61 protein-coding genes and 1 pseudogene (2 of these 62 only partly in view) are annotated in these 55416 nt (G+C 61.9%); 12 read left to right on the top strand and 50 right to left on the bottom strand.

The genetic code is table 11. The features are described from left to right. On the bottom strand, positions 1–728 hold the beginning of the coding sequence (guaA, locus tag CAURIM_RS02475; protein WP_201828673.1) for a glutamine-hydrolyzing GMP synthase. 841 nt of this gene lie to the left of the window's left edge; only the first 728 of its 1569 coding nucleotides appear in the window; its start codon is at positions 726–728; the stop codon falls past the left edge of the window. 24 nt (positions 729–752) lie between these two features. Continuing rightward, positions 753–1679 carry a LysR family transcriptional regulator gene (locus CAURIM_RS02470; protein ID WP_070446485.1) on the bottom strand — a complete coding sequence of 309 codons (927 nt, stop codon included), beginning with the start codon at positions 1677–1679 and terminating at the stop codon, positions 753–755. A gap of 74 nt (positions 1680–1753) precedes the next feature. On the opposite strand from CAURIM_RS02470, the gene CAURIM_RS02465 reads away from it, so the two are divergent. Further along, positions 1754–2731 (top strand): EamA family transporter, encoded by a 978-nt coding sequence (locus CAURIM_RS02465; RefSeq protein ID WP_201828674.1) that lies wholly within the window; start codon positions 1754–1756, stop codon positions 2729–2731. Between the two features lie 170 nt (positions 2732–2901). Here CAURIM_RS02465 and CAURIM_RS02460 read toward each other — a convergent pair whose 3' ends face one another. Further along, a complete protein-coding gene (locus tag CAURIM_RS02460; RefSeq protein ID WP_201828675.1) occupies positions 2902–4098 on the bottom strand; it encodes a GuaB3 family IMP dehydrogenase-related protein in 1197 nt (398 codons plus the stop codon). Between the two features lie 9 nt (positions 4099–4107). Continuing rightward, a complete protein-coding gene (gene guaB / locus CAURIM_RS02455) occupies positions 4108–5622 on the bottom strand; it encodes an IMP dehydrogenase (RefSeq protein WP_070446490.1) in 1515 nt (504 codons plus the stop codon). A 148-nt stretch (positions 5623–5770) separates the two neighbouring features. Between guaB and CAURIM_RS02450 the strand changes: the two genes are divergently transcribed. Beyond that, on the top strand, positions 5771–6145 hold the full coding sequence (locus CAURIM_RS02450; RefSeq protein WP_010189463.1) for a DUF5319 domain-containing protein: 375 nt from the start codon (positions 5771–5773) through the stop codon (positions 6143–6145). A gap of 78 nt (positions 6146–6223) precedes the next feature. On the opposite strand, the gene CAURIM_RS02445 is transcribed toward CAURIM_RS02450, so the two are convergent. Together CAURIM_RS02445 and CAURIM_RS02440 are read right to left on the bottom strand one after the other, a co-directional pair. Next, a complete protein-coding gene (locus tag CAURIM_RS02445) occupies positions 6224–7054 on the bottom strand; it encodes a hypothetical protein (RefSeq protein ID WP_070446492.1) in 831 nt (276 codons plus the stop codon). A gap of 105 nt (positions 7055–7159) precedes the next feature. Then, positions 7160–7777: a sigma-70 family RNA polymerase sigma factor gene (locus CAURIM_RS02440; protein ID WP_070446495.1), complete on the bottom strand. Its 618-nt coding sequence runs from the start codon at positions 7775–7777 to the stop codon at positions 7160–7162. 394 nt (positions 7778–8171) lie between these two features. Here CAURIM_RS02440 and CAURIM_RS02435 point away from each other — a divergent pair, with 394 nt between their 5' ends. Beyond that, a complete protein-coding gene (locus CAURIM_RS02435; RefSeq protein ID WP_070446497.1) occupies positions 8172–8471 on the top strand; it encodes a WhiB family transcriptional regulator in 300 nt (99 codons plus the stop codon). A gap of 448 nt (positions 8472–8919) precedes the next feature. Here the strand turns inward: CAURIM_RS02435 and CAURIM_RS02430 are convergent. From CAURIM_RS02430 to glmS, 12 genes and pseudogenes are all read right to left on the bottom strand, one after another. Further along, a pseudogene (locus CAURIM_RS02430) lies at positions 8920–9296 on the bottom strand (P-loop NTPase family protein); the annotation flags it as partial. 182 nt (positions 9297–9478) lie between these two features. After that, on the bottom strand, positions 9479–11095 hold the full coding sequence (gene groL, locus CAURIM_RS02425) for a chaperonin GroEL (protein ID WP_070710845.1): 1617 nt from the start codon (positions 11093–11095) through the stop codon (positions 9479–9481). Between the two features lie 18 nt (positions 11096–11113). After that, positions 11114–11413: a co-chaperone GroES gene (gene groES, locus CAURIM_RS02420; protein WP_290206541.1), complete on the bottom strand. Its 300-nt coding sequence runs from the start codon at positions 11411–11413 to the stop codon at positions 11114–11116. Between the two features lie 492 nt (positions 11414–11905). Next, on the bottom strand, positions 11906–12334 hold the full coding sequence (locus CAURIM_RS02415; RefSeq protein WP_070644421.1) for a hypothetical protein: 429 nt from the start codon (positions 12332–12334) through the stop codon (positions 11906–11908). A 167-nt stretch (positions 12335–12501) separates the two neighbouring features. Then, complete coding sequence (tsaD, locus tag CAURIM_RS02410; protein ID WP_070446514.1) at positions 12502–13554, bottom strand: tRNA (adenosine(37)-N6)-threonylcarbamoyltransferase complex transferase subunit TsaD; 1053 nt, start codon at positions 13552–13554, stop codon at positions 12502–12504. After that, a complete protein-coding gene (locus CAURIM_RS02405; protein ID WP_201828677.1) occupies positions 13548–14084 on the bottom strand; it encodes a GNAT family N-acetyltransferase in 537 nt (178 codons plus the stop codon). Before CAURIM_RS02405 ends, tsaD begins: the two co-directional genes overlap by 7 nt. Further along, positions 14081–14773, bottom strand: coding sequence for a tRNA (adenosine(37)-N6)-threonylcarbamoyltransferase complex dimerization subunit type 1 TsaB (gene tsaB / locus CAURIM_RS02400; protein WP_201828678.1), 693 nt, complete (start codon positions 14771–14773; stop codon positions 14081–14083). Before tsaB ends, CAURIM_RS02405 begins: the two co-directional genes overlap by 4 nt. Beyond that, the gene (locus tag CAURIM_RS02395; RefSeq protein WP_070717533.1) at positions 14773–15342 is read right to left on the bottom strand and encodes a hypothetical protein; all 570 of its coding nucleotides are present in this window, start codon (positions 15340–15342) and stop codon (positions 14773–14775) included. The genes tsaB and CAURIM_RS02395 overlap by 1 nt, the downstream gene beginning before the upstream one ends. Positions 15343–15413: 71 nt before the next feature. Beyond that, entirely contained in the window at positions 15414–17006 is a 1593-nt protein-coding gene (locus tag CAURIM_RS02390; RefSeq protein WP_070717530.1) for an aspartate:alanine exchanger family transporter, read from the bottom strand. Position 17007: 1 nt separating this feature from the next. Then, positions 17008–17472 carry a tRNA (adenosine(37)-N6)-threonylcarbamoyltransferase complex ATPase subunit type 1 TsaE gene (tsaE, locus tag CAURIM_RS02385; protein WP_070730473.1) on the bottom strand — a complete coding sequence of 155 codons (465 nt, stop codon included), beginning with the start codon at positions 17470–17472 and terminating at the stop codon, positions 17008–17010. Continuing rightward, positions 17462–18559, bottom strand: a complete 1098-nt coding sequence (gene alr / locus CAURIM_RS02380) for an alanine racemase (RefSeq protein WP_201828679.1) — start codon at positions 18557–18559, stop codon at positions 17462–17464. The genes tsaE and alr overlap by 11 nt, the downstream gene beginning before the upstream one ends. A 31-nt stretch (positions 18560–18590) precedes the next feature. Further along, positions 18591–20462, bottom strand: a complete 1872-nt coding sequence (gene glmS / locus CAURIM_RS02375) for a glutamine--fructose-6-phosphate transaminase (isomerizing) (RefSeq protein ID WP_201828680.1) — start codon at positions 20460–20462, stop codon at positions 18591–18593. Positions 20463–20580: 118 nt separating this feature from the next. On the opposite strand from glmS, the gene CAURIM_RS02370 reads away from it, so the two are divergent. After that, entirely contained in the window at positions 20581–21402 is an 822-nt protein-coding gene (locus CAURIM_RS02370; protein WP_070710839.1) for a dienelactone hydrolase family protein, read from the top strand. Positions 21403–21472: 70 nt separating this feature from the next. On the opposite strand, the gene CAURIM_RS02365 is transcribed toward CAURIM_RS02370, so the two are convergent. From CAURIM_RS02365 to eccCa, 10 genes are all read right to left on the bottom strand, one after another. Further along, entirely contained in the window at positions 21473–21691 is a 219-nt protein-coding gene (locus CAURIM_RS02365) for a hypothetical protein (RefSeq protein WP_070717524.1), read from the bottom strand. A 357-nt stretch (positions 21692–22048) separates the two neighbouring features. After that, on the bottom strand, positions 22049–23716 hold the full coding sequence (locus tag CAURIM_RS02360) for a zinc metalloprotease (protein ID WP_201828681.1): 1668 nt from the start codon (positions 23714–23716) through the stop codon (positions 22049–22051). Then, entirely contained in the window at positions 23716–24027 is a 312-nt protein-coding gene (locus tag CAURIM_RS02355; RefSeq protein WP_201828682.1) for a hypothetical protein, read from the bottom strand. The genes CAURIM_RS02360 and CAURIM_RS02355 overlap by 1 nt, the downstream gene beginning before the upstream one ends. A gap of 139 nt (positions 24028–24166) precedes the next feature. Beyond that, positions 24167–25510 (bottom strand): phosphoglucosamine mutase, encoded by a 1344-nt coding sequence (glmM, locus tag CAURIM_RS02350; RefSeq protein ID WP_201828683.1) that lies wholly within the window; start codon positions 25508–25510, stop codon positions 24167–24169. A gap of 172 nt (positions 25511–25682) precedes the next feature. Continuing rightward, entirely contained in the window at positions 25683–26219 is a 537-nt protein-coding gene (gene rpsI / locus CAURIM_RS02345) for a 30S ribosomal protein S9 (RefSeq protein WP_070644433.1), read from the bottom strand. Further along, positions 26219–26662 (bottom strand): 50S ribosomal protein L13, encoded by a 444-nt coding sequence (gene rplM / locus CAURIM_RS02340; protein WP_010189505.1) that lies wholly within the window; start codon positions 26660–26662, stop codon positions 26219–26221. Before rplM ends, rpsI begins: the two co-directional genes overlap by 1 nt. Before the next feature lie 435 nt (positions 26663–27097). Further along, a complete protein-coding gene (locus CAURIM_RS02335) occupies positions 27098–27385 on the bottom strand; it encodes a WXG100 family type VII secretion target (RefSeq protein ID WP_010189507.1) in 288 nt (95 codons plus the stop codon). 70 nt (positions 27386–27455) lie between these two features. Further along, the gene (locus tag CAURIM_RS02330) at positions 27456–27773 is read right to left on the bottom strand and encodes a WXG100 family type VII secretion target (RefSeq protein ID WP_010189512.1); all 318 of its coding nucleotides are present in this window, start codon (positions 27771–27773) and stop codon (positions 27456–27458) included. Positions 27774–27952: 179 nt separating this feature from the next. Continuing rightward, complete coding sequence (locus tag CAURIM_RS02325; protein ID WP_070446541.1) at positions 27953–29083, bottom strand: type VII secretion-associated protein; 1131 nt, start codon at positions 29081–29083, stop codon at positions 27953–27955. After that, positions 29080–32808 (bottom strand): type VII secretion protein EccCa, encoded by a 3729-nt coding sequence (gene eccCa, locus CAURIM_RS02320; protein ID WP_201828684.1) that lies wholly within the window; start codon positions 32806–32808, stop codon positions 29080–29082. Before eccCa ends, CAURIM_RS02325 begins: the two co-directional genes overlap by 4 nt. A gap of 130 nt (positions 32809–32938) precedes the next feature. On the opposite strand from eccCa, the gene eccD reads away from it, so the two are divergent. Then, positions 32939–34270: a type VII secretion integral membrane protein EccD gene (gene eccD, locus CAURIM_RS02315; protein ID WP_201828685.1), complete on the top strand. Its 1332-nt coding sequence runs from the start codon at positions 32939–32941 to the stop codon at positions 34268–34270. Beyond that, positions 34267–35442, top strand: coding sequence for a S8 family serine peptidase (locus tag CAURIM_RS02310; RefSeq protein WP_236659327.1), 1176 nt, complete (start codon positions 34267–34269; stop codon positions 35440–35442). The genes eccD and CAURIM_RS02310 overlap by 4 nt, the downstream gene beginning before the upstream one ends. On the opposite strand, the gene eccB is transcribed toward CAURIM_RS02310, so the two are convergent. The 12 genes from eccB to secY form a co-directional block, all read right to left on the bottom strand. Beyond that, complete coding sequence (gene eccB / locus CAURIM_RS02305) at positions 35402–36661, bottom strand: type VII secretion protein EccB (RefSeq protein ID WP_070717495.1); 1260 nt, start codon at positions 36659–36661, stop codon at positions 35402–35404. The genes CAURIM_RS02310 and eccB overlap by 41 nt on opposite strands. A gap of 54 nt (positions 36662–36715) precedes the next feature. Then, positions 36716–37576, bottom strand: coding sequence for a tRNA pseudouridine(38-40) synthase TruA (gene truA, locus CAURIM_RS02300; protein ID WP_144656598.1), 861 nt, complete (start codon positions 37574–37576; stop codon positions 36716–36718). A gap of 212 nt (positions 37577–37788) precedes the next feature. Beyond that, positions 37789–38283, bottom strand: a complete 495-nt coding sequence (rplQ, locus tag CAURIM_RS02295) for a 50S ribosomal protein L17 (RefSeq protein WP_070446554.1) — start codon at positions 38281–38283, stop codon at positions 37789–37791. 78 nt (positions 38284–38361) lie between these two features. After that, complete coding sequence (locus tag CAURIM_RS02290; protein WP_010189530.1) at positions 38362–39372, bottom strand: DNA-directed RNA polymerase subunit alpha; 1011 nt, start codon at positions 39370–39372, stop codon at positions 38362–38364. A 69-nt stretch (positions 39373–39441) separates the two neighbouring features. Then, entirely contained in the window at positions 39442–40047 is a 606-nt protein-coding gene (rpsD, locus tag CAURIM_RS02285) for a 30S ribosomal protein S4 (protein WP_201828686.1), read from the bottom strand. 21 nt (positions 40048–40068) lie between these two features. After that, a complete protein-coding gene (rpsK, locus tag CAURIM_RS02280) occupies positions 40069–40473 on the bottom strand; it encodes a 30S ribosomal protein S11 (protein WP_010189540.1) in 405 nt (134 codons plus the stop codon). Between the two features lie 3 nt (positions 40474–40476). After that, positions 40477–40845, bottom strand: coding sequence for a 30S ribosomal protein S13 (rpsM, locus tag CAURIM_RS02275; RefSeq protein ID WP_039673764.1), 369 nt, complete (start codon positions 40843–40845; stop codon positions 40477–40479). A 185-nt stretch (positions 40846–41030) separates the two neighbouring features. Continuing rightward, the gene (gene infA / locus CAURIM_RS02270) at positions 41031–41249 is read right to left on the bottom strand and encodes a translation initiation factor IF-1 (RefSeq protein ID WP_003854422.1); all 219 of its coding nucleotides are present in this window, start codon (positions 41247–41249) and stop codon (positions 41031–41033) included. A 223-nt stretch (positions 41250–41472) separates the two neighbouring features. Further along, complete coding sequence (locus CAURIM_RS02265) at positions 41473–42264, bottom strand: L,D-transpeptidase (RefSeq protein WP_070446556.1); 792 nt, start codon at positions 42262–42264, stop codon at positions 41473–41475. A 51-nt stretch (positions 42265–42315) separates the two neighbouring features. Continuing rightward, positions 42316–43110: a type I methionyl aminopeptidase gene (map, locus tag CAURIM_RS02260; protein ID WP_201828687.1), complete on the bottom strand. Its 795-nt coding sequence runs from the start codon at positions 43108–43110 to the stop codon at positions 42316–42318. Between the two features lie 15 nt (positions 43111–43125). Then, the gene (locus tag CAURIM_RS02255; protein ID WP_070446560.1) at positions 43126–43671 is read right to left on the bottom strand and encodes an adenylate kinase; all 546 of its coding nucleotides are present in this window, start codon (positions 43669–43671) and stop codon (positions 43126–43128) included. Beyond that, entirely contained in the window at positions 43671–44996 is a 1326-nt protein-coding gene (secY, locus tag CAURIM_RS02250; RefSeq protein ID WP_070446562.1) for a preprotein translocase subunit SecY, read from the bottom strand. The genes CAURIM_RS02255 and secY overlap by 1 nt, the downstream gene beginning before the upstream one ends. A 380-nt stretch (positions 44997–45376) precedes the next feature. Between secY and CAURIM_RS02245 the strand changes: the two genes are divergently transcribed. Beyond that, the gene (locus CAURIM_RS02245; protein ID WP_201828688.1) at positions 45377–46684 is read left to right on the top strand and encodes a class I SAM-dependent methyltransferase; all 1308 of its coding nucleotides are present in this window, start codon (positions 45377–45379) and stop codon (positions 46682–46684) included. Between the two features lie 17 nt (positions 46685–46701). Continuing rightward, positions 46702–48183: an FAD-binding oxidoreductase gene (locus tag CAURIM_RS02240; RefSeq protein ID WP_201828689.1), complete on the top strand. Its 1482-nt coding sequence runs from the start codon at positions 46702–46704 to the stop codon at positions 48181–48183. 105 nt (positions 48184–48288) lie between these two features. Here CAURIM_RS02240 and rplO read toward each other — a convergent pair whose 3' ends face one another. The 6 genes from rplO to rpsH are packed head-to-tail and all read right to left on the bottom strand — an operon-like array spanning position 48289 to position 50937. Next, entirely contained in the window at positions 48289–48738 is a 450-nt protein-coding gene (rplO, locus tag CAURIM_RS02235) for a 50S ribosomal protein L15 (protein WP_070745620.1), read from the bottom strand. Between the two features lie 3 nt (positions 48739–48741). Then, positions 48742–48927, bottom strand: a complete 186-nt coding sequence (gene rpmD / locus CAURIM_RS02230; RefSeq protein ID WP_010189565.1) for a 50S ribosomal protein L30 — start codon at positions 48925–48927, stop codon at positions 48742–48744. A gap of 3 nt (positions 48928–48930) precedes the next feature. Then, on the bottom strand, positions 48931–49557 hold the full coding sequence (gene rpsE, locus CAURIM_RS02225) for a 30S ribosomal protein S5 (RefSeq protein ID WP_010189568.1): 627 nt from the start codon (positions 49555–49557) through the stop codon (positions 48931–48933). 40 nt (positions 49558–49597) lie between these two features. Further along, on the bottom strand, positions 49598–49999 hold the full coding sequence (gene rplR / locus CAURIM_RS02220) for a 50S ribosomal protein L18 (RefSeq protein WP_010189570.1): 402 nt from the start codon (positions 49997–49999) through the stop codon (positions 49598–49600). A gap of 3 nt (positions 50000–50002) precedes the next feature. After that, the gene (gene rplF / locus CAURIM_RS02215; RefSeq protein WP_010189572.1) at positions 50003–50539 is read right to left on the bottom strand and encodes a 50S ribosomal protein L6; all 537 of its coding nucleotides are present in this window, start codon (positions 50537–50539) and stop codon (positions 50003–50005) included. Positions 50540–50553: 14 nt separating this feature from the next. Then, on the bottom strand, positions 50554–50937 hold the full coding sequence (gene rpsH / locus CAURIM_RS02210) for a 30S ribosomal protein S8 (RefSeq protein WP_010189573.1): 384 nt from the start codon (positions 50935–50937) through the stop codon (positions 50554–50556). Positions 50938–51248: 311 nt separating this feature from the next. Here rpsH and CAURIM_RS02205 point away from each other — a divergent pair, with 311 nt between their 5' ends. Next, on the top strand, positions 51249–51497 hold the full coding sequence (locus CAURIM_RS02205) for a DUF6457 domain-containing protein (protein ID WP_010189574.1): 249 nt from the start codon (positions 51249–51251) through the stop codon (positions 51495–51497). Further along, on the top strand, positions 51494–52345 hold the full coding sequence (gene fdhD, locus CAURIM_RS02200) for a formate dehydrogenase accessory sulfurtransferase FdhD (protein ID WP_201828690.1): 852 nt from the start codon (positions 51494–51496) through the stop codon (positions 52343–52345). Before CAURIM_RS02205 ends, fdhD begins: the two co-directional genes overlap by 4 nt. Here the strand turns inward: fdhD and CAURIM_RS02195 are convergent. The 4 genes from CAURIM_RS02195 to rplN all read right to left on the bottom strand — a co-directional run bounded on the left by CAURIM_RS02195 (position 52314) and on the right by rplN (position 54472). After that, entirely contained in the window at positions 52314–53099 is a 786-nt protein-coding gene (locus tag CAURIM_RS02195; protein ID WP_070644444.1) for a formate/nitrite transporter family protein, read from the bottom strand. The genes fdhD and CAURIM_RS02195 overlap by 32 nt on opposite strands. A gap of 132 nt (positions 53100–53231) precedes the next feature. Then, on the bottom strand, positions 53232–53783 hold the full coding sequence (rplE, locus tag CAURIM_RS02190) for a 50S ribosomal protein L5 (RefSeq protein WP_010189579.1): 552 nt from the start codon (positions 53781–53783) through the stop codon (positions 53232–53234). A gap of 1 nt (position 53784) precedes the next feature. Continuing rightward, positions 53785–54099, bottom strand: a complete 315-nt coding sequence (gene rplX / locus CAURIM_RS02185) for a 50S ribosomal protein L24 (RefSeq protein WP_005527724.1) — start codon at positions 54097–54099, stop codon at positions 53785–53787. Between the two features lie 4 nt (positions 54100–54103). Further along, positions 54104–54472: a 50S ribosomal protein L14 gene (gene rplN, locus CAURIM_RS02180; RefSeq protein ID WP_010189586.1), complete on the bottom strand. Its 369-nt coding sequence runs from the start codon at positions 54470–54472 to the stop codon at positions 54104–54106. A gap of 534 nt (positions 54473–55006) precedes the next feature. On the opposite strand from rplN, the gene CAURIM_RS12975 reads away from it, so the two are divergent. Together CAURIM_RS12975 and CAURIM_RS02170 are read left to right on the top strand one after the other, a co-directional pair. Further along, entirely contained in the window at positions 55007–55318 is a 312-nt protein-coding gene (locus CAURIM_RS12975) for a hypothetical protein (RefSeq protein WP_010189588.1), read from the top strand. 19 nt (positions 55319–55337) lie between these two features. Further along, positions 55338–55416 carry the 5' end (the start) of an IS3 family transposase gene (locus tag CAURIM_RS02170; RefSeq protein WP_029158952.1) on the top strand. 833 nt of this gene lie beyond the right edge of the window, so the window shows 79 of its 912 coding nt (coding positions 1–79); its start codon is at positions 55338–55340; the stop codon falls past the right edge of the window.

Genomic DNA, 55416 nt, shown 5'->3' with positions numbered 1-55416 from the left:
TGCACGAGGGCTGCGGCTACGGCGGAATCCACGCCACCGGACAGGCCGCAGATTGCACGGCCTTCCTCACCGATCTGCTCGCGCACATCGTTGATGAGCTGCTCCGCAATGTTCTCTGCGGTCCAGTTCTGCTCCAAACCTGCTACCTCAGTCAAAAAGCGCGTGAGCACCTCCTGGCCGTACGGCGAGTGAAGGACTTCCGGGTGATACTGCACGCCGGCCATCTGCTTGGACAGGCACTCGAAGGCTGCCACGGGAGCGCCTTCCGACGACGCGGTCACCTCAAAGCCCTCCGGGGCTTCAGTGACCGAATCGCCGTGAGACATCCACACCTTGTGGGTGTCCTCCAGGCCCTTGTGCAGCACGCCGCCGGACACGGTCATGTCCGTGCGGCCGTACTCGCGGGCACCAGTGGAGGCCACGGTGCCGCCCAGGGCTTGGGTCATGGACTGGAAGCCGTAGCAGATACCAAAGACCGGGATGCCGAGCTCGAGCAGCTCCGGCTTCAGAGCAGGGGCGCCGTCCGCGTATACGGAGGACGGGCCACCGGAGAGGATCAGCGCGGCCGGGTTCTTGGCCTTGATGTCCTCCACCGAGGCAGAATTGGGGACAACCTCGGAGTAGATGTTGGCCTCACGCACGCGCCGGGCGATGAGCTGCGCGTACTGGGCGCCAAAGTCCACCACGAGGACAGGACGCGGGGTTGTATTTGGGTTAGTCACGGTCATCAGTTTAACGCAAGAACCCGCGCCCTAGACCGCAGGGAGTGGCCCATAATCTTTCGCAGTAATAGCGGCCTTGCCCAACGCGGCCCGAAACGCCCGCAGAGCGGGGTGTCCCTCGCGTCCAGCACGCACCGCTGTGTAGAGCGTGCGGGTGGGATTACCAGGCAAAGCAACCACACGCACGCCTTCGATCTCCTCAAGAAAAAGGTCCGAAATCACCGCCACCGCGTGGCCCGTACGCACCAAGTGCGCGTGCAAGAAGGGATCCGGGGTTTCATAGAGCACGCTGGGGTTAAAACCATGCCGGCGGCACAGACGGTGGACGAAGCGCCCCAGTAAAAACTCCTCCGGGTCCATGGCAAAAGGGATTTCGTCATCGAACGCTGCAAAATCCTCTAAGCACAACTCGCTCCAGGGGCCGGTGAGCGGGGTGATGAGACGTAGGGGGTCGTCGAGAAGCAGCTCCCGGTGGGTGTGCTCATCCGTGGCGGGCATGTCCGACTCATACTCTTCACCCAGGATGAGGTCCACCTCCCGGCGCGCCAGCAGCTCCATCGCGCCATCGGCTTCGCGCTGGATGATCTGCACGCGCAGGTCCGGGTACTCCCTGGCTAGCTCCGTCAGCGCCCGCGGGACCAGCGAGGACATGATGGTCTGAAACGTCGTGACCTTGATCGTGCCACGCACCGCGTTGGTGGATGCAATGACCTGTGACTCGGCCTCATCCGCCAAGGCGAGCATCCGCTCAGCATAAGACGCAAGGATTTTCCCCTGCTCCGTCAAACGCACTCGCCGGCCGACTTTCTCATAGAGCGCCACGCCGACGTCTTTTTCACACTGTGCCAGTTGTTGGGAGATGGCCGAGTGCGTATAGCGCAGCGATTCCGCCACGGCAGTGACGGTGCCGAGGCGTTGCAGCTCGTAGAGAATGCGCAGACGGTGCAGATCCAACATGACAGAATCCCTAACAGGTACGTGTTAAAAACTGTAGATAGACTAACAGTTCTTCCCACCCCACAATGGACTGCATGACCAATCCCCTTGCCGTTGTGTGCGTCATCGGCTCGTGCATTTCAATCCAGCTCGGAGCGAGCCTCGCCATCCAGCTCTTCCCCATCGGCGGCCCGTGGGGCACCGCCTCGCTGCGTTTGCTCTTCGCCGCCGTGATTCTGCTCGCCATTGCGCGACCGCGCGTGCGCACGTGGAGCCGTGAGAAGTGGATCTCCGCGAGCATTTTCGGACTCACGCTGGGCCTGATGAACGGATTCTTCTATGCCGGCATCGAGCTTGTTGCGCTAGGTCCTGCCGTGACCATCGAGTTCCTCGGCCCGCTACTGCTGGCGGCGTGCCTCTCACGCTCGCTTCGCGACGCCACCTGCGTCGCCCTCGCCCTTCTCGGCCTGGGCCTGATGGGCCTGGACTCCTTCAACGGAGATCCCCTCAACCTGCGAGGTGTGTTCTTCTTGCTGTGCGCCGGCGCGATGTGGGCTGCTTACATCCTGGCCAGCAAGAAGGCCGGCGCGCTCTTTAGCGGCCAAGATGGTTTGGCCGTGGCTTTCCTCATCGGTGGCTTGGTGCTCCTGCCAGTGGGTGGGCGCGGGGCGATGGCTCTAGCGAGCGATCCTTCGCTACTGCTGCTTGCTCTGGGCACGGGCGTGCTGGCCTCGCTCATCCCCTACTCGTTGGAATTCCTTGCGCTGCGCAAGCTTGCCCCCAACGTCTTTTCCATCCTGATCGCTTTGGAGCCCGTCTTCGCCGCGCTCTTCGGTTGGCTCCTGCTCTCCCAGAACGTGTCCCAGCTCAAGCTGGCGGCCATCGGGCTGGTCGTGGTGGCCTCGGTGCTACAAACCATGGCACCGGTGCGCGGGCGCGTGGTTTTCCGCAAAGTGGCACTGCGCCCACGCCACCTGAAGAAGCCCCGGCTGCTGTGGTTTCAGCGGCCACGTAATCGCAGCTGCAACTCCAACGTGGAAGCACCATCGGTGCTCAACCCCGCAGAGCGCTAAGTCAGGACACGAGCCGCCAAGACAGCGAAGTAGATCGAAGCTTTGTCGATCACCGCAGTGCTCCTCCGGCAGTCGGCTGCCCCGACGGGTAGCCGCACCTACAGGCAGCCGCTCCCGCCGGTGGCCGCGCGTACGGGCAGCCGCGCCTGCGCACAGCTGCGTCCGCAGCACTAACGGACGGCCAGACCAACCTTCTGGAAGGACTTCAAATCCGTGTAGCCGCACTTTGCCATGGCGCGCTTGAGTCCACCGACCAAGTTGAGCTCACCCAGCGGCTCGTTGGACGGGCCATGGAGCACGACCTCCAAGGAAGGCGCACCCGCTGAGGCATCCTCGGCGGCGCCAGAAGTTGCGTTGCCAGAAACGTCGGTGCCCGAAACATCGGCGCCAAAAGTGCCGGTGCCCAGGAGGGAATTGGCCACGCCAATCGGCTCAATGAGGCCGCGCGGGAAACGCGGGTGGCCGGCCGTGGACGGCCAGTACCAGCCCTTGCCACCAGCCTCCGCCGCGCGAGCCAGGACTGGCCCGAGCACGACCCCATCAGCGCCACAGGCAATGGCCTTGGCGATGTCTGCGGAGGTGAAGATGTCGCCGTCGGCAAGCACGTGCACGTAGCGGCCCTCAGTCTCATCCAGGTAGTCGCGACGTGCGGCCGCAACATCCGCGATGGTCGTCGCCATAGGGATATCAATGCCTACGGTCTCCGGGTTGGTGTTCACACCGGCGCCGACGATGATGCCCGCAGCGCCCGCGCGCATGAGGTGCAGCGCCGTGGTGTAATCCGCCACGCCACCAGCCACCACCGGGGTATCCAGCGAGCCGATGAACTCCTTCAAGTTGAGCGGCTCGCCGCCAGTCTGCACGTGCTCGGCGGAAATCAAAGTGCCGTGGATGAACAGCAACTCCGCGCCGGCCTTAATAACCACGGGCGCCAGCTCGCGGGCGTGCTGCGGGGAGACGCGCACGGCCACGGTCACGCCGGAATCGCGCACCTGCGCGATGCGCTCTGCCAGCAACTCCTCATTCAGGGGTGCTGCGTGCAGCTCCTGCAGCGTGGACAGGTCGCCGAAGTTCTCCGTCACGCGAGCAATCGCGCCTTCCAAATCCTCGTGACGGCCCCACAGGCCTTCGGCGTTAATAACCCCCAAGCCGCCCTGCTTGCCCATCTCGATGACAAATTCGAGTGTGGCCAGCGCGTCGGTCGGCGCCGAAACGAACGGAACGTCGAAGGTGTAGGCATCGATGTGCCATGAGGTGTCCACGTCCTTGGAGGAACGGGTGCGGCGAGTCGGCACCAGGGAAATCTGGTTCAAGTCATAGGTGCGGCGGGCCTCGCGGCCCACGCCGATTTCTACGTAATCGCGCATTCTTAGTCCTTAGCGGTAGTTCGGAGCTTCGACAATCTGCTGAAGGTGGTGCGGGTGAGACTCCTTAAGGCCCGCAGCGGTGATCTGGACAAACTGCTTGGTCTTGAGCTCAGCCAGGTTAGCGGAGCCGGTGTAGCCCATGGAAGCGCGCAGGCCGCCCACAATCTGGTGAACGATGGCATCAATATCACCGCGGAAAGGCACGCGTCCCTCGACGCCTTCTGGCACCAGCTTGTCCTCACTCTTGACGTCGGCCTGGAAGTAGCGGTCCTTGGAGTAGGAGCGCTTCTCGCCCGTCAGGCCGCGGCCCTGCATGGCACCCATGGAACCCATTCCGCGGTAACGCTTGTACTGCTTGCCCTGGACCACAACGATGTCACCCGGTGCCTCCGTGGTACCGGCCAGCATGGAGCCCAGCATGACGGCATCGGCGCCGGCCGCCAGGGCCTTGGCGACGTCACCGGAGTACTGCATGCCGCCGTCACCAATAACAGGCACACCCGCCGGACCTGCCACGGCGGCGGCCTCCATGATGGCGGTGATCTGCGGGGCACCTACACCCGCCACAACGCGCGTGGTGCAAATGGAACCCGGTCCGATGCCGACCTTGATGGCGTCGGCGCCGGCCTCAATCATGTCGCGTGCAGCAGCACGGGTGGCCAGGTTGCCACCGATGACGTCAATGCGGTCACCAAAATCCTTCTGCACGCGGGAGACCATCTCCAGCACGCGGTTGTTGTGGGCGTGGGCGGAGTCGACGACGAGGACGTCTACGCCGGCGTCGACAAGCTGGCCTGCGCGCTGGTAGGACTCCTCACCGGTACCGATGCCCGCCGCCACGAGAAGGCGCCCGGAAGCATCCTTGGAGGCGTTGGGGAATTGCTCGGTCTTGACAAAGTCCTTGACGGTAATGAGGCCGACGAGCTTGTTCTCATCATCAACGATGGGCAGCTTCTCCACCTTGTTGGCGGACAGCAGCTCCAGCGCCTCTTCCTTGCTGACGCCTTCCTTGGCCACGACTAGCGGCATCGGGGTCATGATCTCGGAAACCTTGCGGGAGAAATCCGGCTCGAAGCGCATATCACGGTTAGTGCAGATGCCCACGAGGGTGCCTTGCTTATCGACGACCGGCAGGCCCGAAATCCGGTACCGCGCGCACAGCGTGTCTACCTCGTCGATAGTCATGTCCGGGGTGGCCGTGACCGGGTCGGTGACCATGCCGGACTCGGAGCGCTTCACAATCTCTACTTGCTGAGCCTGCTCCTCTGCGGAAAGGTTGCGGTGCAGGACGCCGATGCCGCCCTGACGCGCCATGCCGATGGCCATGCGGGCCTCGGTCACCGTATCCATCGCGGCGGAAGCCAGAGGCACGCCGAGGCGAATGTTGCGGGTGAACTGCGCCGAGGTATCCACCTCGGAGGGAACGACGTTGGATTCTGCGGGAAGCAGCAGAACATCATCAAAAGTAAGGCCGTAGAGTGCAATCTTGTCGGGGTTGTCTCCGCCGGTGTGGACGTGGCTCATGAGGGTGGGGCTCTCCTAAACTGACCAGATAGTTGTATGCGGTAGCCCTCACTGTAGTGCGTGGACGCCCCGTAGTGGTAGCCGTGGGTATAGAAAAAGTCTCTATAGGGAATTGCCTTGCGCGCACGGAGTCAATAGGCTCGCAGACGTGAACTTTTTCGCCAACATGCCCCGCGATCCCTTCGCGGACGACCCGAACGACCCAGCTTCCTTCCTCGAGGAGGATGAGCACGTCGAGCCGCTGTCTGAGGAGGACCGTCTCGCCGTCATTCATGATCTGGCCATGGTCCAAGAGTTTGCGCGTGTTTTGAGCCCGCGCGGCATCGACGGCATCTTCTTTTTCTGCGAGGACTGCGAAGAAAACCACTTCTACGAGTGGGACATTATGGCCTCCAACATGCAGGCTACGCTGGCAGGCCAGCTCGCCCCCGTGCACGAGCCGGGTGCCGAGCCGGATCCGATGCGCTATGTTCCGTGGGATTATGCGGTGGGTTACCTCGACGGTATGGATTCGCGCTACTAGCGCGGCTGAAGTACCGCGCAGCTCAACGACAAGAACCTCTTTCCTCCTGGTGTGGGAGGAAAGAGGTTCTTTGTGGTTTTATTGCTGGAACTGCGGCGGCGGGAGCTGACCGTTATCCCCAGCGCCATCCGAGTTGTCATTCTGCGGTGGCGTCGCCTGCTCTCCACCACTCGGCTGACTTGGCTCCGGCTGGTTCTGCGTCGGCGGCTCCAGTGGGTTACCTGCCGATACCGTACGTGTCACCACGACGGTAGAGACCGCAGTCTCGGTCTGCGTGACGGTCTCCGGCTCCGGTGGCTTCTGCTCCTCTACAGGAGCGGGCTTCTCCACCGTCTGCGTCTGCGTCACCGTGGTGCGGGGCTGTTGTTTCGTCGTACTCGGGGACTCCGCCTCGCGTTCCCGCTTGGCCTGATCCACCATCTTCCGGGCTTCTTCAAGCAGCTGACGGGTGCCGTCCATATCGCCCTCAGCGGAACGCCTCTCCATTTCATCGAGTGTTCCGGCGAGCTCGACCACAGACACATCGTGCTCGTCTGCGCCGAAGAGCGACTGGTTCACGCCATACAGCGGGGAACCCGGTCCGGCGTTGACCACCACAGCTCCGGTACCTGCAATGAGCAGCGTAGCTGCGGCCGCTCCAATGAGGCCGTGTATGAATGGCTTGCTCCGACGGCGACGTGCCGCGCCGAGGGAAATAACCTCCGGCTCCTCCTCCGCGCCTTCGATGAGGGGGGCCGGGGGCATCTGCTTTTCGACGTCCCCGCGCAGCTCCAGCAGAAGACCCGCCAACTCATCACCGCCATCGGAGGGATCCGTTCCTTCGGAGAGAGTGGTGAGGAATGCATCATCATCGACCAAAGGCTGCAGCTGCTCAGCGACACCCTGCTGAGGCTGGTCCTTTTTTGCCATGATGTCCTCCCTTCCTTATTAGTAAAATTTTAATTTGTCGGTGCCAAGTACCGATGGCTCACTGCTAGCTCTGGGCTAGCCCAACTACTGGTTCACACTGCTGGTTCACGACGTCTCGTGCGAATCGAGGGATTTGCGCAATTGCGCAAGTGCACGATGTTGCGCCACGCGGACTGCGCCAGGGGTAGACTCCACAATTTCCGCAGTCTCCTCTGCCGACAGCCCCACGAACACACGCAAGATGATAATGTCCCGGGCCTTGTCACTTAACGTATCGAGCATTGCCCGCACTCTGTTACTACCGTCTACTTCAAGGGCGGATTCTTCGGGGGTAGCGTCCTGAGCGGCGTCTTCCGGAAGGTCTTCCGTCGGGTGGGTGTGGTCGCGGCTGAGGGCCCGGTGAGCGTCGGTCACCTTGTGGGCAGCGATGCCATACACATAGGCCATAAACGGGCGGCCCTTGTCCTTGTACGTGCCAATCGACGTCGCCACCGCCAAGCAGATCTCTTGTGCCACATCCTCCGCCGTGGGCTGGCGGTGACCGCCAATGCGTGCGCGGCAATAGCGCAGGACCTGCGGGTGAATGATGCGCATGATGCGCTGCAGGGCACGGCGGCTACCGTCGACGGCTAGCGGAACGAGGTCCGCTAGTTCCTTATCGCTGTCGCGCTTCGCCGCTGTGGAGGAGCCGCCTGCGCCTGTAGCATGTGTAGCCACTGCCATCCTTGCTCTTCTGCTTTGTGCTCTTCTGCCTAAAGTCTTTTCTGAATGAATTCGTTTAATTCATTACTACATATTCTGCATGAACATCATGTCATAACCATTTGGCGAAACCCGAAACGACGGGTCCATTCCCCGGCTTTTGAGCTGTGATAAAAAGTTCATTCATCGTTCATCTTAACCTTAAATGCAGGTCATACTGGGTAAACGTGAGGAATTTCGGCTCGTTACACCTGCATGTCAGCAATGCTTAACGCGCCGTTTACCAAGGGAAGACACACTTCTATCTCGTCTTACTTCGCCCTAGCGCTCACGGGACCATCTCCCGTGTTGAGTCGCGCTTACAGCACGCCTCGCGCTTGGAAACTCTATCTTTGACGAATAAGGAGAATCGAACGTGTCTCAGCCTTTCCTGCTCCCCGGGCCCAATACGGACTTCTGGGATTGGCAGCTACACGGCGCTTGCCGTGGGGAAAACTCTGACGTGTTCTACCACCCAGACGGCGAGCGCGGTCGCGCCCGCGCCCAGCGCGAAAACCGCGCCAAGGCTATTTGCCACACCTGCCCAGTCATCGAATTGTGCCGCGAACACGCCCTCGCATCCGGCGAGCCCTATGGCGTGTGGGGCGGCATGAGCGAATCCGAGCGCGTCGTTGCCTTGCGCTCGCGCCGCACCCACGCGACCGTCGGCGCCTAGTCCGCCCTCCCCCAGCCATGGCGTTAAGCAGGCTGCGCTGATATTCAGCAGCCGGCAATTGGAGGCCGGTAGAAGCCGCCAGTTCTACAGCACCTGCGCTAGGTAGCGGGCGGTCAACGTGTCCTTGTCGAGGAACTCGCGCGCGTTCTGCGCCAAGCACGTACCCTGACACTCTGGGGCAACCTACAAAGACCACTGCGCGCTCGACAAAGGCACGAATATGCTTCTGTAGGGACTCCACGGGTTTGCTCAACACGTTCGTCTTGAGCCGCGTGACCAGCCTCATGTAACTCATGCTGACGCCGCCGACCTTGACCTTGGTCTCGGTCTCATACAGGTTGCGTTTTTGCTCCTCGGTGAAGTCTTGGACCGGCACGTCGGCCGAATACAGCCCGGACTCGGCGTAGGCGCGCCACATCCACGAGTCCACCTTCATGCTGGGGTACATGATGGAGCCATCGTTGAGGGAATAAGCTGCGGGCTCGCCCGCGCGGGATTCTGCTAGGCGGGAAAAGCACGCGCAGGTGCCCGGTGATTGTCGGTGGCGGTGCCGAAGGTGGAGCGCGCAGAGGCCGCCCTGGGTTCCTGGCCTACGACGATGGCGGCGGTCAACCCTTCCAAGCGGTCCACGTCGGGGCGCGGTGGAGCTTGCATGAAGCCCGGGTAGGTTTCGTTGATGAGCCGCTGCGATTCGGCAGCGATGGTGTCGAAGACCAGCGAGGTCTTGCCGGATCCGGACACGCCGGTGACAACGGTGAGCTTGCGCTTGGGGATGCGCACATCCACGTTCTTGAGGTTGTTTTCGCGGGTGCCGGTGGCGGTGATGAATTCTTGTTCTACGGCTCCACAGTCTCATAACGGGGCAGAGATTCCCGCCCCACGGCAAAGGCCCGCCTCCCCGCGATGGATGCGGGCGGCGGGCCTTCCTTATGGCCACGCGGGGAGCTACCGCTCCCTGCGGGAACCCTTGTGGCGACGCGGGAAACGTAGGTTTCCCGCGTGCACGTTTAGTGCGCGTGCGCGTGTCCAGCCTGAGCCGGCTCTTCCTCAGCGGGCTTCTCCACGACGGAAGCCTCGGTGGTGAGCACCATGCGGGCCACGGAGGCGGCGTTAACCACGGCGGAGTGGGTGACCTTTACCGGGTCGATGATGCCCTGCTCCAGCAGGTTGCCGTACTCCAGGGTGGCGGCGTTGAAGCCTTCACCGTTGGCCTGCTCGGCAACGCGGGCGACGACGACGGAACCATCCAGGCCGGCGTTCTCAGCGATCCAGTAGGCCGGGCGGGTCAGCGCACGGGCCACAGCCTGCACGCCAATCTTGGCCTCGCCCTCGAAGCCCTCGGCAAAGGCCTTGAGCTCCTGGGAGATCTGAACCAGTGCGGAGCCGCCGCCGGCGATAACGCCTTCTTCAACGGCCGCGCGGGCGGCGTTGATGGCATCCTCGACGCGCAGCTTGCGCTCATTGACCTCGGTCTCGGTAGCGGCACCAACGCGGATGACGGCAACACCGCCAGACAGCTTGGCCAGGCGCTCCTCGAGCTTCTCCTTATCCCAGGTGGAATCGGTGCGCTCGATCTCGCGCCGGATCTGCTCGCGGCGCTCCTCGACGGCCTCAGCAGTACCTGCACCATCCACAATCACGGTGTCCTCCTTAGACACGGTGACGCGACGTGCAGAACCGAGAACCTCAGGGCCAACCTCCTTGAGGTTGATGCCGACCTCCGGGTCGACGACCGTAGCACCGGTGACAACAGCCAGGTCATCCATGAAGCCCTTACGACGCTCGCCGAAGTACGGCGACTTCACGGCGGCGACCTTGAGGACCTTACGGATGGAGTTCACGACGAGCGCCTGCAGCGGCTCGCCCTCGATGTCCTCAGCGATGATCAGCGTCGGGCGCGAGGACTCCGCGATCTTCTCCAGCAGCGGCAGGAAGTCCGGCAGGGAGGAGATCTTGTTGCGGACGAGGAGAATTGCGGCGTCGTCAAGCACGGCGTTGTAGGTCTCCTCCTCCGTCGCAAAGTACGGGGAGAGGTAGCCCTTGTCGAAGGAAATGCCCTCGGTCACGTCCACGGTGGACTCGATGGTTTGGGACTCCTCGACGGTCACGACGCCGTCCTTGCCCACCTTGTCCATCGCGCCGGCAACCATCTCGCCGACCTCCGCATCGCGGGAGGACACGGTAGCAACCTGGGAGATTTCCGCGGAGGAGTTCACCGGGGTGGCGCGCTTCTTGAGCTCTTCGATGACCTTCTCAGCGGCCGCCTCGATGCCCTTGTTGAGCTCCACCGGGTTAGCACCGGCGGCAACGTTGCGCAGGCCCTCGAAGACGAGTGCCTGGGCCAGCAAGGTCGCGGTGGTGGTACCGTCACCGGCGATGTCGTTGGTCTTGACGGCCACGGACTTCACCAGCTGGGCGCCGAGGTTCTCAAAAGGATCGTCGAGATCAATGTCGCGGGCGATGGTGACGCCGTCATTCGTGACGGTCGGGCCACCAAAAGCCTTAGACAGCACGACGTTGCGGCCGCGGGGGCCGAGGGTGACCTTGACGGCGTCGGCCAGCGTGTCTACACCGCGCTGGATGCCCTCGCGGGCCTCCTGGTCAAATGCAATCAGCTTTGGCATAGGGTTAATCGCCTACTTTTACTTCTCGATGACAGCGAGCAGGTCGCGAGCGGACAGCAGGAGGTACTCCTGGCCGTCGTACTTCAGCTCGGTGCCGCCGTACTTGGAGAAGATGACGGTGTCACCCTCGTTAACGCCGACCGGGACAACCTCGCCCTTGTCGTTGGTGCGGCCCGGGCCGACGGCTACGACGGTGGCCTCCTGCGGCTTCTCCTTCGCGGAGTCCGGGATAACCAGACCGGACGCGGTGGTGGTCTCAGCTTCAACGATCTGGACGATGACCTTGTCCTCCAGCGGCTTGATGTTTGCCATGATGATTTCCTCCAAAGTGTTCCTAGTGCACGTCCACGTGGACGTGCGTGTGCCGGTTGTGGGTAGCCCAGCACAGCCGTCGTCGCGGGTGAACAACTGTGGGTCAAAACAACCTGCCTAGCACTCTACCCGCGCGACTGCTAGCCCTCAACGTTGTGGGCCGCTAACCCGTTCGCCCTCCGCGAACGCCACTTCAAGCACGAGAAATGTCTCCTGCAAGCAGGCCGGTCTTCCCACCACGCCGCCTACCGCGGCGCCCCGCCAGGATGATGCTCTCACGCGCGCGAGAGTTATCACGATTCCCGCCGCTGCCTGGAATCTTGTGAGATCCAAAACTACAAAAGACGCTCGGGCCCATTCGGGCCGTCGCGTCCTTGAGTACTTGACGGGTGCGCGAGCGCGCGCACAGTCTTCTTGCCGAATCTAAGCCAGCCTGCGGGTTTAGGGGCGTCCTGCAGGATTGAGGCAGCCTGCGGGTTTAGGGGCTGCCTGTCAGATCTAGACCTGCCTATCAGAGTTGATGACGGCCGCACGCCAGAGGTTGTACTCCTCCGGGTTGTCCTCGCGGTAGTTCTTCACCGCGCGGATGCCGTGCTCCACGGCTTCGACGACTTCGTCGATGTTCTTATCGTCACCGTCGGCAGCGACAAAGATGACCGGTCCGCAGATGGAGCGGATTGGGTCCTGCAAGAAAGCGGAGTTGCCGGTAGCCGCAGCATTGCGGGCCAAGGAGGCCACCGGGTTCGGGTCGGCGTCGTCAGCCTTCGCGTTCGGGTTAAACAACGCCGCGTAGGTCTGGCCATCATCCTGGAAGGCCACGGAAACGCGATCCTCGGTGGTACCACCGAGGAATTGATTTGCCTGTTCGAGCTCAAACTCGATGATGCGGCGGGACAGATCAGGGTTAACGAGGAATCCAGTGGTCATAACGGTGTGAGCTCCTTGTGTGTGAGCCGGACGATTATCGGTCATCACACTACCGGCACCCTGGGGGTTGCGCATCCGCTAGAGCGCACCCCCAAGTACGCCTCCGCTAGAGCGCGGCCGTGACCGGCGTCCTCAATCTCGACGACACAGAGCGTGGTACGAATCTTCTAGCGCGCAGCGGCGACGAGGGGGACTTCCACCTCAAGCTGCGTATCCGTCCCGCATGCCAGGCCGGAAGGCTCGGCGCCTTCGTGAATGAGCTGGGCGGCCACCGCCGCAATCATCACGCCGTTGTCGGTGCATAGCTTGAAGCGCGGCACACGCAACTCAATGCCCGCAGACTCGCAGCGCTTTGCCGCCAGTGCGCGCAGCCGCGAATTCGCTGCTACTCCGCCGCCGAGCAGCAGCACCTTGGCGCCTGTGTCCTGGCAGGCGCGCACAGCTTTGGCAGTCAGCACATCTGCCACCGCTTCCTGGAAGGAGGCGCAGAGATCCTCAACCTGAACAGTCGAGCCTTCTCGCTCGGCCTTTTCCACGTGGCGCGCCACCGCAGTCTTGAGCCCTGAGAAAGAGAAATTGTGGCGGTTGGGCCCGCGCAGGTCCTCAGCCTTGGACAAACCCCGCGGCAGGTCGATGGTGGGCTTTCCTTGGGCAGCCAGCTTATCGATGATCGGCCCTCCCGGATACCCCAAGCCCAGCAGACGGGAGACTTTGTCGTAGGCTTCGCCGGCGGCGTCGTCAAGCGTGGTGCCCAACTCCTTCATGGGTTTGCCCACGGCCTCAACCTCGAGCAGCTGCGTGTGGCCGCCGGAGACGAGCAGTGCCACCGAATGCGGCAGCTCCTCGCCCTCCAGGTTCGCCACCGCGACGTGACCGCCGAGGTGGTTGACGCCGTAGAAGGGCACGCCCCACGCGGAAGCAAAAGCCTTGGCTGCCGACGCTCCGACGAGGAGCGCGCCGGCTAGGCCCGGGCCCACGGTGGCGGCCACCGCATCTGGCTTCTTGACGCCCGCTTCCTCCAACGCCGCCTTCATCACCTGTGGCATGGCCTCGAGGTGGGCGCGGGAGGCAATCTCCGGAACCACGCCGCCGAAGCGCGCGTGCTGCTCCATGGAGGAGGCGACGACGTCGGCGCGGATCTCCATGTGGCCGTTATCAAACAGCTCGATGATGCCCACGCCGGTTTCGTCGCAGGAGGACTCGATGCCGAGGATTAACATCTTTCACTCTTTCGTGGTCGATACATGGTGTGGGCGTCCGCACCGGAGGGTTGATAGTAATTGCGGCGCAGGCCGTTGATGACAAAATCATAGGCCTCGTAGAGGCGGATGGCCGGATCGTTGCCCACGCGCACTTCGAGGAAGATGGGCGCGTCGTGGGAATCTGCAAGTTCGACGATGGCGTCCATCATCAGCCGCGCGATGCCCTGCCGTTGGGCCGCGGGATCGACGCCGATGGTGCGGATTTCGTACTCCGGCCAGGCAGCGGGGCCCATGCGGCCCACGCCGGCGTAGCCGAGAACTTCCGCGCGGTTGTCGTTGTGGCCCTCGCGGTTGACGTTGTGGCCCACGCGGTTGTCGTTGTGGCCCACGCGGTTGACGCTTGCGTCAACCGCCCAGTACGTGGTGTGGCCCGCCGCGATTTCCTGCTCGAAGGCTCGCGCCGGCCATGGGCTTTCGCCGGGGAAAAGGACCTTCTCTAACTCGGCACAGCGCGGCGCGTCCGCGGACGCTAATGGCCGCAGCCTCATGATGCCGGTATCTCCTCGATGCCGCCGACCAAGGCAGCCGAGCGCGGCTTAGCCTGTGGTTCCACGGCATCGGGACGACGAAGGTAGAGAGGGACAAGCGGCTCAGGTTCAGCGGACAGATCAGCGCAGGCAACCAAACCCGCTGCGCGCGGGGTAGCCCACTCACGGGGAAGGCCAGCGATGCCCTCCGGCAAACGAGGGGCAATAGACTCTGGGAACACTAGGCGCACGCTGTCCGGGATCGCGAGTCCGGCAGCGCTCAGATCAAGGGTTTCCGGCTTCGATACGTTTGGGCCGCTGCGACGCTCCCCATCGGCAAAGGTGGCCCAGTAGACCTCTTTGCGGCGAGCATCGATGGCCACCAGCCACTCCCCCGTGCGCCCGTGCGCGATGGCATCCAGAGTGCACACACCATGGACCGACAGATCAAGGGCCACTCCCAGGGCGGAAGCGGTAGCCATGCCTACGCGCAGACCGGTAAACGGCCCGGGCCCCATGCCCACGACGATGGCGGAGAGATCTGGGTAGGTCAGGGAGGCGTCGGCAAGCAGCTCTTCGATAGTAGGGATGAGCTTCTCGTTGTGGGCGCGCGTACCGCTGATAACACGGTCGATGCTCTCCCCGGTGTCGGTGTCAACGATGCCCGTGACCAGATCCGTGGTGGCGGTATCGAGTGCGAGAACCTTCATTAGCCTGCGAGGTGCCAGTCGGTCTCAACGTAGTCAGGGTTGTTCTTCCCCAATTTCTCCACGTATTCCGGGGTATCGCGCATAAACTGCAGCGGCTGTCCCTGCTGGAACGGCAACAGCGGCGGGATATTCTGGCTAGCAGCTTCCGGTGTCTTCAGCTGCTGCAGGAAACCATCACAGAGGTCCACCTTCGCGCGCGGCAGCTTCTCCGCCTTGAATTCGTTGTACTGCGAGACCAGCAGCATGTAGTTCACGTCATCAGGCACAGCCCCATCGACGAAGTCGATATTCAGGTTTCCCGTCTCCACTCCGCGCTCCTTGAGCTGCTCTTCGGTGATACCCGGGCAGACGGCTGCGGCCGCACTCCACTCTGGGCCGTACACATCCTGCGGGATGAACATAGCGAAGTCCAGATTCTTCGGGTAGGCGCTCAGGGACTGAGCAACGGTTGAGGGCTCCTTCGACTCCGCGTCCGCCGTCCGGACCATCGGCAGCACGATGAGCGCGGCAAGGAATACGGCGAAGCCGCCGATAACGACAGTGGTGATGAATTGACCAAGCTTGTTCATAAAGGTGGTGTTAGCTCCTCACGCGGGGATAGCGGGAATAAACAGTACGGGGATATCCTACGCGACGACTATCAAACAATAATCAAGGCCAAGACCTGGCACATGAGAATCTTGCCGATCATCGTCGTGGGATACACGGTGGCATAGCCGCGCTCTGCCAGCTGAGTACCGGTCTGGGGGTTGAGGTAGGCCATGATCGCCGGGTTCGTGGTCATACCCGCGGCGATGCCCATCGACTCATCAAACTTCAGGCGCAGCACCAGCATGGATACCGCGACGATGCCGATGGCGGAGACCAGCGACAGCACCATGCCCACACCGATGTACTTCAGGGAGGTCGGATCCGACAGCGCATCACGGAACTGGCCGCCTGCCGACGTACCCACGCCCGCCAAGAACAAGGTCAAGCCCAGCGTGGAGATTGTCTGCTTGGCGTGGAAAGGAAGCTGCCAGTTAATCGGGCCCGAGCGGCCCAGCGCGCCCAGGATGAGGCCGACGACGATGGGGCCGCCACCGAAGCCGAAGGAGAGCGTCGTGCCACCCGGCAACGGAATCGGGATAGCGCCGAAGAGCAGACCAATGAAGAGACCGAGGGCAAAGGGGAAGAGATCAACGTTGCCGAGTTTGGCTTCGGAGTCGCCGAGGAAACGGCGGACGTCGTCAAGCCTGCCCGGCGCGGTGATAACGCGCACGCGGTCCGAGTAATGCAGGACGGTTTCCTCGTTCGGTACAACGTCCGAGTCACCGCGGCGCACGCGCGCGATGAGGAAGCCTTCCTTCACAGTGTCCAAGTCCTTGAGCTGATAGCCCGCAACACGTGGGCTGGACACGGTCAGGCGGCGGTAGACCAGGCCATCTTCCTCGTGGAGGTTGAGGTGGATCTCCTCACCCAATTGGGAAATCGCGCTATCCAGCGCTGGGGCCGTGCCGTTGAGCAAAAGCTCCATGCCGGCGCGCAGCGGCAGCTCCGGGTAGGCCAGGTTGTGGTTGTGGGGATTGTTGACGTGGCGGGTAGCGATGACGCGCTCGCCAGTCACCTCCTGCAGCTGACCTACCGTTGCGTCAAAGTCGCGGGTCAGGCGCACCGCCCGCCACTCCAGTGGCTCCGCAATCATGCCCTCGGCGCGGGCGTCCTCAACGTGGTTCACACGCAGGACTTTCGCACCGATGGCGGCCACCAGGATGGTTCCGATGATGCAGCCTGGGTAGGCCAAGGAATAGCCCACCACCGGGGTACTGTCACCGCCCAAAGCCTCGACGACCGCTGCCATACCCGGCGTCGAGCTCAGCGAACCTGCAAGGGTACCCACGCTGATCGCGGGGTCCAGATCAAAGAGGCGCATCGCCAGGGTTGTCAGCCCCGCCAGAATGAAGAAGAAGACGATGACCACCATGGACATCTTCCAGCCGCGCCGGCGGAAATCTTCGAAGAAGCTACGGCCGAAGTTCAGGCCGATGACGTAAACGAAGATGGCCAGGCCAAATTGGTACACGAACGCCGGGACCACGATGTCCGGGTTCGCCGCGGACAAGCCCAAGGCCACGAACATCGCAGCCGCGGCGCCGAGCGAGATGCCGAAGACATTGATCTTGCCCACGGCCAGTCCCACCGCCATGATGAGAAAGAGCGTCAGCAAGGGCTGTTCAGCAAGAAAAGCCAGCACGTTAATTCACCCATTTCCATGTAAATACGCGGACATCATCGTCCGAGTCGCGGTTAATTGTGATAGCGAGGTACGCATCAGACAGGCGCTCCATGAAGCCCCCACCCCACTCGGCAACGACCACGGCGTCCTCTATTTCGGTGTCCAAGTCTAGACTGTCCAGCTCCCCCAACGGATCCTCAGAATGGTCGAGGAGGCGGTAGGCATCCACGTGCACCAACGTCGGCCCGCCCACGCGGGAAGGGTGCTCGCGGGCGATGACGAAGGTCGGTGAGGTCACCCGCCCCTTCACCTGCATCCCGCGGGCAATGCCCTGCGTAAAGGTGGTTTTCCCGGCACCTAAGGGGCCGTCGAGGATAACCAGGTCTCCTGCTTCCAGCGCCGCGCCTAGCTCTTCACCAAATGCCTGGGCATCCTCTGGCGTGGCGGCCTCACGGCGTCCTTCGTGTGGAAAATCACTGCGCATCGCTAGCTCCTTCGCGGTATGTACGCTCGGTGCGCCCGGTGGGGCGGCACACCACTTCATAGTTGATGGTCCCGGCTGTCTCGGCTAATTCTGTAGCGCTCATACCGCCGCGCCCGAAGATAACGGCAGTGTCTCCGGCGCGCACGCCGTGAGGGTTCGCGCCGAGGTCGACGACGATCTGGTCCATGCAGACGCGCCCCACCTGCGGGTAGAGCTCACCACCAATGCCTACCTGCAGCGCCCCCTGAAAGGCGCGCGGTAGGCCATCGGCATAGCCCACGCTGACGGTGGCGAGCTCGCGGTCGCTATCCGCGGTCCAGGTCAGGCCATAACACGTGGACTCCCCCGCCGAAATCGGCTTCACTGCGACGACGGAAGCCTCCCACGTCATGGCGGGTTCCAGCCCATGGTCGCGCCCGGCGACCGGTTCGAGCCCATACAGGGCCACACCGACGCGCACCTGTTCAAAACGCGCCGAGGGGCGAGTTAAGGCCGCGGGCGAGTTAGCCAGGTGGTTCAGCGGGCACTCCAGCCCCACCTCACGGGCAAGCGTTAGGGCCTGGCGGAACTCAGATTCCTGATGATCATTGTGCGGGTGCGCCGGCTCATCAGCGCAGGCGAAGTGGGACATAAGGCCGAGGACGGTGATGTGGGGGGCGTCGGCAAGCAGGCGGAAGGTCTCCTCCCACGCATGCTTGTCGACGCCCGATCGGTGCATCCCCGTTTCCACCATCACGAAGACTTCGGTGGGAGTCTCAGCAGCAATGAGTGCTTGGGCGTGCGCCAGCGAAGGGATGCCGATCTGGATACCAGCGGCGAGGGCCGGGGCAATGTCCTCCGTTGGCTCCCACAGCCAAGCAGCGATGGGGAGGGTGTCAATGACCTTCCGCAGTGTGACAGCCTCGGCCAAGGTGGCCACCCCGAAGGCGTCTGCCCCAGCCTTCGCCATGACCGGTGCGCAGCGCTCGATGCCGTGGCCATAGGCATCCGCCTTGACCACGCACATGAGGCGGGCCGGGGCCACCGCCTCCTTCACGCGAGCAACATTGTGGGCAATAGCGTTGAGGTCAACGGTGGTTTTTAACATACCCACCATTGTGCCACTTGAGGGCTCAGCGCTATTCGACGGTCACGGACTTCGCCAGATTGCGCGGCTGGTCCACGTCATAGCCCTTGGCGGTGGCTACACCGCAGGCGAAAATCTGCAACGGAACGGTAGCCAGCAGCGGCTGCATCAGCGTCGGCGCCTGCGGGATGCGGATGATGTGGTTAGCGTAGGCCTCGACTGCCTCGTCGCCCTCTTCCGCGATGACGATGGTGATAGCACCACGGGCGCGGATCTCCTGGATATTGGAGACAACCTTGGCATGCAGGGAATCGCGGCCACGCGGGGAAGGCACGATGACGAAGACCGGCTGCCCTTCCTCGATGAGCGCGATGGGGCCGTGCTTGAGCTCACCGGCGGCGAAGCCCTCCGCATGCAGGTAGGCAATCTCCTTGAGCTTGAGCGCGCCCTCCAGCGCGACAGGGAAGCCGACGTGGCGGCCTAGGAAAAGCACCGACTTGGCGTTCTCCATAGCGTTGGCTAGGTCGTAGACCTGCTGCTCGTTGTCGATGATTGCCTGGACCTTATCCGGCATGCCACGCAGGTCTTCGAGGACCGAGTTGACCTCATCGGAGAACATGTTGCCGCGCAGGCGCGCCAGGTAGAGGCCTAGCAGGTAGGTCGCGGTGATCTGCGCCAGGAAGGCCTTGGTGGAGGCCACGGCGATCTCCGGGCCGGCGTGGGTGTAGAGGGCGGCGTCGGACTCGCGCGGAATGGAGGAACCCTGGGTGTTGCAGATGGCAATCACCTTGGCGCCCTGCTGGCGGGCGTGGCGCACGGCCATGAGGGTATCCATGGTCTCGCCCGACTGGGACAGGGCCACGACCAGGGTCTTCTCGTTGACGATCGGATCGCGGTAGCGGAACTCATGGGCCAGCTCCACCTCGCACGGGATGCGGCACCAGTGCTCGATGGCGTAGCGCGCGACGTGGCCGGCGTAGGCGGCGGTGCCGCAGGCGATGACGATGATCTTGTCGATGGACTTGAGCACCGATTCCTCGATGCGGATCTCATCGAGGATCAGGTTGCCGGTCTCATCGAGGCGGCCCAGCAGGGTATCGCGCACGGCTGCTGGCTGGTCGTGGATTTCCTTCTCCATGAAGGAGTTAAAGCCGCCCTTTTCAGCAGCAGCGGCATCCCACTTGATCTCGAAAGGCTTGCCCTGGGCGGGGTTGCCCTCATAGTCGGTGATTTCGATGTCATCCGCGGTGATGGTCACGACCTGGTCGTTGTCCATCTCCACGGCAGACTTGGTGTAGTCGATGAAGCCGGAGACGTCCGAACCCAGGAAGTTCTCCCCCTCACCCAGGCCGATGACCAGCGGCGAATCGCGGCGCGCAGCCACGATGCGATCCGCCTGCTCGGCGTGAATAGCCAAGAGGGTGAACGCACCTTCCAGACGCTTGCCGGTCAGCTGCATAGCCTTGGTGAGGTCACCGCTGGCTTCGTTGTGGAACACATCTGCCAGAAGGGTGGCGGCTACCTCGGTGTCGGTCTCGGAGACGAAGTTATGTCCCTTGCCCTCCAGCTCGCTTTTAAGCTCAGCAAAGTTCTCGATGATGCCGTTGTGCACGACGGCGAGCTTGCCGCCATCCACCACGTGCGGGTGGGCGTTCAGATCGGTCGGGCCACCGTGAGTAGCCCAGCGGGTGTGGCCGATGCCCAGGACGGAATCCTTCAGTGGACGCGCAGCGATTTCGGCTTCCAGCGCAGCGACTTTTCCGGCCTTCTTGCGCCAGCCGATCTCACCATCGGCGTACATTGCGACGCCTGCTGAGTCATAGCCGCGATACTCCAGTCGGCGCAGGCCCTCCAGCACAACGTCTAACGCAAAGTACTCACAGCCATCGGTATTTCGGCCAATGTATCCAACGATTCCACACATGGGAAAAAATTTTACAGCATGATTTATCATGCCGAATCTCAAGGATCGCGTTTAATTCTCCCCCCACTGCCTTATAGTGTCCACCGCTTTACCTACTCTTTGCTCTATTCTGTAAAGCGTGTCTGCGAATTTGAAGAAGCATCTCGGTACGTTGTCTAAGCGCGGCCCGCACCGCGTTCTCGTCGGGGACCTGTCCTATGCAGGGCTGGAGGGCAAGGTCTACACCCCAGCTGAGGGTAAAGGTCTGCCTGCCGTGGCATTTGCCCACGACTGGACGAAAAGCGTTAAGGACTACCACGCCACCCTGCGCCATTTGGCCAGCTGGGGCATCGTGGTGGTTGCTCCCGATACGGAGACAGGTGTCTTTGCCAAGCACCGCAACTTGGCTGCCGACCTCGAATCGGCGTTGCAGATTGCCGCTGGTGTCCGGTTGGGTGCCGGAAAGATTTCGGTGTCCCCCTCCAAACTGGGTGTCTTTGGGCACGGCATGGGCGGCGGCGTAGCCACCTTGGCCGCCGTTGATAACCCAAAGGTCCGCGCCGTTGCTGCCCTCTACCCCGCCGATACTTCCCCCTCTGCAGTTCAGGCCGCCCACGCTGTTAAGGCCCGCGGCCTTGTTATCGGCGCAGGCCAGGATGATATCTTCCGCGCCGGTAATCCCGCGAAGCTAGCCAACGCCTGGGGCGGCCCGGTGGCCTACCGTGAGATTGCTAAGGGCACGCAGTCCGGTTTCAGCGAGGATAAACTCTTCAAGTTGGCGCTTGGTTCCGGCTTCTTTCAAGGATCCGCCGTTGAGACAGCCCGCGGCCTAGTCACCGGCTTCTTGCTGTCCACCCTGGCTGGTGAGTCCAAGTATGACGCCTTTGCGGCTGCCGACGCCTCCGCCAAGGGCGTCGAGAGCTTCCTCGGCGAGGACCTCACCAAGCACGCGGGTTTCTAGCGACGGGAAAGGTTTCGACGAGCTAGCACCGCAAGGCGCACGTGTGCTCCGACTAAAGCAGGACGATCGTTTATTCGTCCTGCTTTAGTCTTTTTAAGCGGGGAACTTCAAGGAGAAGCCAGGCGATAAGGCCAATTCCTGGGAGAAGCAGCTGCGCGGCCGTCCACAGCTTTATGTGGGCCATATCTCTGTCGCATTTAATCTCAATGCCAAGCACGACAAAAGCCACCAAGAGGTACAGCATGGGAAGAACTCCCCACAAGACGTCATAACGCCAAGGAACTGTCATGTGGTCTTCCCCCAAACCTTGGTTGATACGTGCAGTGGCTACTCACGCCACAGTAACACCGGGAGCTGCTGGCGCACAGAGGAATTTCCCGGTTTCCGTGTCACCCGCGCCTGAGCACTGATTGCACTTGGCCGCGCGGGCGGCCTCGCCCCTGCCTTTGGCTTTGACTGTGCGCTCCGCTCCTAGAAGCAGGGTTCCGCCGCTGCGCCTCTGTAGGCGATTGGGCTTGGGCGGCACGCTGCGCAGACTTTTCCAATTCGTCCTGTGCTTTAGCCATGGCTTTCTCAAATTCCAGCAGCCGTGCGGCTGTGCGCTCGCGGAATCCGCGTGCGAACTCATCAAAATCATTGTGCGGCATTACCACTGCCCTGCCTTTCGTGCGTGTACGGAGGAGGTTTCTGAACTTTCTTGCGGGGGCATTTCTGGCGTGGCCTCAGCCCCAGCGGCCGGACCTGGTACTGGCTCAGGTGCAGGTGCTGGCGCCGGGGCTGGCTGCGGCGCCGGTGCCTCCGCTGCCTGCATGTGCGCAAGTTTCTCTGGCGGTGCCTCTGGCTCAGGAACGTTGTTCAGCTCCGGAGGCGGCGGCGTAACACCGTTGTCAGGAGCAGGCTCTGGTGCAGGCGGTGGGCAGGGTTCGGGCTCTGGCTGCGGTTCTGGCTCGGGTACAGGCTCCGGTACGGGCTCCGGCTCCGGCAGATTCTCCACGAAGTCCATAGCTGCCTCAGCCAACAGACCCAGCCCCAGAATGGCAACGCCCACGCCAAGCAGGCCTAAGCTTCCACAGCAGGCTTCTTCAGGCTTGCACTCACCTGCTTCCGCACCGGGTGGCTGCTCTGGCTCTTCGCAATCATCGCTTTCTAACGACTCTTCAGGACACTTGGCCTCCTCAGCCACCGGCTCCTCGTCCTCTGGGCAGTCCACCACCTCCTGCGGCACAGGCTCGATGGGAACGTCAACTCCTGCATCAGCGGGCTTCGTGGTTCCTAGTTCTCGCTGATGCTCACCGCAGTCACAGGTGTGTGCCGCTTTCTCTTCTGTGCAGCGGCACGGTGTGTGCTCCTCTTCTGGTGCCGTTGAAGCGGGCTCAGTCGGCACATGGCTCGGCTCAGTCGGCGGCGCAGGCTGTGGCTTCTCTTCAACCGGTGGGCAGTCTTTTTCAGGCACCGTGGCGGGCTGGGTGGGCTCCGGCTTTTCTGGTGGTGCCACCGGTGTTTCTGGTTTCGGCTCTACAGGTTGCTGCGGTGCAGCTGGCGCCGAAGGCTGAGCTGGCTGTGTGGGCTGAGACGGTGTGGACGGGGCCGGAGCTGGTGACGGCTGGGCCGATGCACAAGGTTCAGGCTCAGGTTGCGGGCACTCTTTCCGCTTCTCCTCACAGCCGCATTCGGGCTCTGGCGGGGTTTCCGGCAGCTCCCGCTCGCACACCTCGGTGCAGCGCCGTTCAAACTCGTCATAGCAATTCTCAATGGCGGTATCGCGGTCCCGGCACGTTTGCGTGATGGTGTCATTCGTCTGATCGATAAGCTCCCCACCAATGCGCGATATCACCGGGATGATGACCTTTCCCAGAGGGTGCCGCTGCAACAGCATGGTCAAGATGTTAATCAGTGGAATCACAGCAGAGATAAGCTCTGCCACCGCGGAATCAGAAACATCAACGACGTCTTCGATGGCATCCGAACACTGCTGCGCGGATTCCACCAAATCACCGGCTTCGTCCCTTTCCTTGTCGAAATCGTCTTGTACGCCGCGCAAATGATCCATGATCGCTCCCCCGGCCAGCGATAGAACCGTACCGAGAAGGAATTCCCGCAACCCGTTACCACCGCGCCCTGGGCGGCGAGCACCCATCGCCGACGCAGTGTTCGTAACCAAGTCGCCTGGGTTAATCCCATCGACCGACCCCACCATGTCCCCCAACAAGCCAATAGGCGTGCTGGGCCCGGAATAGCCTCCTTGGCTTGCCGCTTGGAACTGGGACACCGCTTGTGAATAATCACCCAAGAGTGACTTGACCATCGTGGACATCAATTCACCCCTACTTCTTGGTCACCGAGTTGCCCGGCGAGGCCGCGGTCCACGTCCCCGAAAGCACGCAGTTGTTCGCGCGCGGCATCCGCTGTGGCCGATATGTTCTCTAACCGCCACGCACCGCGTTCATAGAGCCGGTTCAACAGGGCCTGAATCTGTGCGCCGTGCCCGCCGAAATCACGCCCCGCGGAGGATTGGGGAAAATTCGGCCTATCCCCGCGGTGCGCGTCACTTTGGGCACGGGTTTGGTCCACGACGGCGTCGAGAAGCCGCGTGGCTTCATCCTCATCAAAAAATACGTCGGGCATATGCGCCCTCCTTCTCGTCCACAACAAACAGTGATTCCTGCTTTTATTGGACTGAGAAACATCCCCTTTGGTTCCCACACCACCCCAAAAACACGAAACCCCAGGCCAGCAGCCTGGGGTTGTGGTGGAATGAGTAGAGCTACACTGCAGCAACGACGGCCGCAAGCTTGCCTGCGACCTTGCGCGCCTGCTCCTTTTCAGCAGCCTCCACCATGACGCGGAAGAGCTCCTCCGTGCCGGACGGGCGCAGCAGAACACGGCCGGTATCACCGAGCTCCGCCTCGGCAGCAGCGATAGCTTCCTTAACCTCAGGGGCGTTAAGGATGGCGGTCTTGTCGGAAACCGGCACGTTGATAAGCACCTGCGGCAGCACCGTCATCACGGAGGCCAGCTCCTTGAGGGACTTTCCGGACTTGGCCATGCGCGCCATGATGGACAAACCGGTTAGCGTGCCATCACCAGTGGTGCAATCATCCGGCAGCACCACGTGGCCGGACTGCTCACCGCCCAGAGAGAAGTCACCGCGATTGAGCTCTTCCAGCACGTAGCGGTCACCCACGGCGGTTTCCTTGACCTCGATGCCCTGCTCCTGCATGGCCAATTTCAGGCCCAGGTTCGACATCACGGTGGCCACCAGGGTGTTGAAGCGGAGATCGTTTTCTTCCTTCATCCCCACGGCGAGGATCGCCATGATCTGGTCACCGTCAACGACGTTGCCCTCGGCATCCACGGCTAGGCAGCGGTCAGCGTCACCATCGTGTGCGAGGCCCAGATCGGCGCCGTGCTCGACGACGGCCTCCTGGGTCTTCTCAATGTGCGTCGAGCCGCAATCCTCATTGATGTTGAAGGCATTAGGCTTGTTGTGAATGGCAACGACCTCAGCACCCGCAGCCTCATAGGCCTGCGGTGCAACCTTGGAGGCAGCGCCATTTGCAGTGTCGACGACAACCTTGATGCCGCTGAGATCCGTGGTGACGACCTCCGCCAAGTGCTTCAGGTAGCGCTCGCGGCCGTCGGGAGCCTCCGAAATAATGCGGCCAATCTTGGTCGCAGTCGGGCCATCTTCAGTGAGATTGTCCATAGCAGCCTGGATGTGGTCTTCCACCTCATCCGGCAACTTCTTGCCGCCCGCGGAGAAGAACTTGATGCCATTGTCTGGCATCGGGTTATGGGAAGCGGAGATCATCACGCCGAGATCTGCCCCAAAGTCATCGGTAAGGAACGCGATTGCCGGGGTAGGCAGCACGCCGACGCGCACGACGTCAACGCCTCGCGATGCCAGACCCGAGGCAATCGCCGCATCCAGCATCTCACCCGACACACGCGGGTCGCGCCCGATAATCGCGAGCGGGCGACGCTCATAAGATTCACGGTCTGAAGTAAGAACTTCCGCTGCCGCCTGGCCCAAGCGCAGCGCGAGAATCGGTGTGAGCTTCTTGTTCGCGAGGCCGCGAACTCCATCGGTTCCAAAAAGTCGAGTCATAGTTGTTCATTATGCCCGCTCCCCGTTGTGTGGCGCAGATCGGTCCACCTTTGGGGCTTGGTTATACCCCGCAACATAGCAGGAAACTCGCCCCACCCCTGCCATACACGGCGAAAGCCGCCGCCTCCACGAAAGGGAAGCAGCGGCTTTCGGAAAATGCAGTAAGCGAAGATTAACGCTTGGAGTACTGCGGGGCACGACGTGCCTTGTGCAGACCAGCCTTCTTGCGCTCCACGGCACGAGCATCACGGGTGAGCAGGCCAGCCTTCTTCAGGGCCTGGCGGTCAGCCGGGTTGTAGATGTTCAGTGCGCGGGCGATAGCCAGGCGCAGGGCGCCTGCCTGACCGGTCGGGCCACCACCGTTGACGGTGACCTTGATGTCGAACTGACCCTCGCGCTCGAGGATGGTCAGCGGCAGCAGGATGTCCTGCTGGTGCAGCTTGTTCGGGAAGTACTCGTCAAAGGCGCGGCCGTTGACGGAGATGTTGCCGGAACCAGCAACGAGGCGAACACGAGCGATGGCGCGCTTACGGCGACCAACGGTCTGGATCGGGCCCTCGTGGATAGCCGGGGCAGCGGTCTCAACCTCAGCCTCGGTATCGGTTGCCAGGGAATCACCGATGGTGTTGGTGAACTCCTCGGTAGCGGCGGTTGCTGCAGCGATGTCGGCAGCGTCGGCTACATTGTTGTCGATGTTCTGCTCGGTCATTACTGTGCCACCTGCTTAAACTCAAAGGTTTCCGGCTTCTGGCCGGCGTACGGGTGCTCCTCGCCCACGAAAACGTGCAGCTTCTTGATGGAGGCGTTGGAAAGCTTGTTGTGCGGCATCATGCCCTTTACAGCTTCCTCGATAACGCGGACCGGGTTGGCGTCCAGGGACTGACCAAGGGTCATGGACTTCAGGCCGCCCGGGTAACCGGAGTGGCGGTAGCGCATCTCGCGCTCGCGCTTGTTGGAGGAAATGTGGATCTTGTCCGCATTCAGGATGATGATGTGGTCGCCGCAATCAACGTTCGGTGCGTACTGGGGCTTGTGCTTGCCGCGCAGCATGTCAGCCACGGTGGAAGCGAGCTTGCCCAGAACCACGTCGGTAGCGTCGATGACGTACCACTTGCGGGTGATGTCACCGCTCTTCGGGTGGAAAGTAGACAAAATGACTCCTTGAAAGTCTGTCTCGGAACTGCCGGCCATCGCTATGTAAGCCCCTACGCGGTACATACAGCGGCCGGTGGAGACCTGCAGCACGCGCGCACCAACGTTCAACGAGGTGCGGACACATAGGTGTTTCACTTTAGTACGCAGCGGATCAAAAACCCAAAACGCCGATATCGCCCCTCACCAACGCCTCCATCCCAGCTAATTCGGGGTGGGGGTTCGAGACAGAAACGTTGATGAGAAGCGATACCGGCGCCTTTTACTGAGTGGGCGGAGGGTGGTGTGGGTCAAGGTGGCGCGTCCAGCCCTTCCATTCTCTGCGCCACTCCCCTAGCCTCCGCGTCTTCCCCCCTCCCGCTCACTGCTCATGGTGGTGAATGGTCAGGCAGAAAGTGTCCGCACACCCAGCTCAAGACTCACAGTAGGAGTGGTTTAGCCCCAGCTAGCGGCAGCGCGACGGTTGACGTCGCTCATATTGTCATTGCCCTGGGAAACCGTGGTGGAGATGGTCGCTAGCACCGTGTTGAGCTCGGCGGCTGCCTTGTCCCATTTCGCCTGCGCCGCGTTATATGCGGCAGCGGAATCTCCCTCCCACGTCGATACCATCGGCTGCAGGGTGGATTTGAGGTCACCGAGGAGCCCGTTGATGCGGCCCGAGGTGGAGTTGATGTCGGCGGCGGCACCGGCGATGGCGCCAAACTGATACTTGATTCCAGACATTGCGTGTTCCTTATCTTCTGTGTTCGTGCGTGGTTCAGCGTGTGCAGTAGTCAGTGAAAGCAGCTCGTGTTTAGAGGGCCAGGCCCGCGCCGCCAACGTTCTCGAAAGACTGGGCGTTATCAGCCTCGACCGAATCAAAGTTGCGGGCATTGTCCCTGATGTTCTCGCTGATGGCGGTCAGCGCCTCACGCAGCTGCTGCGCGGAGGAGTTGTAGCGCTGCATTAGGTTGTCAAAGGAAACCTGCGCGCGGCCTGCCCAGCTGCCACGGACGGAGTCCACAACACCCTGCAGGCGGGTGAGCTCCCCCTGTACCTCGTCGTTGGTGGAGTCGACGCGGCCAGCGGTGGCCACCATTACGTCGGCTTCTGTGCGGAACGTTTGAGTCATGTCCTTCTCTTTCTGTCTTGTTCCCTACCTTGGGGCGTATCCCTTATTCCTAGGGATTGGTGTGTGTTTCTTCCCCCCGAGAAGCACCCTGTGTCCTTCTCACCCTTATTGGACTGAGCTAGTAGCTCATCGGTTCCCACTAATTTCCAGATTCTTTGAGATTCGCAGAACTTTCCCGCTTAGTCCTTCTTGACCAGCGATTCTGCCGCCATTCGGCAGGCAGCCTTCTGCACTACATTGGGCTCAAACTTGGTGTGGCAGCCCACGGACATCTGATGGCCCTTGTCTTCCCACATCATCCACGTCACCCGGGAGCCGTCGCCGGGATCCTCGGTATACGTCAGCCGTCCAGAGTCCTCTACCGGATCACGGAGGGCAGGATCGGATTCGATCTGCTCTTTAATCTCTGTGAACAACGCGTCGACAGGCACATTGAAAAGCGGATCAGCAGCCAGGAGGATGCGCAGGTTGGGGTCTTCACCGGCAGCGGTGACCAGACCATCCTCCACGCTGGTGCGGAATCCTTGAGGAAGCACCAGGGACATTCCCTCCACGTCGATGGCCTGCTGACCGGGTCGCAGCTGCCTGCTTCCGGTTTCCTCAGCTCCGGCCCCCTCGGCCGGGCCCTCGGGCTGTGCCTCCGTGTCGGGATTCGAGGCGGTGCCCGAAGTCCCGGAGGCGGCAGATGCTCCTTCAGCTGTCTGATCGGGAGTCGACGCTGCCACAGCCGCATCCTTGCGACCCACCGCCCACCACGACACCCCGGCCACCACGAGCACCATGACCGCGATAGCGATGTAGAAAGGATCGATACCTCCCAACAACGCGGACCAGCGGGATTCCGCTGCACGGTGCGAGCGCCCGCGGCGGGCAGGCCGGGACAGCTCGGCAGTCGCCGCGTCCTCATCCCCAAGGTCCTCGTGCTGCGTGCCCACGACCAAACGGGAAGAAGACGGTGCAGCACTAGCCGCAACAGACACGGACGGCGGCAATGGTTCTGGTTCCTGCACGGTCGCACCCGCACCAGCGAGCTGACGGCGCAGAATACTCACGGCTTCGACACTGACCTCCGTTCCGGAGGGATCCGCCACCACATCAACGCTGATATCCGGCCATTCCGCCCCGCAGACCTTTTCGGCTTGGTCGAGGACTGCCTCCAGCGCCCAACCTTCGGTGATTCCAGTGCCGGGCAGGTCATAGCGATAGATCGTCTCTGGGCCTTCATAGATCGTGGCGGCATCGAGCACCGTAATAGCTAGCGTGGTCTCGGGCGCGGTTGTCGGGGTTCGCAGTGCATGCGTCGTGGTCATTGGTTCTCTCCCTTGTTGCTTGTGGTCTGTGGTGAGGTATGTGAACTATCGGCGCTTGGCACATAGACCTGCGCCAAGCCTTGGGATACGCCGCGGACGACCCATTGGCCGCGGCCGGGCGGCAATGCCGTCGGTTTGACGCCGAAGATGGCGCCTTCGTCACGGTCGGCGTCGAGAAGCAGCAGCGCCGGCTGCAAGTCCCGCACCGCCGAGAGGAACTGCCCAAACATCGCGCGCCCAATGCCACCTGCTTTGCGCGCGAACACCAGGTGCAGCCCCACATCGCGGGCGTGCGGGAGGAGCTCCAGCAGAGGTGCTAGCGCTATCTCGCTGACGAGGTCGAGGTCATCGATGACAAGGTAAATATCTGGGCCCTGCCACCAGCTCCGCGCGGCGAGCTGGGCAGGGGTGACGTCGGCGCCAGGGAGGCGCTGCTCTAGGGTGCGCACTGTATCGAGAATGGCTTGGGTGGCCGCGCTTGCCGACGCCCCATAGGCCGCCACCATCTCCTCATCCAGCGTCCCCAAATGCGCGCGGCGCTCATCGATGACCACCAGGCGGGCTTCCTCCCGACTCAGCTGGCTGATTCCGGCGAGAATCACGCTGAGAAAATGCGATTTGCCGGAGCCTTGAGAGCCAATGCACACGAGGTGAGGCTGGACGCCCGGATCCCAGTCGAGGACCTCTAGGTCCGGACCACCAATGCCCCAGGCCACCCCGTCTGATGACGAACCATCTTCCGGCTCAGGCAATTCGGTGAGCACAGTGGGCAACATTTTCAGCGGTGGAACCGGAACAGCATCCGCATGCACGCCACAGATATGAGCGATATCCTGCGGTGAGGTCGCTGCAAAAAGGAGGTTTTCCCCTGCTAAAGTGATCCCTCGCCCAGGTGCTGCCGGCAACTTCTGCTGCGCCTTGCGGTCGATGAGGGAATCCATGGCTTCGCCCAAGCGCAGCTCAAGGCGGGCCGCGATGAGATCCCGAATCGACGGCCGCAAACTGGTCCACCGCGCCGCTGCAATCAAGACGTGAACGCGGGCGGAGGCACCGTCAGCAACCAACTGGGTAATCGGCTCAGCTAAGTCCTCAAAGTCTGCCCCGGAGGTGCCGATGTGGTGCCAGCCGTCCACGATCAAAAAGGTGTGGCGAGGTTCCGGGCGGCGCACGAGGCCGGCGACTTCATCGACGATGCGCCGCACCTTTTCCGGTTCCTCACGTCCGGCTACCCCAGCTACATGAGGCAGACGGTCCAACACCCGCAGCTGCCCGCCTCCTAGGTCGATGACATAAAAGCGCACCTGGTCCGGCGAATGCCACAGGGCCATACCGGAGGCGATGCTGCGCAGCGCCATCGACTTTCCTGACTGCGGTCCGCCGCACAGTGCAAGGTGCCCACCGCCCGTCGTGAAATCCACGAGCAGCGGGTCTTGACGCTGGTGATAAGGACGATCAATAAGCCCCACCTCCGCGCGTAGCCCGCCACCTGCGCTGAGTGAATCCGTGCGCAGAGCGGCAACGCTGGATAGCTCTACCACGGGCGGCAAGGGTGGCAACCAGATTCGCCTCGCTGACTGGCCGCGCTTGGTGGCTTCCTCCCGGGCGGCAGCCACCACTGTGTCCAAGAGTGTGCTCGAAGAATCCACGAGCTCCGTATAGTCCGCGTTCTCCTCCGCCGTACGATGCCCACTAAAAAGCTCCACGCGTGCCGAATGCCGCGTATGTTCGGCCACCTCATCACGCACTACCCGGCGCGTGACCGGGCCAGAAACATAAGAAGCCTGAAAGCGCGTGGGGGCATCGGCATCCGTTTTGAGGTAGCCGGCTCCCGGCTGGGCGGGGAGGTGATAAGCATCAGGCACACCGAGGACCTGGCGGGATTCCCCGGCGGAGAAAGTCTTCAACCCAATGCGATAAGACAGGTGCGAGTCCAATCCCCGCAAGCGCCCTTCCTCCAAGCGCTGGGAAGCGAGCAGCAGATGCACGTGCAGCGAGCGGCCGAGCCTTCCCACCGCGACGAAGAGTTCAGCGAAGTCCGGGTGCTGCCCCAACAGCTCCGAAAACTCATCCACCACAATGACCAACGCCGACAGCGGCCCGTGCTCCGCCACCGCGGCAGCGGAGGCGTTGAATTCGCCCACGTTGGCAAAATTTCCTGCCTTGCGCAGCAGCTCCTGGCGGCGATTCATCTCGCCGGAGATGGCATCGTACATTCGCTCCACCAGGGTGGATTCTTCTTCCAGGTTGGTAATCACGGCGGAGGTGTGCGGCAGTTCCTCACAGCCCAAGAAGGTGGCGCCACCTTTGAAGTCAACGAGCACAAGATTGAGTTCCTCCGGACTGTGCGTGGCGGCCAGCGCTACGACAAGCGTTCGAAGTAATTCCGATTTTCCGCTGCCTGTGGCACCAATGCATAACCCATGCGGCCCCATCCCGCCCTGCGCGGACTCCTTTAAGTCAAGCATCAAAGCGTGCCCGGACTCGTCGACACCGATGGGCACACACAGCCGCTCAGCAGGGCTGCGCCCCTGCCACATGCCGGAGGCTTGGAGCGCATCTACATCCCGAAAGCCCAGCAACGAGGGCACATCCGCATTGCGGCCATGCCGAGGCGTGGACGCGACATCGCCACCGAAGGGGCGGTGATAGGGCGCGAGGGTGCGGGCAAGGAGGAGGGCCGTGGGGACGTCGACAAGCGCGCAGCTTCCTAGCTCCTCCTCGCCCGCGGCAGTAACCACGGAGAGCGTGCTTTCCGCCCGCAGGTAGATGCCCTCTTCCTCGGCGCGCCGTCCCAGCGGCGAATGGGGTGTCACCCCCACGGCGATGGTGGTTGTGGGGCTATCCCCCGGCGCGTCACTGCGCAGCACACCAACGCTATGCCCTTGTTCCTCCGTCATGACGCAGATGCGAAACTGCGCCTGGTCAGGCTCCCTGGAATGCGGCAGCCACTTCAACCATCCCCATTCCGCACCGTGATACTCAATGCCCACGGTCTCCGGGCCATGCAGCACCGCCAGGTGTAACAGCAGCGCGCGGGCCACCCCAGCGGCGTCTTCACCGGCCAGGCCGACGACGCGAAAGGCCTGCAACTGGATGACCACCGGCATATCCGCGAGGGTTCCCACCGCACGCACGGTCTGGCGCAGGCTCACCGCGCACACCGGGTCGAGGTCTTCCGCCGCACCCGAATCCGGCACATTAATGGGAGTGCACAGGGCCATCGGCCCCGTCCCCACCCGCACTTCCAAGGCATCCGGGGCATCCGCCGTCCGCTCCCACAGCCGCGGGGTGGGAATCAGCGCGCCAAGCTGTTCGGAGTCAGGGTTGCGGTGTTCCTCGTGCGCGCGCTGAGCCGCCCCACGCTCTAGTGCTTCCTCCCGCAGTGCCTTGAGGTGGCGCAAGTAGGTCCGGCGGGTCTCATCCGGATCGTGCCCGCCTGCCTGTGGGTTAAACATCATGGCCATGCTGGCCAGCATCATGAGCGGGAACATGAGGCTCATGGGACTGATCCGTCGTGCATCCCCCGCTCCGAGAACCATGAGCGCCACCATGCCCAGCATGGCCGCGATCATCACCAGCGGCATGAGTAAGCGCACGAGCGGCACCGGTTGTGCGCGGGCTGCCTCCGGCACCGCCTCGGCATCAATGCTGCCCTGCGGCAACGGTGGTGCTGGCTCCCGATAGGCCGCCACCCCAGTGCCAACGACGCGTGTAGGTACGCGCATGTCAAAGTCCTTCCCCCCCGAAGTACTCCACCGCCTCCTTAAGCGGTGGACAGCGTGCCACAAGTAAGCCACAATGTGAGGCAATGGGCAAGGGGTTGCCCAGAAAAATTTTTCGGGGGAGGTACTTTCCATGACTCGCGCACTTGCGCATTCCATTCACGTCACCGTCCGCATCCATGCAGGCCAGACCCGCAAAGAAGCAGATGTATCGCTACCGCTTTCTTCCAGCGTCGGGGAGGTGCTGGGAGAATTGCTCGTGCTTGTCGACGTCCCCCCGGCCCCCATCCTCTGGCGCGCCACCACCGCGGCGGGCAAAACCATATCGATGACCACGCCACTCGACCGCACCAGTTTGGAAGACGGCTCCGTCCTGGTGCTCAGCCCAGATGCGCCGACACCGGCGCCCATCGTGCGGGATGCCGCGGAGGCACTCGCTGCCGAGGCCTCGACCACGCAGCTGTCTGGTCTAGCCGGGGTCTGGGGCGTGGCAGGGCTTATCGCCGTCGGCGCCTTGCTCGCCGCCGCCCTATCTCCCTCGATTGGCTGCGCCGCCGCTGCACTCCTCGGCCTCGTGCTCGCGGCGTGGACCCGGCGCGGTTCTCTGCTTGCAACCGCCCACGTTGCTGCTGGTCTGGCGGGGGCACTGTCCACTGGTTCACCTGTCGCTACTGGCCCAGCCGGAACCGTGATTCCGGCCGCACCACTCGTGGGTGCTGCGGCGGCCGTGGGTGCTGTGGCGGTGCTCTCCCACGTGGTGCGTATTGGCGGATTACGTGCTCGGGCAAGTGCCGCCACGTGGTGCCTGCTCGCGCTCGTCGGTGTGCTTGGCCCCGGCCCGTTACTTGCCTCCACTGTGGTCCTGCTAGCGGCCTCTCCCCTGCTGACCACGCGGCTTGCTGGCCTCCGAGTGCCGCAACTGCCCACCGCCGGGCAGGACTTGAGTATCTCGGATGAGGATCCCACGGATAACTCACTCAAAGCCCGGCACGCCGGGCAGGCCTACGAAGGTATAGCGGTGGGCTGCACGCTGGCGGGCATTCCTTCCCTCTTTCTCGTCGCGCTCAACGCTCACGCGGACGCAACCGTGGTTGCTTCCCAGGCATTATGCGTGAGCATCGCCGGAGCGGTCATCGTGCATGCGGCACGCCATGCCCGGCTCATTGCGGCGTGGGCACTGGGTATCTATGGCCTGGCCGCGGCTAGTGCCGCGGTGGCGGTACCTCTGCGCGAGTGGCAGCTGCTTAGTGCCCCGACTATGGGAACGTGGGTGCTCAGCGTGATCGTGGGTCTCATCGTGGTGGCCATGCTTTCAGTACCGGTGTGGGCAGGCAAACTACAGCAGATTGAGCCAACTACCATCGTGTGGTTCGAGCGCGCCGAGGCACTCGCGCTCGCCGCTTGCCTGCCGCTCGCCGCGCACCTGGCCGGGCTCTTCGAGTTCATTCGGGGGTTGGGCGCATGACAGCTCTAAGCAGAATCAGCGCTGCCAGCGCAGCCCTTGGCGCCGTCCTGGCTTGGGGTTCCTGCGTGTTACCCGGGCCGGTAGCTGCTGCCCGTGAACCGGATACCGCCTGTGCAGTAGCCACACGGGCTCCGGCAGGACCACAGCCTTCGGCGCAGTACTCGGAGTATCGTGCGCGACTGCATTCCTTTGCCACGGGTGCCGGGGTGAAGGTCGCGGTCATCGACACTGGGGTGGCCGCCCACCCACAGCTGCACGTATCACCAGGAGCGGACTTCGTAACCCCGGAGGAACCAGACCCGCTGCGGGATTGTGACCTGCACGGAACGGTAGTGGCCGGCGTCATCGCAGGTAAGGAGCTCGGCGTGGCTCCGGATGCGGAAATCTACTCCATCCGGCAGACCAGTTCGCATTACCGGGCTCCAGCAGCAGAGAGCAGTGAAGCGGAACGAGCTGGCTCCGGCACACTGGCCAGCCTGGCTGCCGCCATCGAGGATGCTGTTAACGCAGACGCAAAGGTCATCAACGTCTCCGTGGTCTCCTGCGTTCCGCAGGATGCCGCGGCAAGGGTGGACCGCGCTGGTGTGGATGCGGCGCTTCGCCGTGCAGAAGAGGCTGGGGCGGTGGTCGTGGCGGCGTCGGGAAACGCCACGGCTGGCGGCTGCGAAAAGGATGACGTGGTCTTTCCCGCGGAAGCCGAAACCGTCCTCGCGGTCGGCGCCTTAGCTACGCCGCATGACCTCGCGGAGTACTCCATCGCCGCGCCCCTCAGCGCGGAAGGAAACGTCCCTCTTGCGCTTGAACCCGGCGGCGGCTGGGCCACGGGAAAAGGCGACGCTACCTTTCAAGGCACTTCCTTTGCTGCGCCGCTGGTCAGCGGTACTCTCGCTTTGCTGGTGCAGCGATACCCCGGGGACTCCCCGGCACAGCTGCGCCAGCGCATTATTGATTCGGCCGAACCCGGGCACGGGGTGGTGGATCCTCTTACTGCGGTAACCTATCGGCCCCCGAGCGATTCCCGTAAGGATCGCTCGATTGCGGTCGCACCAGCGGCGGCATCGAAAGACACGTCCTGGCCACAGGTGCGTTTGCTCCTCGGGGCCTTAGGCATGCTCATCCTCGTGGCGGTTTTCAGTGCTCAGCCTTTAAGGCCTCCGCGCGGCTTAAGGTAGAGCCTTCCGGCAACAGGCGCAGGATCTCCCACGGCACCTGCTCCGGTTCCTCCACGCCCAGCGCGCTCAGCTCCGCGGCACCAGCCAGCTCGTGGCGTCTGCCAGTGGCGGACACCACGTGATAACCGTGCCCGCTATCCACGCCCACGCCAGCTTGGAGTCCGGCGAAACGGTGCGCGGGCGAATCTCCCGGTAGGTCCACCGTGGCCGCCACCGGCCGCAGCATGCCAGCACCCTGTTCGTGTGTCGCACACAACCAGCCTTGCTCGGGAGACAGGAAGTCCACGCGGGTGGTGGGCAGGTTGAAGGTCGGTGGGACGTCGCCCAGCGCGGCCACCTCTTGCGCCTGTGCGGGCAGGCGCTGAGCACCCACGCCGACGAGCATCTCCGCCTGGGTGGGGGTGATGGAGAAAACACCGTGCTCCGTGCGCGCCCACAACTGCTCGCCGGTGTCGAGGATCTCAGGCGGCGCGGCTGGAAAGCTCAGCGGCTCCAGCTCTGTGAAGGCGTTGAGCAATTCCTCGGGCATGGTCCACACAGCGGTTTCTGCAGTCATCCCCAACGCGCGGCGCAGGACCCTGCCCTGCGTGCTCGTAGCCTCAGGCAACACGACGCGCCCCTGGCCCGTCAGCAGCCACTGCGTTCCCGCGGATTCCACCACGGCGGCGTGCTCCGCATCGAAGGTAGGAACGGCATGGTGGGCCACCACGGTGACGATGCCGACGCGGCTGCTGGACTGCCAGTTCTCGCCTTGCGTAGATTCCTCCAAACAGGCCGACCAGCCTGACTCCTCCCCCATCGCCGTGCCCAGGAGGTTAGGCGCATCCGCAATTCCCAGCGGTGTGCCCAGGTTCACCTGCTCCAGGAAGCTTTCGCCGGCGGCCTGCGCTTCGACCGGTTCGTTGGCGATGAGTCTGGCCGAAGCCAGGTTGGTCACCGGATGATAGGTGCCATTCACTAGCGCTAAGAGCTGCCCCTCAGAAGAACGCACGACGGGCGCATCCCCTGGCTGCGGGTCCGGCTGCATCCACGCGATGAGCCCCGATCCGAGACTCAAAAAGGCCACGGCGGCCACCCCGCCAAGCAAGGCGCGGCGCCGTCGCTTTAGCGGATCATGAATCATGCGGATATCCCCGAAGACCAAGCCGTGCTCGAGGCGACGCAGTAGAAACTTGTGCCCGGATACTTGGGCCTTGGTAGTAGGCAACGCGCGTGCCATGAGAATCCTCCCCGAATCAGTGCGCCACCCTCCCACGGCGCAGTGGGTTCTAGATTAACCCAACTCGGTATCCTCTGCAGCGCGACGGCTGCGGGTCATCTCCGCGCGCGCGGCTAACTGGTCCGCATCGGGATAGTCCACGCCGACGAGGCTCAAACCCGCTGCCGGGGCGAGGGGAATCTGGGAAGACCTGCTGGTCTCTTTGAGCATCTGGTCTGCGAAATCCACGTCACGGGAGCCTTCGCCCACCCGCAGGCAGCAGCCTACGAGACAGCGCACCATGGACCAGCAAAAAGCATCGGCGCTCACGTGCGCCTCATAAAGCTGCGGTTCGGCTGGCGTGGAGACATCCTTCCACTCAAATGCCAACAGCTCGCGGATGGTGGTTGCGTGCGGCTTGGCTTTGCAGAAGGCCACGAAATCGTTGAGGCCCACCAGCCTGTCGGCGGCTGCCTGCATCAGATCCAGGTCCACCGGCTTGAACCAGGTCGCGGTATCGCGCGCGCGGGTCGGCAGTGCCCCGCGCGGATGCGTCGTAATGCGGTAGACATAGTGGCGGCATAGCGCCGAAAAGCGCGCATCAAAATCGGGCGATACTTCGGTGCAGGCGTGTACACGGACGTCGACGGGCAGCAGCTTGGCCAGGCGCCTGACCAGTTTGGCAGGGTCACCATCGATGCTCCGTTGGCTCAGCGCCTCACGGGTGGTGTCGAAGTGAGCCACCTGACCGCTGGCATGAACGCCCGCGTCGGTGCGCCCGGCCACGGTGAGCTCCACGGGGTGGCGCAGCACCATGCTCAGCTTCTCCTCCACGGTCTGCTGCACCGTGCGAAGCCCACCTTTCTGCCGAGCCCAACCATGGAAGTCGGTGCCGTCATAGGCCAAGTCCAGTCGCAGGCGAACGCTTTCACTCATGGGGGTTGATGATACCGTGCGCCCGAAGCGCCGTGCAGACTGCGTCGGTGGCCCGTTTTAACAAATAGTGGCCTAAAAACTGCAATTTTTGGACCCTTATTTGTTAAAACGGTACTTCATCCAGAGCACCTGCACCGGGGCCCGTAAAAGACGACAAAGGCCCGCGTCCCACCACAGTGGTGAGCGCGGGCCCTATAAGACCTAAAGAAGAATTACTTCTCCTCGGTGGTCTCCTCTGCCTCAGTCTCGTCAGCCTTAGCGGACTCAGCCTCAGCCTCTTCAGCCTTAGCTTCCTCGGCCTGCTTGGAGGCAGCAGCGCGGGTAGCGCGGTTTGCCTCGGAGGTCACGGTCTCCTCGAGAACGAGGGAGATCTGGGACATCGGGGCGTTGTCGCCGGAGCGGTTCTCCAGCTTGATGATGCGGGTGTAGCCACCCTCACGGTTCTCGAACTTCGGTGCCAGCTCATCAAAGAGGTAAGCAACGACATCCTTGTGCGGGATGAGCTTGAGAACTGCGCGACGGTCAGCAACGGTGCCGGCCTTCGCCTTGGTGATGATCTTCTCGATGTACGGGCGAAGAACCTTCGCCTTGGCATCGGTGGTCTTGATTGCGCCGTGCTCGATCAGGCTCGCAGCCATGTTGCTCAGCAGGTGCTTCTGCTGGCTGGCGGAGCCGCCGAGACGCGGACCCTTCTTGGGGGTAGGCATGATGTACTCCTCGTGTGCGGATTAATTGAGCGCGCGACGGGGCGCAAAAGTCGCGCCGTCACGATTCAGTGGAATTCTTTACTCGGAATCGTCGGAAGCCGGGTCTTTGAAGTCACCGGTTTCTGCGTCGTAGCCTTCCAGCTGGGTCGGGTCGAAGTCCTCGGGAGTGTCCTTGAGGGCCAGGCCCAGGTTAGCCAGCTTGATCTTTACCTCGTTTATCGACTTCTGACCGAAGTTGCGGATATCCAGCAGGTCCGACTCGGTGCACTCAGCGAGCTCACCAACGGTGTGGATCTCCTGACGCTTCAGGCAGTTGTAGGAGCGGACGGAGAAGTTCAGATCCTCGATCGGCATGCTGTAGGCGGCGATGTACTCCGTCTCCTGCGGGGACGGGCCAATCTCGATGCCCTCAGCAGCGGTGTTCAGCTCGCGAGCCAGGCCGAAGAGCTCGACCAGAGTGCCGCCGGCGGAAGCCAGGGCGTCGCGTGCGGAAATCGAGTTCTTGGTCTCGACGTCGATGATCAGCTTGTCAAAGTCAGTGCGCTGCTCAACACGAGTAGCTTCGACCTTGTAAGAGACCTTCAGCACCGGGGAGTAAATCTGGTCAACCGGAATGCGGCCGATTTCTCCCGAGGTAGCAGCAGCCGGGACGTAGCCACGGCCGCGCTCGACGACGAGTTCCATCTCCAGCTTGGCGGACTCATTCAGCGATGCAATGTGCAGATCCGAGTTGTGGATCTCCACGCCAGCCGGCGGCTGGATATCGCCTGCAGTGACCTCACCCGGGCCTTCCTTGCTCAGGTACATCACAACCGGCTCGTCGGAGTCGGAGGACAGAACCAAGCCCTTGACGTTCAGGATGATCTCGGAAACGTCTTCCTTCACACCGTTGATGGTGGTGAACTCGTGGAGCACACCGTCAATCTTGATGGAGGTTACTGCCGCGCCCGGGATGGACGAAAGCAGCGTCCGACGAAGCGAGTTGCCAAGGGTGTAACCGAAGCCCGGCTCGAGCGGCTCGATGACGAACTTAGAGCGGGACGAGTCGATGAATTCCTCGGTGAGCTGAGGACGCTGGGAAATAAGCATGGAGTTTCTCCTTGTCGGCGCCCGCTATATGACGCCGGTAGAAGGGGTAAAGATGAAAGTGTCGAAGGATTACTTCGAGTAAAGCTCGACGATGAGCTGCTCCTGCAGCGGGACGTCGATCTGAGCGCGCTCGGGCAGCTGGTGCACGAGGATGCGCAGGGTGTCCGGAACGACCTGCAGCCACGCCGGAACGTTGGCGTCTACCAGGCGGTCCTGAGCCTCTTCGAACCATTCCATCTTCCGGGAACGCTCACGAACATCGATGATGTCGTACTGCGTAACGCGGAAGGAAGGAACGTTGATCTTCTTGCCGTTCACGGTGAAGTGACCGTGAGAGACAAGCTGGCGAGCCTGGCGGCGGGTGTTGGCCAGACCGGCGCGGTAGATCACGTTGTCGAGACGGGACTCGAGCAGAACGACGAGGTTGTCACCGGTCTTGCCCGGGAGACGGTTAGCCTCGGCGTAGTAGCGGCGGAACTGACGCTCCAGCACACCGTAGGTGTACTTTGCCTTCTGCTTCTCCTGGAGCTGCAGCAGGTACTCAGATTCCTTGATGCGGTTGCGGCCAGCCTGTCCCGGAGGGTACGGGCGACGCTCAAATGCCATGTCGCCGCCGACCAGGTCGACGCGCAGACGGCGGGATACGCGGGTAGCGGGGCCAGTATAACGAGCCATTTTCTTACCTCTTCCTTTCCCTTAAACCTTGCGGCGCTTGGTCGGACGGCAGCCGTTGTGCGGCTGTGGGGTGGCATCCGTGATCGAGGAAACCTCGAGGCCTGCAGCCTGCAGGGAACGGATGGCGGTCTCGCGGCCGGAGCCCGGACCCTTGACGAAAACGTCAACCTTCTTCATACCGTGGTCCATGGCCTTGCGGGCCGCGTTCTCTGCAGCCATCTGCGCAGCGAACGGGGTGGACTTACGGGAACCCTTGAAGCCGACGTGGCCGGAGGATGCCCAGGAGATGACAGCACCGTGCGGGTCCGTGATGGACACGATGGTGTTGTTGAAGGTGGACTTGATGTATGCGTGGCCAGCGGCCACGTTCTTCTTTACGACGCGACGACCACCACGGCGCGCGCCGGAACGAGTCTTGGGTGGCATATTTTACTTCTTCTTTCCTGCGATCGTCTTCTTCGGGCCCTTGCGCGTACGAGCGTTGGTCTTGGTGCGCTGACCACGAACGGGCAGGCCACGACGGTGGCGGATGCCCTGGTAGCAACCGATTTCAATCTTGCGACGGATGTCAGCCTGAACCTGGCGGCGGAGGTCACCCTCTACCTTCCAGGTAGCTTCAATGACGTCACGCAGCGCCGACAGCTGATCGTCGTCGAGGTTGTCGGTGCGCAGGTCGGGAGAAATGCCGGTCTTTTCCAGCAGTTCCTTGGCACGGGAAGGCCCGATGCCGTAGATGTAGGTGAGAGCAACCTCCATACGCTTGTTGCGCGGGAGGTCAACACCAGCTAGACGTGCCATATGGCTAGTCCTTTCGGGTTGTTACGATGGTTTTCTCCTCATCCGTCCCCCGCCACGCATACGCTTCGCCCCGGACCGTGCCGGGGTACTGTGGGTATGCTTAGCAGCGTGGGCTCAGGCCATCGCAGCCTGAGGTGAAAAAGGACGCAGCTAGTGCGTCCCGTGGGTGAGGAGGCTTACAGTCTTTACTTGTAGCGGTAGACGATGCGTCCGCGGGTCAGGTCATAAGGAGACAGCTCCACAACAACGCGGTCCTCCGGGAGGATGCGGATGTAGTGCTGACGCATCTTGCCCGAGATATGGGCGAGTACCTTGTGTCCGTTGTCGAGTTCGACGCGGAACATTGCGTTGGGCAGGGGTTCGACGATGCGACCCTCAACCTCGATTGCGCCTTCCTTAGCCATAACCTCTACTTTTCTGGTGAAGTGCGTGCCACGCTTGGCGACGCCCCCACCTGCATGTTTGATGTCTACTGCCTGGTGCCTCCAGCAACCACTTTGGCCGCATACAGACACCAGCACTAAAGCATACGCTGCGAGAACGGGTTTTCCAAATACAGAAACCTCCCGTCACCACATGGTGCGGGAGGCTGATGCCATGTAGCGGTGACTCGCTCACCGCAACGTCTTAGTAGATGAAGACCTTCGAGCCCATCGGCACATCATTCCAGTAGCGCACCGCATCCTGATGGGTCAGGCGCACGCAGCCATTGGACTGGTATGCCGGGGAACCCTCATGGAAGGCGTGGCCATTGTTGGTGAAGTACATGGCGTAGGGCATCGGGGCGTTGCCGAACTCCCAGGAGATCTCGTCCTTGATCTTGCGGTTGATGTAGAAGGTACCAGCCGGGGTTTCCTCACCCGGCTTGCCGACAGACATGCCCTGAGCGACGTAGGTGACGTTGCCGTTGCCATCCTGCAGCCAGGTACGGCTCCCACCACGATCCACGCAGATGCGTGCATCTGCCGGGCAAGGACCAACGTCGAAGCGCTGTGCCTGACGCTCAGCCTCAGCCTTGCGGGCAGCTTCCTCAGCGGCAGCCTTCTCGCGGGCAATCTGCTCAGCGTGGGCGCGCTCTTCAGCTTCGCGAGCGGCGCGGATCTCAGCATTCTTCTGGTCAATCAGACCCGGGAAGATCAGCTCGATGGCACCATCGATAACTGGGCGGAGGGCGTCAGCCGCCTGCGGGTTAACGCTCTGGAGCGTCTCCAGCATCTGGTTGCGGCTATTCCACGCGTTCTCGCGGGTCTGGCCAGCGAACTCATCAAGCTGGGACTGAACGTCGGAAGACAGGGTGTCGATCGAAGGAACCGTCTGTGCGTTGGCGGCCGGAGCCACCGAGAGAGTGGCGGTTACCAGGCCAATTGCGGTGGCGCGACGTAGGGAACGGGCGCCAACTAGGGAGCGAATCTTAGACATGGCAAAAGTATAAACCTTCCTTAGGCAAAATGCCTACCCAGGACACAGGTTTTAATATCGCTGAGTCAGGATGCGCGGACCATTCTCCGTGGCCGCCACCGTGTGCTCCCAGTGGGCAGATAGTGAACCGTCGAGCGTCACGACAGTCCAATCATCGTCGAGAACTTCATTGTCCTCGGTACCCAGGGTCAGCATCGGCTCAATGGCGAGGACGGAGCCCTCCTGAATAATCGGGCCACGTCCCGCCTTACCTTCATTAGCCAGGTAAGGCTCTTCGTGCATTTCACGGCCAATGCCGTGGCCACCGTAGCCATCGACGATGAATAGCCCCACGCCGAACTTATCCTCGGCGCGATAGGTAGCCTGCTCGAGGGCTGCGGAGACGTCGGTAAGCCGGTTGCCGGGAACCATGGCCTTGAGGCCTTCGTGTAGGACCCATTCGGTGGCGTCGCTCAGCGCCTGTGCCTCAGGGCTGAGCTTGCCGACGCCAAACGTCCACGCACTATCCCCCACCCAGCCGTCTAGCGTGGCGCCGCAGTCGATGGAGACGAGGTCTCCCTCGGCCAGGAGAAGGTCTTTGTGAGGAATACCATGGACAATCACGTCATTGACGGAGGCGCAAATAGACCCCGGAAAGCCGGCATACCCCTTGAAGGTGGGCACGGCGCCGGCATCCCGAATGGTGTGCTCGGCTACTTCATCGAGTTCGAGCGTACTCACCCCCACTGCCGCGGCGGCCCGCACGGCTTGCAGAGCGCGGCCGACAACTTCTCCGGCCGCCTGCATGGCGTCGAGCTCGCCCGGCGTGCGGGCGGGAATGGTCTTGGTGCGTCGTCGAAAAGCCATGGCGAGGTTGGCAGATTACTTGCCCATAGCCTGAAGGGTGCGCTCGTTGATCTCCTCAACGCTTCCTTCAGCCTTAATGGAGATGATGGCATCGCCGTAGTGCTCGATGAGCGGGAAGGTCTCCTCGCGGTAGACACCTAGGCGGGTGCGAATGGTTTCCTCTGTGTCGTCCGCGCGGCCGCGAGCAAGCATGCGCTCGACCACGACGTCCTCGGATACCTCAAAGTTCAGGACGCCATCGAGCTTCAGGCCCTTGTCGGCGAGTAGCTTCTCCAGGATGTCGGCCTGCTCCACGGTGCGCGGGAAGCCGTCGAGAAGGAAGCCGTCCTTGGCGTCATCCTGGTTGAGGCGGTCCTCCACCATGCGAGCCGTGACGTCGGTCGGCACCAGCTTGCCGGCATCAATGTAGGACTTGGCCTCTACGCCGAGCGGGGTGCCCTCACCAATGTTGGCGCGGAAGAGGTCACCGGTGGAGATGTGCGGAACGCCGAGCTTCTCGCTGAGGAGAGCGGCTTGGGTGCCCTTGCCGGCACCGGGAGGGCCAAGGAGTACGTAACGCATTACTTAAGCAGTCCTTCGTAGTTGGATTGTAGGAGCTGGGACTCGATTTGCTTGACCGTGGTCAGGGCCACCGAGACCATAATGAGGATGGCGGTACCACCGAAAGCGGAGGTACCAGCGGCACCAGCGCTGCCGATTCCAAGATCCAGGAGGATATTCGGCAAGACGGCGATAACCGCGAGGTAGATCGAGCCGACGAACAACAGACGGTTCATGACAAAGCCTAGGTACTCGGCGGTCGGTCGGCCCGGGCGAATGCCCGGGATAAATCCACCATACTTCTTCATGTTCTCAGCCTGCTCGGCCGGGTCATATTGAACCGAAACGTAGAAGTAGGAGAAGAAGATGGTGAGCACGAAGTACAGGACGATGTACTGCCAGGAGCTCGGCGACTGCAAGTGCGCGATGACATTGCGCTGCCACCAGTTATCAGACACGCCCGCGGAACCGGAGTTAACGATCTGGGTGATGAGCACCGGCATGTAGATCAGCGAGGAAGCGAAAATGACCGGGATAACGCCGGCCTGGTTGACCTTAAGCGGCAGGTAGGTGGAGGAACCACCGTACTGGCGGCGGCCCACCATGCGCTTGGCGTATTGCACCGGAATCCGGCGCTGGCCCTGCTCGATGAAGGTAATGCCCACGACGAGGAAGATGAGCCCGGCAAGAACCATGGCGAAGACCAGGCCGCCATTGTTCTGGAGGATGTTAACGCCGTCGGTAGGAAGGCGGGTAGCAATACCGGCGAAAATCATCAGCGACATACCGTTGCCGATGCCCTTCTCAGTAATCAGCTCACCCATCCACATCACAAGGATGGCGCCGGAGGTCATGGTGATAACGAGCACGATGAGGGTGAAGAAGTTGCGGTCCTCCGCCAGGACGCGCACACCTTGTCCTAGAAGCTGCTCGCGGTCCGCCAGAGCCACGATGCCCGAAGACTGCAGCAGCGCCAACGCCAGGGTGAGGTAGCGCGTGTACTGCGTCATTTTGGCCTGACCGGACTGTCCCTCCTTCTTCAACTGCTCGAAGTGGGGAATGACCACGGTCAGCAGCTGCACGATAATCGACGCCGTAATGTACGGCATGATGCCGATGGCGAAGATGGACAGCTGCAGGAGCGCACCACCGGAGAACAGGTTGATCACCGAATAGAGGTTGCCTGCTTCCTCCGTGAGGTCACGAAGCCGGCCGGCGATGGTGGCGTAATCAACGCCCGGCGACGGGATCTGTGCGCCAACGCGGTAGAGGATAATCAACACGAGCGTGAAGATGATCTTCTTACGCAGGTCGGCATCTTTGAAAGCCTGCAGAATGGCGGACACTACTAAATCCTCCTGGCCTACCGCGCTTGTTATGCGGTTCGAATTCGCCGCGCACGGGGGTGGATCTCATCTGTTCCCAAACTTTAAGAGTCTTTTTAAGGTCTCTCATAGGAACGGTTGAACACTTTTGACCCCATCACCCTACCAGCCTCGGCCTCATTCGCCACATTGACCCCGTCCATGCCACGCCGCTGGGCTCCCTATGGTTTTCTCCCTTAGCACCTTCTACAGATCGGGCCTACCATGGACCCCGTTGCTTTAAGGCAATGTCCTTACAAGATTTTTACATCTTTTCGACCTTTCCGGCGACGCCTGGAGCGTCTCGGAGTATGGCCGTGCTTTATCTGCCAGACGCCGAACCGAAAGAAGTATGTAATTTTATGAGTAAGCGATTCACCCCGATGACCGTGGCTGAGATTATCGATACCTTCGTCCCCAGCCCCAACCCCTTCCGCTGGGAGGCATTCGACGGCTCCTCCACCGGCCCGGCCGATGCGCAGTTCACCGTCAGGATTAACAACCTCCAGGGCTTGGCCTATATCGCTACTCACCCAGGGGACGTCGGGTTCGCCCGCGCCTATGTCACTGATGGCATCACGGTCGAAGGCGAACACCCGGCGCATCCCTATGGCATCTTCGACGCCTTGCATGCGATGTATGACAAGTTCTCCCGCCCGGACGCCAAGACACTGGCCCGGGTAGCCCGCTCCTTAGCCTCGCTGGGTGCCTTCCAAATCCAGCCGGTCCCAGAGGTTGAGCGCGCTTCCTGGCTGCGCCGCAAGCTGCACGAAGGCCTTTCCAAGCATTCCAAGGAGCGCGATGCGGAGGTCATCTCCGATCACTATGACGTGGGCAATGACTTCTACGAGCTTTTCCTCGGCGATTCGATGACATATACCTGTGCCTACTACCCCTCCCCCGACGCCACGCTGGATGAGGCTCAGGAAAACAAGTACCGACTCATCTTCGACAAGCTGCGCCTCAAGGAGGGCGACCGGCACTTGGACGTCGGCTGTGGCTGGGGCGGGATGGTGCGCTACGCCGCCAAGCGCGGTGTGAAGTCACTCGGTGTGACGTTGTCCAAGGAACAGGCTGAATGGGGCCAGGCCAAGATTAAGGAGGAGGGCCTCGAGGGCCTGGCGGAAATCCGCTTCCTGGATTACCGCGACGTCACCGAGGAAGGCTTCGATGCCATCTCCGCCATCGGGCTGCTCGAGCATATCGGTGTCAAGAACTATCCCAGCTTCTTCAGCTTCCTCCACGGAAAGCTCAAGCCGGGTGGTGTGATGCTCAACCACTGCATCACTTACCCGGATAACCATAAGACGCCGAAGGGCGGGTTCATCGACCGCTATATCTTCCCCGACGGTGAGCTTTCCGGCTCCGGCACCATCACCAAGTGCATGCAGGATGCCGGATTCGAAGTTGTCCACACGGAATCCCTTCGCTTCGACTACATGCGCACGCTGCGTGATTGGTGCGAGAACCTCAAGGAGAACTGGGAGGCAGCCTGCTCGCTGGTGGGTCTGCCCACCGCGCGCCTGTGGGCCATCTACATGGCCGGATCCGAGTGGGGCTTTGAGCACAACATCATCAACCTGTACCACTTCGTGGGCGTCAAACTGGGCGACGCCGGCTCCCGCGCCGGCGTTCCAGAGCGCCGCTGGTGGGAAGATTCGCGCTTCTAAAGACTTAAGGGAGTTTTATGTTGACCGATCTCATCCGCAATCACCGCAGCGTTGACGCAGTAGAGATCCCGCCGGTGGGTTGGAAGGCGCACCGGGAGGGCGTCGATAAGCTCCTGCGTAGCTTCCACGCCGTGCCGAAGGATAAGCGTGTGCGCCTGGCAAAGAAGACCTCAAACCTCTTCCGCGGGCGCAGCGGTGAGCACGCGGGGCTGGACGTCTCCGGTCTGGACGGGGTGATTGAGGTTGATCCCATTGCGCAGACCGCCGAGGTCCAGGGCATGTGCACCTACGAGGACCTTGTGGATGCCACCTTGCCGCACGGGCTCATGCCCTTTGTGGTGCCGCAGCTCAAGACCATTACGCTCGGTGGCGCCGTGACGGGCATGGGCGTGGAGTCCACGAGCTTCCGCGATGGACTGCCGCATGAATCCGTCCTGGAGATGGACATCCTCACCGGCACGGGGGATATTGTCACGTGCTCACGCGAGGAGAACGTCGATCTCTTCCGCCTCTTCCCCAACTCCTATGGCTCCTTGGGCTATGCGGTGCGCCTGAAGATTGAGCTGCGCGCGGTCAAGCCCTATGTGGAGCTGCGTCAGGTACGCTTCCACGACTTTGAGTCTGTGGCACGCACGCTTGACGACGTCTCCCGCACCCACTCCTATGACGATGTCGAAGTGCACGGCCTGGATGGCGTGGTCTTCTCACCCGAAGAATCCTATCTGGTCATGGCGCGGTTTACGGATGAGGCGGGGCCGACCTCCGACTACACGCGGGAGAAGATTTTTTACCGCAGCCTCCAGCACGCCCGAGGTATCCGCCGCGACCGCCTTACGGTGCGCGACTATATCTGGCGCTGGGACACGGACTGGTTCTGGTGCTCGCGTGCTTTCGGAGCGCAGAATCCGCGTGTGCGCAAGGTGTGGCCGCGGCAGCTGCGCCGCAGTTCCTTCTACTGGAAGCTCGTGCGCCTGGACCGCAAATACGAGCTGGAGTACAACTTCATCAAGAAGCCGAAGGGCCTGCCCCGCGGCGAGCGCGTGGTGCAGGACATCGAGGTCACACCGGACAATCTGCCGGAGTTCTTGGATTGGTTTTTCCAAGCCTCCGACATCCAACCAGTGTGGCTGTGCCCGATTCGGCTGCGCGAGGGCGTCGAGGAGCTCACTGGCACAGGCACGCTGGCCGCTGATTCCCCGGCTCCGTGGCCGCTGTACCCCCTGTGCCCGGGCCAGACCTGGATCAACGTGGGCTTTTGGTCAGGCGTGGAGGGCAATCACGTCGACCCCTCTGCCCCCGGCAATGGAGCCTTCAATCGCCTCATTGAAAACAAGGTCAGCGAGCTCGGCGGGCATAAGTCGTTGTATTCGGAGGCCTTCTATTCCCCCGAAGAATTTGCCAAGCTCTACGGCGGAAATCTCCCGGAGCGCATCAAGGCTGTCACCGATCCGGATGGCCGCTTCCCCGGCCTCTACGAGAAGACGGTCAACGACGCCTAGCGGCCCCGCATACATTCCATGCCGAAAACGCCAGAAGCCCTCCCGAAGGCCACTCGAAAGTAGCGCCGCGGGAGGGCGGTGGCTCTCACAGAGCCTGCAAAAGAATTACTTGGTTGCGGTGGCGGTGCCGCCAGCAGCCTCGATCTTCTCAACAGCAGACTTGGAGAACTTGTCAGCGGTGACGTTCAACTTAACGTTGATCTCACCGTTGCCCAGAACCTTGACCGGCTGGTTCTTGCGAACCAGGCCAGCAGCAACGATGTCCGCAACGGTGACGTCGCCACCGTTAGCGAAAGCCTCTGCGAGGTCAGCAACGTTGACTACCTGGTACTCAACGTGGTTCGGGTTCTTGAAGCCCTTAAGCTTCGGCAGACGCATGTGGATCGGCATCTGGCCACCCTCGAAAGCAGCGGAAACCTGCTTACGAGCACCGGTGCCCTTGGTACCGCGACCAGCGGTCTTACCCTTGGATGCCTCACCGCGGCCGACGCGGGTCTTGGGCTTGTTGGAGCCTGCGGCCGGGCGCAGGTCGTGGAGCTTGATGATATCAGCCATGGTTTACTCCCCTGCCACTTCTTCGACGGTGACCAGGTGACGCACCTTGTGAACCATACCGCGGATGATCGGGGTATCCTGCTTCACAACAGAGTGACCGATGCGCTTGAGACCAAGCGACTCCATGTTTGCGCGGTGGTTCGGCTTGGTGCCCACAAGGCCCTTTACCTGAGTAATCTTCAGAGCCATTGCTTATGCCTCCTGACCTGCGCGCTTGCGCAGCATCTGGGCCGGTGCGACCTCCTCGAGGGACTTGCCACGACGTGCGGCAACTTCCTCAGGGCGAACCAGCTGCTTGAGGCCGTCCACGGTAGCGCGGACGACGTTGAGAGCGTTGTCGGAGCCCAGGGACTTCGACAGAATGTCCTGCACGCCAGCGCACTCAAGCACCGGACGAGCAGCACCGCCGGCGATGACACCGGTACCCGGAGCGGCTGGCTTCATCATCACGATGCCAGCTGCGTCGCGACCCTCGACCGGGTGGGTAATGGTGCCAGCAATCATCGGGACGCGGAAGAAGTTCTTGCGAGCCTCTTCTGCACCCTTCTGGATTGCGGCCGGGACTTCCTTGGCCTTGCCGTAGCCGACGCCCACCATGCCCTGGCCGTCGCCGACGACGACGAGAGCGGTGAAGGACATGTTGCGGCCACCCTTAACGGTCTTAGCGACGCGGTTGATGGTCACAACGCGCTCAATGTACTTATCGCGCTCGTTGTCCTGGTGGTTGCGGCGGTCGTTACGACGGCCGTTGTTGCGACCCTTGCGGTCGTTGTTGTTCTCGGCGGAGCGTCCGCCGTCACGCTGTTCACGGTCCGACATTAGGCGTTCCTTCCGTTGATGTTTCCGTATGCCTTAATCATTAGAACTGCAGACCACCTTCGCGAGCGGCGTCGGCCAGCGCAGCAACGCGGCCGTGGTACTTGTAGCCTGCACGGTCGAAGACGACCTGCTCGATGCCAGCGGCCTTGGCGCGCTCAGCGATGAGCTGGCCTACCTTGGCAGCCTTGGCCTTCTTATCGCCCTCGAGTGCGCGCACGTCGGCTTCCATGGAGGAAGCGGCAACCAGGGTGTGGCCGGCCAGGTCGTCGATGACCTGAACGTGCATGTGGCGGGAGGAGCGGTGAACGACCAGACGCGGTGCCTCAGGGGTGCCGCGGAGGGTCTTACGGATGCGGAAGTGGCGGCGCGCGCGTGCTTCACGACGACGCGAGGAAATGTCCTTGCCAACCGGGGTGCGCTTTGCGTTTTCAGTGTTAGCCATTGCTTACTTACCCGTCTTTCCGACCTTGCGGCGGACCTGCTCGCCGTCGTAGCGAATACCCTTGCCCTTGTAAGGATCGTCCTTACGCAGGCGGCGGATGTACGCGGCGACCTGTCCAACCAGTTGCTTGTCAATACCAGATACGGAGAGCTTGGTTGCGCCATCCACAGCGAAGGTGATGCCCTCCGGAGCCTCGATGAGGATCGGGTGGGAGTAACCCAGAGAGAACTCCAGGTCCTTACCCTTCTGCTGGACACGGTAACCAACACCGAAGATTTCCATCTTCTTGGTGTAGCCCTCGGTCACGCCAACAACGGCGTTGTTGACCAGGGAGCGGGCCAGACCGTGCAGGGCGCGGTTCTTGCGGTCGTCATCCGGACGGGAGACCTTGATCTCGTCATCCTCGACGGCTGCGGTGATCGGCTCCGGCAGCTCAACCTCGAGGGTGCCCTTGGCACCCTTAACGTTGACAACCTGGCCATTGATGGTGATGTCGACGCCCTTCGGGACGGCGATAGGTGCTAGACCGATACGAGACATGTGTCAATCCTCCCTTACCAGACGTAGGCGAGAACTTCTCCGCCTACACCCTTCTCCTGAGCCTGACGGTCGGTAAGCAGACCCTGAGACGTGGAAATGATAGCCACGCCCAGGCCGCCCAGAACCTGCGGCAGTTCGGTGGACTTTGCGTACACACGCAGACCCGGCTTAGACACGCGACGCAGACCCGAGAGGGAACGCTCACGGTTGTTGTACTTAAGCTCGAGGGACAGCTCGTGGCCCTCGACGGAGTAGTCAGCGATGTAGCCTTCCTGCTTCAAGATCTCAGCGATGTTCGCCTTGAGCTTGGAGGTCGGCATCGACACGACGTCGTGGTGCGCATTAGATGCGTTGCGCACGCGCGACAGCATGTCGGCAATAGGATCAGTCATAGTCATATGAGTGACCTTTAACCTTTCTCGTTGCGGTTCCCACAAAAGCTCACCAAAGCGTTTTCCGTGTGATTTCGGGCTACTCACGCTCCCCGCGGTCAATACCACGAGGCGCTCGCCACCCTTTGATACAGACAACGGTCCGCTATCTACGGCGAGGGGCCTACAACAAAGTAGATGTGTTCAATTCTTCCGGCTTGGCACGTTTCCGCACCTCCTGCACTGTTTTCGCGGCACAGGAGTGGAAAAATGCAAGTCCGTCGGATTACTCTACCCGCTGACATGCAGTTTTCCAAAACGCGTTAGCATAGGAAGCCATGAGCGAAACACCTGATCCGATCCGCACCGCCCATCAGTGGCTGAAGGAGGCTGCCGAGCTGATCGGCGCCTCTCCCGAGGAGGCCACCGCTTTGATCAAAGAACTTCTCGATCTGACCAAAGACGTTGCGCATACCCAGTCCCGGCCCGCCGCTCCCCTAACCGCTTACCTGGTGGGGCTCGCGTCCAAGAACACCGATGAGGCCCGTGCACACATTGCCACCTTGAAGGAGGCCCTCAACCGATGAGCGGGCGCGTCAACGCCACATTCGCACTGACCAAGGTGCGCCTCGATGAGAACGGCCACGTCACCCAAGTCGATACCCGTGGCGATTCCGTCGCCGGCGAGGAGCCGCTGGAGATCCGCGTCGGCGGGCAAACACTAACGACGACGATGCGCACCCCGGGACACGACGTCGAGCTGGCACATGGTTTCCTCCACTCCGAAGGACACATTGAGAAGGTCAGTGACGTCCGGGGGGCCCGCTACTGCGCCGGCGCCTCGGTGGATGGGCGCAATCCCTATAATCTGCTCGACGTGGAGCTGGCTAACCCCCACGCGCTCACGCTCGCCGATCTGCGTCTGACCACCACCACGTCCGCCTGCGGCGTGTGTGGCACCTCCTCCATCGAGGCACTCATGAAGCAGTCACGCTACGAGATTCCACAGGTGCCGGTGGATCCGGGGGTCGTCGCCAAGCTGCCCGAGGCCCTCAAGCGGGAGCAGAAGCAGTTCCGTAAAACCGGAGGTATTCACGCTGCCGGGGCCTTTACTCTCGACGGCGCTCCCGTCGTGGTGCGCGAGGACGTCGGGCGGCACAACGCCGCCGACAAGGTCATCGGCAACCTGCTCATGGAAGGAAAGCTGCCCGCCAGTGACCTCATTCTGGTCATGAGCTCGCGCGCCAGCTTCGAACTCGTCAATAAAGCAGCGATGGCCGGCTTCGGCATGCTTGTCGCGGTCTCCGCAGCCTCCTCCTTAGCCGTCACAACCGCCCGGGAGACGGGCATGGCGCTCGTCGGCTTTACCCGCGGCGACCGATTCAACCTTTATTCGGGTCAACTTAGTCGCGATACGCTTCCGGGCCGGAGTTAAGCCACGCGTAGACCCCACCCATGAGGAAGCCACCGCCGATGAGGTTTCCCATCCACGCGATGGACCAGTTGGTGAGCACCGCGCCCAGGCTAAAGGCATCGGGCAGCGGGCTAGCACAGAAGACCGTCAGCAACATCAGACAGAAGTTCGCGATGACGTGCTCAAGGCTTAAGCCCACAAAGCACGCGATGATGGGAACGATGACGAAGAATTTGGACACCAGCTCCTTGGCCGAGATCGCCCCGATGATCGCCATGTTCACCACGAAGTTGGCAACGACGGCCTCGACGAAAAGACCGCCCGGGGTCTTCTCCAGCTTCCCCGCCGACATCGTGGCGATAAGGTGACCCGGGTCCATGTTTCCCAGCTTCGCGGACACCGACATGGCGGCGGCAAAAATCACTACGCCGACGAGGTTAAACAGCGTGGTCACCACGAGCAACCACAGCGCCTTTCCCCACCCCACCTGCTTCTTCACCGCGCCGTAGACCATGTACATCATGTTGCTGGTGGCCAAATCAGCACCCAAGATGACAATGGCGAACAGGCCGAGCCCGAAAAGCGCAGCGAAAACCAAGGAGCCTAAGCCAGTCGCGTGCTTTTCGACACCCATCCCCACTACGCCAGCGAATGCCGTGCCGATGGCTAGGTACGCGCCCGCCAGGGTAGCTCGCACGGCGAAACGGGCGAGGGATTCGTCGAGAAGCGTGAGCTTCTTCTTCACCGCAACGGCGGCGGCTTCGTTGAGAGACATCCAGTACCTCACTGGCTCGAGAAACGTTAAGGCACCCGATATCGTACTCCGTGTCAGGACGCGCGAAACCCCCGGCCTCCTTGCAGGGAGTACCGGGGGTCGTTCTCTATCTCAAAGAGAAAGTGTCGCCGCTTACTTGAACGGGAAGCCGAGCTCGCGCAGGAGCTTGCGGCCTTCCTCGTCGTTGGTAGCGGAGGTGACGACGGTGATGTCCATACCGCGCGGGCGGTCCACCTTGTCGATGTCGATCTCGTAGAACATGGTCTGCTCGCTGAGGCCGAAGGTGTAGTTGCCGTGGCCGTCGAACTGCTGGTCGGAGAGACCGCGGAAGTCGCGAATACGCGGCAGCGCGATGGTCAGCAGGCGGTCCAGGAACTCCCACATGCGGTCGCCACGCAGGGTAACGCGTGCGCCGATGGGCATGCCCTCACGGAGCTTGAAGTTAGCGATGGACTTCTTAGCGCGACGCACCTGCGGCTTCTGGCCGGTGATAGCGGTAAGGTCCTCGAGAGCGCCGTTGATCATCTTGGAGTCGCGGGCAGCGTCGCCCACACCCATGTTGACGACAACCTTGGTGACGCCCGGAATCTGCATCACGTTCTCGTACTTGAACTCTTCGTTCAGAGCCTTCTTGATTTCCTCGCGGTAGCGGGTCTTCAGACGCGGAGTGTAGTTCTCGCTCATTTTAGATGTCCTTCCCGTTGCTACGTGCGATGCGGACCTTCTTGCCGTTTTCGTCGAAACGGTAGCCCACGCGGGTCGGGTTGCCCTCGGAGTCAACGATCGCAACGTTGGACACGTGGATCGGAGCTTCCTGGGTCACGATTCCGCCGGACTCGGCGCCACGCTCGGTAGCGGAGTTAGCAACGTGCTTCTTAACGCGGTTGACGCCCTCAACGAGGACCTTGTCGCGCTTCGGGTATGCCTCGATGACCTTGCCCTTCGCGCCCTTGTCCGGGCCCGAAATAACGATCACCATATCGCCCTTATGAATCTTCATAAGACTAGATCACCTCCGGTGCGAGAGAAACGATCTTCATGAAGCGCTTGTCACGAAGTTCGCGAGCAACCGGGCCGAAGATGCGGGTACCGCGCGGCTCGTTGTCACCCTTGAGAATAACTGCGGCGTTTTCATCGAATGCGATGTAGGAGCCGTCCGGACGACGGGTCTCCTTCTTGGCGCGTACGATGACGGCCTTGACGATGTCGCCTTCCTTTACGTTGCCACCCGGGATGGCTTCCTTGACAGTGGCGACGACGATGTCACCAATGCCAGCAAAACGTCGAACGGAGCCGCCGAGAACGCGGATGACGAGGAGCTCTCGTGCACCGGAGTTGTCGGCGACGCGCAGACGCGATTCTTGCTGAATCACTATGGGTCTCCTGACCTGGATTAATGTGCGCCAAGATTTCCGTCCTTGACACACGCGGTCTATGTACATGGATACTTGCAGGGCTTATTCAACGAACAACTGTCGATGGGTCTCGGGGCACACGGTTCGGAAACGCACCGCCTGCGCCGGCCGGCTGCAAGCAACCTAAATATTGAACCATAGAGACTCGCGTTTGCCAAAACGTTCCGCGCGCCCTCTGCAGCACTCGCCGCAACACACATCACAGCCGAGCCGCTCACGCGACGCACCCCCATCGACCGCCGCGCCCCTCGCCTACCGCGCGCCATTTCCTGTCAGCGAATTTAGCCCCATTACGTTGTTAGTAGTTCCACCCCAGGGCACCGAAGATTCATAGCCTGTCCGCCCGAGTGGGCGGGCTATGTTTATGCCCGTTCCCGCCGCCCGAAAGGACAGTGGAACTAGTCGCTGGCTTCGGTATGGCTTATTGCTGTCCCTGTTAAGATGAGGTGCCTCAGGTTTTGTTCCGTTTGAGTAGATAGGAAAATTTGGAACATGCCAACGAAGTTTAATCAGGATGCGAAGGACCGAGTGGTCCGCCTCGCGGAAGACCGCATCCTGACGGAGAACATTTCCATGCAGGCAGCCTGCAAGATCGTGGCACCAAAGCTGGGCGTCTCGTGGCACACAGCGAGGCAATGGACGCAGGCCGCTCGTCGCGAAGGACGTGTTGTGGAATCAATGCCCGAAGACCTTGCTGCAGAAAAACGCAAGGTTGCGTCGAGAAAATCACGAGCTGCGCGACACCAACGAGTTGTTGAAAGCCGCCTCAGCTTTTTCGCATCCGAACTCGACCTGAAAAGTTAAGAAATGATCCGATTCATCGATCGTCGATGAGCATCGGAATCGTTTCTCAGTCGAGTTCATCTGCCAGACGTTCAACACGCATCGCGAAGGCGGTTTTC

This window comes from Corynebacterium aurimucosum (genome assembly GCF_030408555.1).
Lineage (GTDB): Bacteria > Actinomycetota > Actinomycetes > Mycobacteriales > Mycobacteriaceae > Corynebacterium > Corynebacterium aurimucosum.
Note: the sequence above shows the minus strand (reverse complement) of the source record. Positions and strands in the feature narration are given on the sequence as shown.

Coding starts and splice junctions, on each gene's coding strand:
- rpsM (WP_039673764.1), bottom strand. CDS start 40,845: ATGGCACGTCTAGCTGGTGTTGACCTCCCGCGCAACAAGCGTATGGAG.
- infA (WP_003854422.1), bottom strand. CDS start 41,249: ATGGCTAAGGAAGGCGCAATCGAGGTTGAGGGTCGCATCGTCGAACCC.
- CAURIM_RS02465 (WP_201828674.1), top strand. CDS start 1,754: ATGACCAATCCCCTTGCCGTTGTGTGCGTCATCGGCTCGTGCATTTCA.
- eccCa (WP_201828684.1), bottom strand. CDS start 32,808: ATGCGCGTACCTACACGCGTCGTTGGCACTGGGGTGGCGGCCTATCGG.
- map (WP_201828687.1), bottom strand. CDS start 43,110: ATGGCTTTTCGACGACGCACCAAGACCATTCCCGCCCGCACGCCGGGC.
- glmM (WP_201828683.1), bottom strand. CDS start 25,510: ATGACTCGACTTTTTGGAACCGATGGAGTTCGCGGCCTCGCGAACAAG.
- tsaD (WP_070446514.1), bottom strand. CDS start 13,554: ATGTTAATCCTCGGCATCGAGTCCTCCTGCGACGAAACCGGCGTGGGC.
- rpsK (WP_010189540.1), bottom strand. CDS start 40,473: ATGCCACCCAAGACTCGTTCCGGCGCGCGCCGTGGTGGTCGTCGCGTC.
- glmS (WP_201828680.1), bottom strand. CDS start 20,462: ATGTGTGGAATCGTTGGATACATTGGCCGAAATACCGATGGCTGTGAG.
- CAURIM_RS02310 (WP_236659327.1), top strand. CDS start 34,267: ATGACAGCTCTAAGCAGAATCAGCGCTGCCAGCGCAGCCCTTGGCGCC.
- eccD (WP_201828685.1), top strand. CDS start 32,939: ATGACTCGCGCACTTGCGCATTCCATTCACGTCACCGTCCGCATCCAT.
- guaB (WP_070446490.1), bottom strand. CDS start 5,622: ATGAGCCACGTCCACACCGGCGGAGACAACCCCGACAAGATTGCACTC.
- CAURIM_RS02245 (WP_201828688.1), top strand. CDS start 45,377: ATGAGTAAGCGATTCACCCCGATGACCGTGGCTGAGATTATCGATACC.
- tsaB (WP_201828678.1), bottom strand. CDS start 14,773: ATGAAGGTTCTCGCACTCGATACCGCCACCACGGATCTGGTCACGGGC.
- rpmD (WP_010189565.1), bottom strand. CDS start 48,927: ATGGCTCTGAAGATTACTCAGGTAAAGGGCCTTGTGGGCACCAAGCCG.
- rpsI (WP_070644433.1), bottom strand. CDS start 26,219: ATGACCGAGCAGAACATCGACAACAATGTAGCCGACGCTGCCGACATC.
- rpsH (WP_010189573.1), bottom strand. CDS start 50,937: ATGACTATGACTGATCCTATTGCCGACATGCTGTCGCGCGTGCGCAAC.
- CAURIM_RS02445 (WP_070446492.1), bottom strand. CDS start 7,054: ATGGCAAAAAAGGACCAGCCTCAGCAGGGTGTCGCTGAGCAGCTGCAG.
- eccB (WP_070717495.1), bottom strand. CDS start 36,661: ATGGCACGCGCGTTGCCTACTACCAAGGCCCAAGTATCCGGGCACAAG.
- CAURIM_RS02460 (WP_201828675.1), bottom strand. CDS start 4,098: ATGCGCGATTACGTAGAAATCGGCGTGGGCCGCGAGGCCCGCCGCACC.
- CAURIM_RS02240 (WP_201828689.1), top strand. CDS start 46,702: ATGTTGACCGATCTCATCCGCAATCACCGCAGCGTTGACGCAGTAGAG.
- CAURIM_RS02440 (WP_070446495.1), bottom strand. CDS start 7,777: ATGGCAGTGGCTACACATGCTACAGGCGCAGGCGGCTCCTCCACAGCG.
- CAURIM_RS02405 (WP_201828677.1), bottom strand. CDS start 14,084: ATGAGGCTGCGGCCATTAGCGTCCGCGGACGCGCCGCGCTGTGCCGAG.
- CAURIM_RS02335 (WP_010189507.1), bottom strand. CDS start 27,385: ATGTCTGGAATCAAGTATCAGTTTGGCGCCATCGCCGGTGCCGCCGCC.
- CAURIM_RS02365 (WP_070717524.1), bottom strand. CDS start 21,691: ATGACAGTTCCTTGGCGTTATGACGTCTTGTGGGGAGTTCTTCCCATG.
- CAURIM_RS12975 (WP_010189588.1), top strand. CDS start 55,007: ATGCCAACGAAGTTTAATCAGGATGCGAAGGACCGAGTGGTCCGCCTC.
- CAURIM_RS02265 (WP_070446556.1), bottom strand. CDS start 42,264: ATGTCTAAGATTCGCTCCCTAGTTGGCGCCCGTTCCCTACGTCGCGCC.
- rplF (WP_010189572.1), bottom strand. CDS start 50,539: ATGTCTCGTATCGGTCTAGCACCTATCGCCGTCCCGAAGGGCGTCGAC.
- CAURIM_RS02255 (WP_070446560.1), bottom strand. CDS start 43,671: ATGCGTTACGTACTCCTTGGCCCTCCCGGTGCCGGCAAGGGCACCCAA.
- CAURIM_RS02325 (WP_070446541.1), bottom strand. CDS start 29,083: ATGACCACGACGCATGCACTGCGAACCCCGACAACCGCGCCCGAGACC.
- alr (WP_201828679.1), bottom strand. CDS start 18,559: ATGTTAAAAACCACCGTTGACCTCAACGCTATTGCCCACAATGTTGCT.
- CAURIM_RS02470 (WP_070446485.1), bottom strand. CDS start 1,679: ATGTTGGATCTGCACCGTCTGCGCATTCTCTACGAGCTGCAACGCCTC.
- tsaE (WP_070730473.1), bottom strand. CDS start 17,472: ATGCGCAGTGATTTTCCACACGAAGGACGCCGTGAGGCCGCCACGCCA.
- CAURIM_RS02360 (WP_201828681.1), bottom strand. CDS start 23,716: ATGTCCACGATGGTCAAGTCACTCTTGGGTGATTATTCACAAGCGGTG.
- rplQ (WP_070446554.1), bottom strand. CDS start 38,283: ATGCCTACCCCCAAGAAGGGTCCGCGTCTCGGCGGCTCCGCCAGCCAG.
- fdhD (WP_201828690.1), top strand. CDS start 51,494: ATGAGCGGGCGCGTCAACGCCACATTCGCACTGACCAAGGTGCGCCTC.
- rplO (WP_070745620.1), bottom strand. CDS start 48,738: ATGGCTGATATCATCAAGCTCCACGACCTGCGCCCGGCCGCAGGCTCC.
- CAURIM_RS02330 (WP_010189512.1), bottom strand. CDS start 27,773: ATGACTCAAACGTTCCGCACAGAAGCCGACGTAATGGTGGCCACCGCT.
- truA (WP_144656598.1), bottom strand. CDS start 37,576: ATGAGTGAAAGCGTTCGCCTGCGACTGGACTTGGCCTATGACGGCACC.
- rplX (WP_005527724.1), bottom strand. CDS start 54,099: ATGAAGATTCATAAGGGCGATATGGTGATCGTTATTTCGGGCCCGGAC.
- CAURIM_RS02205 (WP_010189574.1), top strand. CDS start 51,249: ATGAGCGAAACACCTGATCCGATCCGCACCGCCCATCAGTGGCTGAAG.
- CAURIM_RS02195 (WP_070644444.1), bottom strand. CDS start 53,099: ATGTCTCTCAACGAAGCCGCCGCCGTTGCGGTGAAGAAGAAGCTCACG.
- CAURIM_RS02355 (WP_201828682.1), bottom strand. CDS start 24,027: ATGCCCGACGTATTTTTTGATGAGGATGAAGCCACGCGGCTTCTCGAC.
- groL (WP_070710845.1), bottom strand. CDS start 11,095: ATGCCAAAGCTGATTGCATTTGACCAGGAGGCCCGCGAGGGCATCCAG.
- rplE (WP_010189579.1), bottom strand. CDS start 53,783: ATGAGCGAGAACTACACTCCGCGTCTGAAGACCCGCTACCGCGAGGAA.
- rplR (WP_010189570.1), bottom strand. CDS start 49,999: ATGGCTAACACTGAAAACGCAAAGCGCACCCCGGTTGGCAAGGACATT.
- CAURIM_RS02290 (WP_010189530.1), bottom strand. CDS start 39,372: ATGCTTATTTCCCAGCGTCCTCAGCTCACCGAGGAATTCATCGACTCG.
- rpsD (WP_201828686.1), bottom strand. CDS start 40,047: ATGGCTCGTTATACTGGCCCCGCTACCCGCGTATCCCGCCGTCTGCGC.
- CAURIM_RS02415 (WP_070644421.1), bottom strand. CDS start 12,334: ATGACCACTGGATTCCTCGTTAACCCTGATCTGTCCCGCCGCATCATC.
- CAURIM_RS02395 (WP_070717533.1), bottom strand. CDS start 15,342: ATGAACAAGCTTGGTCAATTCATCACCACTGTCGTTATCGGCGGCTTC.
- rpsE (WP_010189568.1), bottom strand. CDS start 49,557: ATGTCGGACCGTGAACAGCGTGACGGCGGACGCTCCGCCGAGAACAAC.